Genomic DNA, 57,671 nt, shown 5'->3' with positions numbered 1-57,671 from the left:
TGGGCGAGCACGTGCTGGACCTGTCGATCGCCCTGGGTGACGCAGTGTTCGCCGAGCCGACGCTGAACGCCTTCATGGCGCAGGGTTACGACCGCTGGGTCGAGGTCCGCACGCGTCTGCAGACGCTGGTGACCGGCGAGGTGCCCGCCGAAGCCGTGCACGCGATTGGCGATGTCACCCTGCACCTGCCGATCGACGTCGCCGATTACGTGGACTTCTACGCCTCGGAACACCACGCGTCGAACGTCGGCCGCCTGTTCCGTCCGGACGCGGAACCGTTGCTGCCCAACTGGAAGCACCTCCCGGTCGGCTACCACGGCCGTTCCGGCACGGTCTACGTGTCCGGCACCGACGTGGTCCGCCCGAGCGGCCAGCGCAAGGGCGAGGACGGTCCGGTCTTCGGCCCGAGCACCCGCCTGGACATCGAGGCGGAACTCGGCTTCGTCGTCGGCGCGGGCACTCCCGCCAACACCCCGATCACGCCGGACGACTTCCCCCGGCACGTGTTCGGCGCCGTCCTGCTGAACGACTGGTCGGCCCGCGACATCCAGGCCTGGGAGTACGTCCCGCTGGGCCCGAACCTGGGCAAGAGCTTCGCGACGTCGATCTCGCCGTGGGTGGTCCCGATCCTCGCGCTGGCCGAGGCCCGCGTCCCGCTGCCCGGCCAGACGTCGCCGGAACCCCTGCCCTACCTGCGGGAAACGAGCCCGTGGGGCCTGGACATCAACCTCACGGTGGAGTGGAACGGCCAGGAGGTCGCCCGCCCGCCGTACCGCGAGATGTACTGGTCGCCCGCCCAGATGCTGGCCCACCTGACCGTCAACGGCGCCTCCGCCCGCACCGGCGACCTCTACGGCTCCGGCACCATCTCCGGGTCGGAACCGGCCGAACGCGGCTCGTTCCTGGAACTCTCGTGGGGCGGCCGGGACCCCCTGACCGTCAACGGAGAACAACGCACCTTCCTCCAGGACGGCGACGAGGTCGCCATCACCGGCAGCGCCACCACCAGCACCGGCGCGACACTGGGCTTCGGCGAAGTCCGAGGCCGCATCCTCCCCGCGAAGTAACCAAAGTGCGTGAGGGGAACCCTGAGGGACTCAGAGTCCCTCAGGGTTCCCCTCACGCACTTCTCTGAAGCCGCACCGGTGCACCCAGGGCATCCAGACCCCACCCTGCATCCCGATACGAAGCCGCCCTGCGGAAGGCGGGGGTTTGTCAAGGCATCTTTCCCGCCTTGACAAACCCCCGCCTTCCGTCAGCACAATCGGGCTTCGGGATGCCCGCCACCGAGGCTCTGGAATACCCAACCGCAGCTACTCCGCGATCGGCGCCCCAGTCTTCTCCCGAACCTCCTCAAGAGAAACCCCAGGAGCCAACTCCACCAACTTCAACCCGTCCTCAGTAACATCAAGAACAGCCAAATTGGTGATAATCCGATTCACCACCCCAGCCCCAGTCAAGGGCAGAGTGCACTTCTCGACAATCTTAGGCGTCCCGTCCTTGGCAGTGTGATCAGTAATGATCACCACCCGACGAGCCCCGGCGACGAGATCCATCGCCCCACCCATCCCCTTGACCAAGGCACCGGGCACAGTCCAGTTGGCCAAATCCCCATTAGCCCCCACCTGCAACGCCCCGAGCAACGCCAGATCGATATGCCCGCCGCGAATCATCGAAAACGACTCAGCGGAATCGAACAAACTGGCCCCAGGCTGCAACGTCACAGTCTGCTTCCCGGCATTCACCAGATCCGGGTCTTCCTCGCCCTCCCAAGGAAACGGCCCCAGCCCAAGAATCCCGTTCTCGCTGTGCAACGTAACCTGCACACCGTCCGGAATATGATTCGCCACCTGGGTCGGAATCCCGATCCCCAGATTCACGTAATCGCCGTCGCGAAGCTCACGAGCCCCGATCGTGGCCATGTCGTCCCGGTTCCAGCTCACGCCGACGCCTCCTCACGCACGCGCACGGTCCGCTTCTCGATCTGCTTCTCCCGCGCAGTCGCCTGAATCAGCCGCTGCACGTAAATCCCCGGCGTGGTGATCCGCTCCGGATCCAGGTACTCGTCCGAAACCTGCTCGGCCTCGGCGATCGTCACCTTCCCGCACGTCGCGACGAGCGGGTTGAAGTTGCGCGAGGCGTACCGGTAGATCAGGTTCCCGGCCGGGTCCGCGACGTACGCGTGCACCAGCGAGAGGTCGGCGACGATCCCGCGCTCCTGCACGTAGGTGACCCCGTCGAACTCGGCGTGCGGCTTGCCCTCGGCGATCGGCGTGCCGACCCCGGACTTGGTGTAGAACGCCGGGATCCCCGCGCCGCCGGCCCGCATCCGCTCGGCGAGCGTTCCCTGCGGGGTGAACTCGACCTCGACGGTCCCGTCGAGATACTGCTGCGCGAACAGCTTGTTCTCGCCCACGTACGACGCCACGACCCGGCGCACCTGCCGGTTGTCGAGCAGAATGCCGAGCCCGGCCCCGTCGACTCCCATGTTGTTCGAGACGATCGTCAGATCGCGCACGCCCGAGTCCCGGACCGCCTCGATGAGGTCGTTCGGGTTCCCGGTGAGGCCGAAGCCCCCGACCGCGATCGTCAGCCCGTCCTCGAGCAGCCCGTCGAGGGCCTCCGCGGCGCTGCGGTACTTCGTCGGCACGGCATCCTCTCCACTTCGTTCGGTGAGTGGTCAGTCCCCGCATACAACCCAGCGCAGGCGAAACGGGTCAACCGACACGCCGGGATCCCCGGCAAACCTCTCGCGCACCGAACACCCGCGCCCGATGCGTCCACTGAGCGGACGTACCCTCTTCTCCGTGCCCACCTCGCCTCCTGACCACGTAGTCGGACGGGTGTCCGCGGTCCTGCGCGCATTGTCCACCTATCGCGACGGAGCGTCGACCTCGCAGCTGGCGCGCCAGTGCGGCCTGGCCCGGCCGACGGTGCACCGGCTGCTCGCGTCGCTGGCCGCCGAGGGCTACGTCGACCGGGACCGGCAAAGCGGCCGCTGGTACCTGGGCCCGGAGCTGTACCTGCTGGGCGAGGCCGCCGCCCCGCGCTACGACGTGACGCAGCAGGCGCGCGCGAGCGTCCACCGGCTGGCCGCGGCCACCGGGGAAAGCGCGTTCTTCTCCGCCCGCCGCGGCAACGAGACGGTCTGCCTGCTGCGCGAGGACGGCGACTTCCCGATCCGGTCGTTCGTGCTGTACGAGGGCGCCCGCTTCCCGCTCGGCGTGGTGTCGGCGGGGCTGGTGGTGCTGGCGATGCTGCCGGACCGGGAGGTCGAGGAGTATCTGTCCACTGTGGACCTCACCGGCGAATGGGGTCCGGCGCACCGGGCGGAGGACGTGCGGGCCCGGGTCGCGCGGACGCGGGAGGACGGGTATTCGACCAATCCCGGGCTGGTGGTCGAAGGAAGCTGGGGGATGGCGGCGGCGGTGTTCACGCCGGCCGGGGAACCCGCGTGGGCGTTGACGTTGACCGGGGTGGAGTCGCGGTTCCGGGAGGAGCGGCGGGCGGAGTTGGGGGCGTTGCTGCTCAAGGAGGCACATACGTTGACGAACGCGCTCCGGCAGCCCTGACCCTCTGCGACGGTCGCGGGGCTCAATCCGGGCTTCGCCGGCTCCGGTAGGCCGCGACGCTGGCCCGGTGCGCGCAGTTTCGGGTGCAGTACTGCTTCGAGCCGTTGCGCGACAGGTCAACGAACGTGGCCCGGCAGTTCAGCCCGGCACACACGCCGAGACGGGCCGGACCGAGGGCGGCGACCACGGAGGCCAGTGCGCTGAGCGTGGCCGCGGCCAGGTGCGCCGAGCAGCGATCGGTGTCGGAGGTTACCTCGGTCCACCAGCGGTCGTCCTCGTGACGCAGTGCCGGGGTGGCTCGGCTGCGACGGAGACCGTCGTTGATCAGGGCCGCGGCTTCGACCGGGGCGGTGGCCGCTCGTTCCAGCACGGCACGCACCGTCTCGCGCAACGCGCGGACTTCCGCCAGGTCGTCGCGGGTGAGCCGGCGAGGACCGGCCCCTTGGTTCGCGGCCGTCCTCGGCGGCCCTGCCTCGGGATGGTCGTCGAGGAAGGCCCGCAGCTGCTCCACGGTCTCGAGCGCGTCCTCTCCCTTGATCGGCCTCAAGGTGTTGGCCAGATCGACGGCCGTCTCGACCGCTGCTGGACTGTGATACGCATCCGGCATTTGACGTGTCTCCTCACTGGCCCGTAGCGTTACACGCAAATCCGCTTTCGCATGTCACAACATACCTGGCAGGAACGCTCCCGTGCGGAAGGGGCCTTGACCAGTAAGGAGCCTTGCGATGTCCGCCGAGCCATTCGAGGTCAGCATCACCGAAGCCGAGATCGCGGATCTGCGCGAACGCTTGCGCCGGACCCGGTGGCCCGAGCCCGAGCCGGTGGACGACTGGTCGCAGGGGTTGCCGCTGGCGTACGCACGGGAGCTGTGCCGCAGCTGGGCGGAGGACTACGACTTCGGGTTCGCCGAGCGGCTGAACGCCTTCCCGCAGTACCGCGACACGATCGACGGGCTCGGCATTCACTTCCTGCACGTCCGCTCGCCCGAGCCGGACGCGTTCCCGCTCGTGCTCACGCACGGATGGCCGGGTTCGGTGCTGGAGTTCCTGGAGGTCCTCGGCCCGCTGACCGATCCGCGCGCGCACGGCGGGGATCCGGCGGACGCGTTCCACGTGGTCGCGCCGTCGTTGCCCGGCTACGGCTGGAGCGACAAGCCGTCGACGACCGGGTGGGGCGTCACGCGCATCGCGCGCGCCTGGGACACGTTGATGGTTTCGCTGGGCTACCACCGGTACGGCGCGCAGGGCGGTGACTGGGGTTCGGCGGTCTCGGGCGCGCTGGGCGAGGTGGCGCCCGAGCGGGTCGCCGGTGTCCATCTGAATCTGGGTTCCGTGGCGGCGGGCACGTTCGCCGACCCGACGCCCGCGGAGCTGGCGAACCTCGAGGCCGAGAAGGAAATGCAGCGCACCGGCCGGGGGTACTCGGCGCTCCAGGCGACCCGGCCGCAGACCCTCGGCTACGCCCTCACCGACTCCCCGGCGGGCCAGGCCGCCTGGATCGCCGAGAAGTTCTGGGCTTGGACGGACAACAACGGCCGCCCCGAGGACGCGTTGTCGCGGCAGCAGATCCTCGACGAGATCTCGGTCTATTGGTTCACCGCGTCGGCGACCTCGTCGGCGCGCCTGTACTGGGAGAGCTTCGCCGGCTTCCGGGACAAGGTGACCGCGCCGTCCGGGCTGTCGGTCTACCCGCGCGACATCACCCGCCCGTCGCGGCGGGAGGCCGAACTGCGGTTCACCGACCTGCGCTGGTTCGAGGAACTGCCGCGTGGCGGGCACTTCGCCGCACTGGAGCAGCCGGAGTCGCTGGTCGAGCAGGTGCGCGGGTTCTTCCGTCTTTTCCGGTGAGGATCCGGAAGCGCCCCGCTCAAGAAGCGGTAGCGGCGTTCTCCGCGTCGTAAGCCGCGCGGGCGGCGGTCACCTGGTCCATGTTCCGGCGGGCCCAGCGGTCCAGCAGTTCCAGCGGTTCGGCGAGGTTGCGGCCCAGCTGGGTCAGCTCGTACTCGACCTTCGGCGGGATCACCGGGTACGCCGTGCGGATCAGGATGCCGTCGCGGACCAGGCTGCGCAGGGTCTGCGTCAGGACCTTCTGCGAGATTCCCTCGACGCGCTTGCCGATTTCGGTGAACCGCAGCGGGCCGTCCACCAGGGCGCCGACGATCAGCACCGTCCACTGGTCGCCGATCCGGTCGAGCAGCTGGCGCGTCGGGCAGTCGCGGTCGTACGGATTTCCCAGCACGGCGGCCTCCTCACTCTCCGCAAGAGAGTAACACTCCCCCGGGTCAGCAGGGTTTACCGAACCCGAACATTCGTCCCACACCCCTCGTACACCCGCGCGCGACGGTGGTCACCGGGAACACCGACACGGGAGGACGAGAACGATGCGAGGAACGAGGCGGATGGCACTGGCGGGCTGCGGGATCGCGGCCGGACTGTTCGTGGCCGCGCCGATCGCCAGCGCGGACACGCAGGCTCCGGCTCCGGTCACGCTGAGCCCGCAAGAAGTGCAGCAGATGTGCACGGCCTGGGTGCCGAAACTGCGCAAGCAGGCGCAGAACCTGACCAACCGGATCAACGGCGGACCCGAGGTCTCGGGGTCGGTCGCGAACCTCAAGGCGCGCGCGAACGACGCCCGCACCAAGGGGCACACCGCGCAGGCCGACCGGCTGCAGAAGCGCGCGGACAAGCGGCAGAGCCGGATCGGCGAGCTGACCAACGCGACGAAGCAGCTTGACGCCTTCGCCGCCGCGCATTGCCAGGCGCCCAAGTGAAGCGGCTGATCGCGGTCGCCGCCGCGGCTGTCGTCGTCGGGCTCGGCTGCGCGGCGTGCGACAACGGTTCGCCGCCGTCGCCGGGGGCGGCGCCGAACGGCGACCTGAGCGGCATCCAGTCCACGCTGGACTCGATCCAGTCCGACATGGCGGGCGACGGGTCGCGGTGACGCGCGTACCGTTTCCCCCGACGTAGCCTGCCGGAGAAACGGGAGCCCGCATGGGGTCAGCTGGCCGCGGTCTCGTCCTCGTCGTGGAGGACGAGACCGCGATCGCCGAGCTCGCCGCGCTTTACCTGCGGCGCGACGGGTTCGGGGTGGAGGTCGAGCCGGACGGCGCGAAGGCGCTCGCGGCGATCCGCCGGTTGCGGCCGGTCGCGGTGGTGCTCGACATCGGACTGTCCGGAATGGACGGTATCGAGATCTGCCGGGCTTTGCGCGCGGCGGGCGACTGGACACCGGTGCTGTTCGTGACGGCCCGCGACGACGAGCTGGATCGCTTGCTGGGCCTCGAAATCGGCGCGGACGACTATCTCACCAAACCGTTCAGCCCTCGCGAACTCGCCGCCCGCGTACGGACTGTGCTGCGCCGAGCGTCCGGCAGTCCATCCACGACACTCGCCTGCGGCGGCGTGCGCATTGACGTGCCGGGCCGTCGTGCTTGGGCGGGCGAAGCCGAGATCACGCTCACCTCCACCGAATTCGATCTGCTCGCCTACCTGCTGCGCCATCCCGGCCAAGTCCTGTCGCGCGACCAGCTGCTCAGCGCGGTCTGGGGTTACGCCGCCGCGGCCGGGACCCGCACCGTCGACGTGCATGTCGCGCAGCTGCGGGCGAAACTCGGCGACGACAGTCCAATCCGGACAGTTCGCGGCATCGGGTACGCGGCGGACGCCGGATGAAGACCACGCTCGCGCTCCGGATCACCGTGGTGTGCCTGGCCGTCGCCGGGATCGCGGTGCTGGTGGCCGGGCTCGTCGCGTCCAGATTGGTGCGCAACACCGCGGATTCGGTGCTGCAGCAGTCGTTGCGGGATCAGGCGGACGTCGTCGCCGGGCAGCTCGACGACGCCGGGATCGGCAACCGGCTCGCGATCGGCAAGGCGGCCGCGGTCGTGCGGGGGCAAGGCATCGAGGTCGTCGTGCACCGGGACAACGGCCAGAATTCCGGACAGGCGACCGCGGTGCGCGCGGCGGAACGGGCCGGGCTCACGTCCGGAAAGGACCATTCGGCGCGGGTCGCGATCGGCAATGTCGATTACCTCGTGGAAGTGCGCCCGGTCGGCCCGCAGGCCGCGTTCGCGCTCGTGCAGCCGGTGCGCAGCGCCGAGGCGACCCAGCACGCGTTGCTGCGCAACATCCTTCTGGCCTTGGGCATCGGGCTTGTGGTCGCCGCCGTCGCCGGATACGTCTCCGGACGATTGCTCGGCCGCCCGCTCCGCCGTGCCGCGGCCGCCGCGGGCAGCCTCAGCGCGGGCCGCCGCGACGTCCGGGTGCCGGTCGAAGGGCCCGCCGAAGTCGCGCAAGTCGCGGGCTCGCTGAACGAACTCGCCGACGCGCTGGCCCGCAGCGAAGCCCGCCAACGGGAATTCCTGCTGTCGGTGTCGCACGAACTTCGCACCCCGCTGACCGCCGTGACCGGTTTCGCCGAGGCGATCGCCGACGGAGTCGCCGAGGGCCCGGACGCCCGCCGCGCCGGCGAGACGATTCACCGCGAGGCCCAACGACTGGAGCGCTTGGTGTCCGATCTGCTGGAACTCGCCCGCCTCGGGGCTGACGAATTCAAGCTCGACCTTGATGTTTTCGACTTCGCCGCGCTGGTTCGAGACTGCGCGGAGGTGTGGCAGTTGCGCTGCGCCCGCTCCGACGTCTCGCTGACTGTGCAGTCTCCGCCGGAAGCCGCCATGGTCACCGCCGACGCCCGGCGGCTGCACCAGGTCGTGGACGGTCTGGCGGAGAACGCTTTACGCGTCACGCCCGCAGGCGCGCCGATGGTGTTCGCGCTGACGGTCGCGGACGGCCACGCACACCTGTCGGTCCGAGACGGCGGCCCGGGGCTCGCGCCAGAGGACTACCCGGTGGCTTTTGAACGCGGCGTCCTCAATGCCCGGTACCGCGACAGCCGCCCGGTCGGATCCGGCATTGGCTTGGCGCTGGCGCACGGGCTGGTGACGCGGATGGGCGGGACCCTGACGGCCGGCCCGGCTCCCGAGGGCGGAGCCGCGTTCACGATCGCGCTGCCGCTGGCCTAGTTCACGCATCCGCTGGCGGTCGTCATCTTCGGCTGCGCCGGAGTGCCCGCCGGAGGAGTCGGCGTGGCGGTCTCCGCGATCGGCCGCACCGCGCCGCCGCTCGACGACGGGTGGACCGCGCCCGGATCAGCCGTTCCGCCGGACGCCGAGACGTCCGGCGAGCTGATCTGCGTCTGCACGAATTGCTTCACCTGCGCCGGATCCACCTTCACCGCGTCGCCGTCGGCCGGGGTGGCCAGCGACAGGCTCTGCACCGGGATCGTGCCGAACGCGATCGCGCCCGAGGAGAGGCCGTGCAGTTGCTCGGCGAAGCTCAACAGGTTCCAGCCGTGGTCAAGGGTGACCGAACCTTCCAGAGCGTCCACAAGGGACGAAAGCCGCGAGGGATCGGTAAAGGTGCCGGAGCCGAGGACAGTTTTCGCCATCGCCGACATGAACGCCTGCTGCCGCGCGATCCGGTCCAGGTCGCCGTTCGGGAGGCCGTGCCGCTGCCGCACGAAGGCGAGCGCCTGGGTACCGGAGATCGTCTGCACACCGGCGGGGAAATTCGCTCCGGAGAAGGAATCGTTCACTGGCGCCTTCAGGCATACCTGCACTCCGCCGACCGCCTGGCTCAACGCGGCGAAGCCCGAGAGATTGACCGCGGCGTAGTGATTGATAGTGAGCCCGGTGAGCTGCTGCACGGCGGCGATGGCCGACTTCGCACCGGCGGCGTCGGCGGCCACCTCCAGCTGCGGCCCGCTCATCCCTTGCTGGGCGAGCTTTCCCCGTTGATCGGCGCGGGCCCGGCTGTAGGCCGAATTGATCTTGTGCTTGCCGTAACCCGGAATGTCCACATAGGAATCACGCGGGATCGAAATCGCGGTCGCCGCCGCCCCGCCGACCGGGACGTGCACGACGATCATCGTGTCCGTGGTGTTGCCGCCCTGGTCGCTCCCGCCCGCGTGCAGCGCGTCGAGCACGTTCTGCGGCAGCGGCGTCCCGTCCGGTTTGGTGCGGGAATCGAGACCTACCAACAAAATGTTCTGCGCGACGGTGAGCGGTTCCCCGGCCGGAGTGTCCGGAACCTGCGCCGAAGGCGGGATGACGTCGGCGGTGACGAGGCTGGTGTCGAGCCGGTGCAATTGCGACCACGCGAATCCGGTGGCGCCCAGCACGAGGGTGGACACCACCCCCAGCACCGCACGGCCGCCGATCCGGCGGCCCCGGGACGTGATCAGCACGGCCGGTTCCTCGCTTCCCCGGGGACGGATTTCGACCCCCGCCTTCGAGGATCACCGCGTTAGCTGGGAATAGCCTGAGAAACCTGTCGCGAAGATGTGATGCTGCCCGTTCGGCCGAGTACGCCGCGACAGCCGGTATCCCTTCGGGCACAGGGAGTTCAGCGCGGCATCCGCCGCCACACCGCGCGCGGCACGAACCGCATCGCCGCGAACACCAAGCGCAACATCCCCGGCACCCACACCACTTCACGACGCCGGCGCAAGGCGGAAACTGTCGCGTCGGCAACCTGATCGGCGGTACTGGAGAACGGCGCGGGCGACATTCCTTCGGTCATCCGGCCGATCACGAAGCCCGGCCGCACGAGCAGCAGGTGCACGCCGGTGCCGTGCAGCGCGTCGGACAGTCCCGAAGCGAACCCGTCGAGCCCGGCTTTCGCCGAGCCGTACACGTAATTCGCCCGTCGCACGCGAATCCCGGCGACCGACGAGAAGACGACCAGATTTCCAGAACCTTGAGCGCGCAACAGTTCCGCCGTGTGAGTGAGCACGGACACCTGGGCGACGTAATCGGTGTGCACGATCGCGGTGGCATGCGCCGCGTCGGTCTCCGCGCGGGCTTGGTCGCCGAGGATGCCGAACGCCAGCACGACCGTCTCGAGCGAGCCGTGTTCCTTGATGACCCGATCGAGCAACGGGCGGTGTGCGGAGAGATCGTCGGCGTCGAAGTCCTCAGTCGTGACGGTCTCCGCGCCTGCCTCGTGCAGTTCGGCGGTCTGCGCTGAGAGGTCCGCACCCGGCCTCGCGGCGAGCACGAACCGCTTCGCACCCCCACGCGCCAGCCGGACGGCCACCGCCGTCCCGATTTCGCTGCGTCCGCCTAGCACCAGCACCGTTCCGCTCACGTTCGGTGAGTCTGCCAGCCGTGCCGTCGCTGTCGCGGCCGACCCGGTGCCGCTCGTCACATCATTTCGCTAACTTGGTTAGTTACTTATCTAGTAGTCTTCTTTCCATGACCTCCTCACCCCGCGGCTCGCGGCGAACCGAATCCCCCGGCGTGGGCAACGCGGTGATGGAGCGCCTGCAAGAGGTGGGGACCTTGACGCGGGTGATCGAACAACGCCTGAGCGGAGCCTTGGGGATCAACGCCACGGACCTGGCGGCGCTGGAGCACCTCGCCACCGACGGCCCGCTGACGGCGAAGGACCTCGCGGACCGGCTGCGGGTCTCGACCGCGGCGAGCACGCACATCGTGGACCGGCTCGAGAAGGCCGGGCACGTCGTCCGCCGCCCGCACGCCACCGATCGCCGCAAGGTGCTGGTCGAGCCGGTCGCGGAGTCGACGGAGCGGCTCTTCGGCCACCTGCGCCCGCTGTTGCACGGCGTGGAGGGCCTGGTCGAGGGGCTGAAACCCGGCGACCGGGACGTCGTCAACGCGTTCCTGGCCGGTGTCGTGCGGATCTACACCGACACCGCGGATTCCTTCCCCCAGGGCTGACCGCCGCCTGCCCCCACCGGGCGCATTCGTTCCGCGCGAATGCCCGCCCGGTGTACGAACGCGCCCGGAAAACGAGCGCCAGCACCAGAATTCGGAGAAAACCTTGTCCGTACCCGAGAAGAAGGCCGCGCCGCGAGCGATGGGGTGGCTGCTGGCCGCCGTGCTCGTGGTCGAGCTGATGGACTTGCTCGACTCGACGATCGTCAACGTGGCGGGGCCGTCGCTGGAGCGGTCGCTGGGGACGAGCCCGGTCGGACTGCAGTGGGTCATCGGCGGCTACGCGCTGACGCTCGGCGCGGGCCTCGTGCTGGGCGGACGGCTCGGCGACCGCTACGGACGCCGTCCGGTGTTCCTGGCCGGACTCGCCGCCTTCGCTCTCGCGTCGCTGCTGTGCGCGGCCGCGCCGGACATCGGCCTGCTGATCGCTTTCCGGCTGGTCCAGGGCGTGGCCGGGGCGATGATGCTGCCCCAGGGCCTCGGCATTCTGCGCGATAACCTCGCTCCCCGGCAGCTCACGAAAGCGCTTGCCGTGTTCGGTCCGGTGCTCGGTCTCGGCGGCGTTCTCGGCCCGGTGCTGGGCGGCGCGCTGGTCGACTGGGACCTGTTCGGCCTCGGCTGGCGGCTGGTGTTCCTGGTCAACGTCCCGGTCGGCCTTGCCGCCTGGGCGTTGGCCTGGCGGCTGGTGCCCCGCGGCGAGGGAACCCGGACGGTGCGCGTGGACGTCGTGGGAGCCGTGCTCGTCGCCGCGGCCTCGGCCTTGCTGGTCCTCCCGCTCAACGAAGGGCAGTCCTCGGGGTGGCCGCTGTGGACGTGGCTGTCGCTGTCCGCCGCGGCGCTCGGTTACGCGGGATTCGCGCTGTGGCAACGCCGCACCGTGCGCCGGGGCCGGGCACCATTGGTCACCCCGAGCCTGTTCGGCAAGTCCGCGTTCACCGTCGGGCTGGTCGCGGTCGCGCTGTTCTTCGGCGGGCTGATCGGCACCCAGCTGGTGCTGACGTTCTTCCTGCAGCTCGGCCACGGCTTCACCGCCGGACAGGCCGGGCTGGGCAACCTCCCGGTCGCACTGGGCACCGCCGTCGGCGGCACCATCAGCGGCGGGTTGCTCGCCGCCAGGCTCGGCCGCCGGGTGCTGCAGGCCGGAGCCGTCGTCCAGCTCGCCGGGATCGCCTGGCTGTGGCTGTCCCTCGACGACACCGCCGGTTTCACGATCTGGCAGATCGTGCCGGGCAGCGCCGTCGCCGGCATCGGCGCGGGCATCGTGATCGCCGCGGTGTTCAACACCGTGCTCGGCGCCGTCGACGACGACGAGGTCGGCTCCGCTTCCGGCGTCCTGTCCGCGGTCCAGTCGATCGGCGGATCGGTCGGCGTCGCGGTGTTCAGCACGGTGTTCTTCGCCGGCGCACTGACCGGCCAGGTCACCGAAAGCTTCCGCGACGCCCTCGTGGTCCAGGCGATCGTCATCGCGCTGTTCCTGCTCATCTCCCCGCTGTTCCCCCGTCGCGCCCGCCCCGACGACATCGACGCCACGGCCCCGGAACCGGCCTCCCGCACCGCTTCGTAAAGCGGGCTTCCCCGACGCCACATGGAGCGTGCCCTGGTTCACAAACTGCAACTTTGCAGACTCTGCAAGATCTCGCTACGCTGATCCAGTGCCCCCTCCCGGCCTTCGCGAGCGCAAGAAGCTCGAAACCCACCGCACCATCGCGCTCGCGGCGCTTCGGCTGATCGACGAGCGTGGTCTGGACCAGGTCACTGTCGACGACATCGCCGCGGAGGCGGGCGTCTCCGCGCGCACGTTCTTCAACTACTTCGCGGTCAAAGAAGACGCCGTGCTGCTCGCGTACGCCGACCACGCGGAGCGGGCCGAGCAGACGATCGCCCGGTTCGTCGCGCAGCCGGACGGGATCGACGCCTTTCCGGCGTTCATCGCGACCGTCCGGGAGGACCTCGCCGACATCGAGCGGGACCGTGACGAATGGCTGACCCGGTTGCGCATCATCCACGGCGATCCGTCGCTGCTGATCCGCGCGACCGTGCTCAACTCCGGCTCGCGCGATCCGATGGTCGCCGCCATCGCGCAGCGCAGCGGCACCGACGCGGAGAACGACCTGTTCCCCTCGCTGCTGCTCGCGGTGGCGGGCGGAGTGCTCAACACCTCGCTCAGCCGCTGGGCCGCCCGGAACGGGGCCCAGCCGCTGCTCGAAATCTTCGACGAGGCCGCCGCCGCCGCTGCCGCCGGCCTGCCCGACCCTCGCTGAGCCGTACCACCTAGATCCTCGATCACGGGGCCGCCGCCGTTGCCGGACCCCCGCGCTGCTCGACTCCCCCTCCACCTGAGTCCGGAAAGGACTGTCATGTCCCTGTCCACCGCGGAATCGCCCGCGCCCGCGGCGATGAGCCACCGGCAAGTGCTGCAGGCGATGTCCGGCCTGATGATGGGCATTTTCGTCGCCATCCTCGCGTCCACCGTGGTCGCGAACGCCCTGCCGCGGATCGTGTCCGAACTGGGCGGCAGCCAGTCGTCCTACACCTGGGTCGTCACCACCGAACTGCTCGCGATGACCGCGACCGTCCCGCTCTGGGGCAAGCTTTCCGACCTGTACAACAAGAAACTGCTGATCCAGCTCTCGCTCGGGCTGTTCGTGGTCGGCTCGCTGGTGGCCGGGTTCGCGCAGAACATCGACGTCCTGATCCTCAGCCGGATCGCCCAAGGCATCGGCGGCGGCGGGCTCACCGCGCTCGCCCAGGTGATCATGGCGGCCATCGTTTCGCCGCGCGAGCTGGGCAAGTTCTCCGGCGTCTTCGGCGCGGTCTTCGCCGTCGGCACGGTCGCGGGCCCGCTGATCGGCGGCGTGCTCGTGGACACCTCGTGGCTCGGCTGGCGCTGGTGCTTCTTCCTCGGCGTGCCGTTCGCGCTCGCCGCGATCCTGTTGCTGCAGCGCACTTTGGACCTGCCGACGCTGCGCCGGGAAGTGCACGTCGACTACCTCGGCGCGTTCCTGATCATGCTCGGCGTCTCGACGTTGCTGGTGTGGTCGTCGCTGGCCGGCTCGACTTTCGAGTGGGGTTCCTGGCAGACCGCGGTGCTCGTGCCCGCCGGCGTGCTCGTGCTGGTGCTCGCGGTGTGGGTGGAGTCGAAGGTGCGCGAGCCGGTCGTGCCGCTGAGGCTGTTCCGCAACCGCACGGTCACGCTCGCCACCGTCGCGAGCTTCCTGGTCGGCGTCGCGATGTTCGGCGGCACCGTGTTCCTGTCCCAGTATTTCCAGCTGGCGCTCGGCAAATCGCCGACGGTGGCCGGGCTGATGAGCCTGCCGATGATTTTCGGGCTGCTCGTGTCGTCCACTGTGTCCGGCCAGCTGATCAGCCGCACCGGCAAGTGGAAGCCGTTCCTGCTGCTCGGCGCGGCGCTGATGGCGGCGGGGCTCGGCCTGCTCGGGCTGATCGACGCGCACACGTCGCTGCTGGAGCTGAGCCTGTTCATGCTGGTGCTCGGCGTCGGCGTGGGCATGCTCAACCAGAACCTGGTGCTGGTGACGCAGAACGACGTGCCCGCCGCCGATCTGGGCGCGGCGACCTCGACGCTGTCGTTCTTCCGCAGCCTCGGCGGGTCGATCGGCGTGAGCGCGCTCGGTGCGGTGCTGGCCAGCCGGGTCGGCACGCTCGTCGCCGACGGCCTCGGCCCGGCCGCGTCCGCCGGCGGCGGCGGGAAGGTGCCCGACCTGGCGCAGCTGCCCGCTCCGGTCGTGGCGGTGATCCGGGACGCGTACGGCATCGCGACGAGCGATCTGTTCCTGATCAGCGCGCCGATCGCGCTGCTCGTGGTGGTGGCGGTCGCGTTCCTGAAGCACTTGCCGCTCAAGACGAAGAGCGGCCTGGAACGGCTGGCGGACGAGGCAGCCTCGTGAGTGGCTCTGCCGGTTAGAACCGGTATAGCCACTCACGAGCTACCGTTGCCCGGGTGACCAGCGACGAGGAGTTCGGGGCCCTGCTCGAGCGGCACCGGCGCGAGATCCGCGTGCACTGCTACCGGATGAGCGGTTCGTTCGAGGAGGCCGAGGATCTCACGCAGGAGGCGTTTCTCCGGGCCTGGAAAGGCCGCGGCGGCTTCGCCGGGCGGGCGAGCGTGCGGACGTGGCTGTACCGGATCGCCACGAACGTCTGCCTCGACGCGCTCGCCCGGCGGCCGCGCCGCGCGCTGCCGGACCAGCTCGGTCCGGCGGCCGACCCGGCGGGCGAGATCTCCGCGCTCGACGTGCCGTGGCTCAGCCCGTTTCCCGACCTGCTGCTCGACCCCGCGGCGCCGGACGACACCGGTGCCGCGGTCGTCGAACGGGAAACCATCGAACTGGCGTTCCTCGCCACCATCCAGTTGCTGCCGCCGCGGCAACGCGCCGCGCTGATCCTGCGCGACGTGCTCGATTGGTCCGCAAAGGACACTGCCGAACTGCTGGGCGCCTCGGTGGCCTCGGCGAACAGTGCGCTGCAGCGGGGCAGGGAGACCTTGCGCGCCAAGCTGCCCGCGCGACGCGCCGAATGGTCCGCTCCGGACAGCACGACCGCCGAGGAAACAGCGCTGCTGCGGAAGTTCGTCGCCGCTTACGAATCGGCGGACGTGCAAGCCGTGGCCGCGGTCCTGAGCGAGGACGCGCGTGCGGTGATGCCGCCGTATTCGTTGTGGTTCGACAGTCGCGATCGGATTCTCGGCGCGCTCGGGCCGAGTTTCGATCCTCAGTCGCCGTTCTACCGGGGCAGTTTCCGGATGGTGCCGGTGCGCGCGAACCGGCAGCCCGCCGTCGCCGGATATCTGCGCCGGCCCGGCGAATCCGTTTATCGCGCATTCGGCGTCTGCGTGCTCACCGTGCGAAACGGACTGGTCACGGCGATGGCCGCGTTCGAAACAGCGGCATTGACGCCGTACGGACTCGCCGAAACGTTCGAAAAAACTGTGCCGATGATTGCTGATCCGGCTGCAGCCGCGGCGGAAACCGGTCGGCTCAGGCGGATCGGCGGCTGATCGGTTCGCACCCGCTTCCGGTCGGATCAGCGATAAAAACGCCCGGGCGGTGATCGCTGGTGTGCGATCGCCGCCCGGGCGGTACCACCGAGTTCCGGGCTTCGCGCCGGTCGTGGTGGGGGAAACTGCTAGCGCCCTCGCCGCCGGGAAATGGTCACCGGCTCGCGGTCAGGCGACCCGATGCTGTGCGGCGGCGGAGCCGGTTCGCACCAGCTTCCGGCGCTCCAGCTCGGTGGTTCCCCCGAAGATCCCGTTGCCGAGACCGTTGTCGAGAGCATAGGAAAGGCATTCCGCGCGGACCGGGCATCGCGCGCAGACCGCCTTGGCCTTCGCGACCTGCTGCGCCCCCGGACCCATGTCGGAAATCGGGAAGAACAGTTCCGGGTCCTCGTCCTGGCACGCCGCGCGGGCGAGCCAGCTGGTGGCCGTGAGTTCCATTGTTGCTTTTCACCTCCTGTCCTCATTGTCGAACCGTGGTCAACCGACTTCTCCGCGCGCACGGGCACGCCATGCCTTCGGAGGGTGTTCGGTGGGCTTTTCGGCCGAACCGCCCCGGGCCGCGAAGGACCCGGCGGACGACCGGCTTTCCAAGTTACCACCGATCACCGTCCGCGCGGGAAATTTCGATTCAGCTCACATCGCGGACGCGGTTGCCGCCGGGGCGTGCTACGGACCCCTCGCGCACCGCCCGCGGGTCCCGAAGAGTCCGAGTTTTCCTTTTCCGAGCACCGTTTCCCCCTTCCGCCGCCATCGCGGGCGAACCGCCCGTCCGAGTCAGGTACCCGCCAGTCCCGCCCTTAACCACATTTCCGTGACCGGATCGTTACATCCCACGGGCGCGCCACCGCACCTGTTCGACAGGTCCGGGTTCGGGAGGGGGTGCGCGTGGCGGGGTTCGACGGCTTTTTCCGGGGCGATTTCCCTCGCCTCGTGGCGTTCCTGTGCGCGGGCGGGCTCGGGCCGGGCACCGCGCGCGAGGTGGCGGTGGAGGCGTTCGTCCAGGAAACCGGAACCTGGCCGCCGCCGGGCGACCCGCGCGTGGCGGTGCGGCTGACCGCCGTCCGGCTCGCCGCCGAGCAGACGTGGTTCGACGGCGGAGCCCCGTCCGCGGATCCGCCGGGCGACCGGCTGGCCGCGGTCGTGGAGCGGAACGCGCGGGGCGTCGAACTGCTCTCGACACTGCCGGAAACCCAGCGCACGGTGCTGACCTGGTCGCTCGACGGATTCTCGCCCGCCGCGATCGCCGCGGCGCTCGGCATGGCGGGCACCACAGTCCGCTCGAACCTGCGCCACGCCCGGGAACGGCTGAAGTACCGGCTCGGCCTGGCCGGTCACGAGGAGGCCCTGATGACCGCACTGCGCGAAGCCGACGCCGCGTTGGTCGGCGCGTTGCGCTCGGCGCTCGACGTCGAAGAAGCGTTGACCCGCGTGAAAACCGAGGCGACCGCCTTGGCCGCGCCGCGGGTCCCGGTCGCCCGATTCGGCTTCGACGGCCCGGTGCGCGCCGCGGTCGAGGGCGATCCGGACGCGGCACAGGACCTGCTCGCGGCGGTGCAGCCGCTGATCGTGCGCTACTGCCGGGCCCGGCTGGGCGGAGCCGACGCATATTCCTCGGCGGACGATGTGGCGCAGGAAGTCTGCCTGGCGCTGCTGACCGCGCTGCCTGGCTACCGGCATCAGGGGCGGCCGTTTCTGGCTTTCGTTTACGGGATCGCGCAGCACAAGGTGGCTGACGCGCATCGGGCGCACGCGCGGAACCGGACCGAGCCGATGGCCGAACTGCCGGAGGCGGTCGATCTTGCCGACGGGCCGGAGGAACGGGCGTTGCGGGCCGAGCTGAATCGGCAGCTGGCTCGGCTGCTGCAGTTGCTGCCAGAGCGACAGCGGGAGATTGTGCTGCTGCGGGTTGTCGTCGGGCTGTCGGCGGAGGAGGCGGCCGAAGCGGTCAGCTCCACGCCAGGGGCGGTCCGGGTGGCGCAGCACCGGGCGTTGCTGCGGCTCCGGTCAGCCCTCGAACGACGGCGCCGCTGACCCGATCCGCGCCACCACGAACTCCGCCAGCGCCGCTGCCGGGCCCTCGCTGCCGTCCCTCGACAGCAGGATGAAATCGACGTCGCCCGGGTCCGGAAGGCCGAGCTCGGCAGGCAATTCGATGAGATCGGACGGCACCAGGCTCCGTGCGTGCACGGTGATTCCGAGCCCGGCAGCCGCCGCCGCGCGCAGGCCGGTCAGGCTGGACGTCAGGCAGGCCGCCCGCCATTCCAGGCCCGCGCGTTCCAGCGTTTCCACCGCAAGCTGCCGGGTGACCGACGGCATCGGGTACTGCACCAGCGGCACCGGATGACCCGGCGTGAGGTCCGTCGCCGGCGAGCCGATCCACACCAGCGGTTCGCGGCGCAGCAGCCGCCCGGGGCCGGGCGCGCCCGGGCGGCGTTTGCCGAGCACCAGGTCGAGGCGTCCGTCGGCGATCCGGCGGGCGAGCACGTCGGACAGTTCCACGTGCAGTTCGACGTCCACCAGCGGATGGCTTTCCCGCAGCCGCCGCAGGATTTCCGGCAGCTCGCCGAGCGCGAAGTCCTCGGACACGCCGAACCGGACCCGGCCGCGCACCTGCGCGCCGCGGAAGTGCCGGGCCGCTCGGTCCTCGGTGTCCACAATGGTCTGGGCGAACCCGAGCATCGCCTGCCCGCGCGCGGTCAGGTCGACCGCGTGCGTGTCGCGGGCGAACAGCAATCCGCCTGCCTCGGATTCGAGCCGCCGGATGTGCTGGCTGATTGTGGGCTGCCCCACACCCAATCGCCTCGCCGCCGCGGTGAAGCTGCGAGTTTCCGCCACAGCAAGGAAAGAACGGCACAACCGCGGATCCAGCATGCGTCACATCTTATCGGCTTTCGCAATGGCAGTCAGTACGGTCATCGGGGTTCCGAATGACCGACGGCGACGAGAGAATGGTCGGGAAAGGAGATCCACCGTGCTCGCTTCGTTCGCCCGCCCCGTCTCGGCCTTGCTCGCCAAGCTGCGGATCGACCCCTTCATCGCCCTGATCCTCGTCACCGTAGGCATCGCCTCGCTGCTGCCGGCGTCCGGCGCGGTCGCGACCGGGTTCGGCGTGGCGACCAAGATCGCCGTCGGGATGCTGTTCTTCCTTTACGGCGCAAGGCTTTCCAGCCAGGAAGCGGTCGAGGGGATGCGACACTGGCGGTTGCACGTCACGGTGCTCTGCGCCACTTTCGTGCTTTTCCCGCTGATGGGGCTCGCCACGTCGTTCCTCTCCCCCGGGCTGCTGACGTCGCCGCTCTACACCGGCGTGCTGTTCCTCTGCCTGCTGCCGTCGACCGTCCAGTCGTCGATCGCGTTCACCTCGATCGCGAAGGGCAACGTCGCGGCGGCGATCTGCAGCGCGTCGCTGTCCAACCTGCTCGGCATCGTGCTGACGCCGGTGCTCGTCGCACTGCTGCTGGCCACCGACGGCCCGGGCGTGAGCGGTTCGGCGGTGCTGGACATCGTGCTGCAGCTGCTGGTGCCGTTCGTCGCCGGACAGCTGGCGCGCCGCTGGATCGGCGGCTGGGTGCAGCGGCATTCCGCACCGTTGAAGATCGTCGACCGGGGTTCGATCCTGCTGGTGGTGTACACCGCGTTCAGCGAGGGCATGACCGAAGGCATCTGGCACCAGTTGGACATCGGCCCGCTGCTCGCGCTCGTCGCGGTCTGCTGCGTCCTGCTGGCCGCCGTGCTCGGCGCGACCAGCGGCGGCGCGAGGCTGCTCGGATTCGACCGCGCGGACCGGATCACGATCATGTTCTGCGGTTCGAAGAAGAGCCTCGCGAGCGGCCTGCCGATGGCGACGGTGCTGTTCGGGCACGCCGAGGTCGGGCTGATCGTGCTGCCGCTGATGCTGTTCCACCAGATTCAGCTGATCGTGTGCGCGGCGATGGCGCGCCGCTATGCCCGGCAGGCGGCCGCGGAGGAACCGGAGGAACTCGCCGCGGTCGGGTGACGCGGAACTGCTACTCGCGCATCCCGATCGCGTCCACCGGCCGGGCGCGCAGCGCGAACTTCGCCGGCACCAGCACCGACGCGGCGCCCACCAGCGCGGTCGCGGCGACGATCCCCAGGTACAGCAACGGCGGAATGCTCGGAATCGGCGACCCGGTGAGGCCGAGGCTCACCGTGGCCAGCGGGATCAGCGGGACCGCCGACCCGACCGCCACCGCGATCAGCACCACCGTCAGCGCCTCGATCCGCAGCACCTTCAGCACCTGGTCGCGCGTCATGCCGACCAGCCGCAGCAGCGCGAACTCCCGCGTCCGGGCCAGCGTGGTCATCACCAGGGTGTTCGCCACCGCGAGGGCGATGTACGCGAAGACCAGCACCAGCGGCAACGCGCTGCTCAGCACGGAAGCAGTCGCCGCGTCGCGTTGTTCTTCGGACAGGCCTGCCTTCGCGGACACGGTCAATCCCGGATATTTCTCGGACAGGCCCGTCAGATCTGCCCCTGGGCGGGCCCGGACGAGGATCTGCTGGTCCAGCTGCCGGGTGCTGTGCGCGAACACGTCCTCGTGCGCCAGGGTGACGTCGCCGAATCCCGCGCCTCGCTGGTAGATCGCGACGACGGCCGGGGTCGCCGCGAAGCCGTCTGGAAGGTTCAGCTTGATTTGCTCGCCGACCTTGACGCCGAGGGTGCTCGCCGCGCTGGCGCTCAAGGCGACCCTTCCCGGTGCCAGGTCGGCGAGGTTTCCTGACGAGACACCGAGATCCATCGTCTGGGAAGCGTTGTCGACAGTGATGCCTTGCGCGGGAAAGTCGAAGATCTCCGGCGAATCGAGCACCTTCGTCGAGGCGAACACCTGCACGCGCGTCACCCCGGTCGCGGCCTCCACCCCCGGCAATGCGGCGGCGTCCCGGACGGCGTCGGCAGGCAGGCCGCCCGCCTCGCCGGTGAGCGTGTACTGCGCGGTGATCCCCTCGTCGGCCTGGTCGGCGGCCGCGGCGCCGAGGGTGGCGGGAATGAACAGCTGCACGCAGGCGAACCCGATCGCGAGCACGAGCGGTCCGATCCCGGCGGCCAGCCGGCGCGCGTTCGCTCGCGTGTTGGCGGCGGCGAGGTAACCGTATTCCTTGAACCGCCGGGTGATCGGCTTGGCCAGCAGCCGGGTCGCGAACGCCGCGATCGGGGGTGCCAGCAGCAGGACCGCGACGATCATGATCAACCCGCCGCTGCCCGCGCCCGCCACGGCGAAGACGCCGGAGAAAAACACCGGGAGCAGTGACGCGGCCAGGCCGAGCAGCACCAAGAGCACGCCGAGTGTCCGACGGCCGCCGCTGATTCCTGGCTGCTCGACGGCGGCGTCGCTCAAGGCCTCGACCGGTCGGACTGACGAGGCTTTCCACGCCACCGCGAACGTCGCGATCTGCGCCGTCGCCACCCCGGCCAGCACTGCGACGAGCATCGGGAGAATGCCTACAGAGAAAGAGAAATCGCTCGGTACGACGCCGATCAGGACAAGCGCACCACGCAGCAGTTGCGCCGCGAGGATTCCCGGCAGGCACCCGATCGCGGACGCCACGACCGACAGCACCAGCGCTTCCGCAGCGAGCATCTTCCAGATCTGGCGCGGAGTCGCAGCGATCGCCCGCAGCACCGCCAATTCGCGGCGACGCTGGTGGACGCTCAACGCGAGAGTGCTTGCCACGACCAGAATCGCGATCAGCATCACGGTGCCGCCGAGCGAACCCGCGATCTCCTGCAGAGAGCTGCTTGCCGAGGCGACGTCGGGGTTCTCGATGCGGCTCCGGTCGTCTCCCGCGGTCACCTCCGCAGCGGAGCCCAGCTGTGCGGTCAGCCGGTCGGCCAGCTCGTCGGGATCGACGCCAGGCCGGGGAAACACTCCGACGGCGTCCACCCGGTCGCCGCGTCCGGCCAAGCTTTCCGCTTCCGCGTCGGCGAAAAACACGACGGGAGTGCGGAGTTCTCCGTCCACACCGGACAGTTTCGCCACGCCTACGACGTGGTAATCGGTCGCGGCTTTGGTCGTCTGGATCCGGACCACAGCTCCGGGTTCCTTGGCCAGTCCGGCGTCCAGCACGACCTCGCCCGGCCGTTGCGGTTCGCGGCCGTTGACGAGATCGAACGGACCCAGCCGAGCGCTCGACCACGGATGTCCGGTCGCAGTCGTATCGCCCAGCACCGAGGGAAAGCTCACGTCCGGCACCACCGAGCCGACGCCGTCGGTCCCGGCGATCTTCCGCACGGTCTCGCGCGTCAGCGGGGCCGGTTCCTTGAGCGTCTTGGACTTGGTCTTGCCGTTTTCCCGCACGTCGAACGATTTCGGGCCGCCGACGACCACCGGCACCCCGGCGTACCGCTGCGGCGCCACCCCGCCTTCCGCCCCGGACTGCAGGAGAATGCCGAACGCGGTGACCAGCATGGCCGCGCCGAGAAGAGCGACGAACGCGCCCGCGAAACCGGAAGCACGTCCGCGCAGCGTTTTGACCGCGAGTTCGAGCACAGTTCACCACTCCCCGAGCGTGGTCATCCGCTCCGCCACGCGGTCTGGGGAGGGCTCGGTCATTTCGTCGGCGAGCGCGCCGTCGGCGAGGAAAACCACGCGGTGCGCGTAGGACGCGGCCACCGGATCGTGGGTCACCATGATCACCGTCTGGCCGGTCTCGTCCACGAGCTTCCGCAGCAGTTCGAGCACCTGACGACCGGTCCTGGTGTCGAGCGCGCCGGTCGGCTCGTCGGCGAACACCACCTCGGGCCGCGGCGCGAGCGCGCGGGCGATCGCCACCCGCTGCTGCTGGCCGCCGGACAGCTGGGCCGGACGCCGGTCCAGCCGGTCGGCGAGCCCGACCCACCACACGATTTCCTCCAGCCAGGCCTGATCGGGAACCAGCCCGGCCATCCGCATCGGGAGCGAAATGTTGTCCGCGACGGTCAGCGACGCCAGCAGGTTGTAGGCCTGGAAGACGAACCCGACCCGCTCGCGGCGGAGCACGGTCAGCGCGGTCTCGTCCAGCCCGGCCAGGTCCGTGCCGCCGAGCAGCACCGTTCCGCTGGTCGGCCGGTCGAGTCCGGCCGCGCAGTGCAGGAAGGTGCTCTTGCCCGCGCCGGACGGGCCCATCACCGCGGTGAACGACCCTCGCCCGAACTGGACAGTCAGGTCGCGCAGCGCGGTCACCTCGCCGGCGCCGGAACCGTAGGTCTTGCGCACCGAGCGCAGCGAGACCACCTCGTCCGGCGGGGCTCCGGTTTCGGCCGGTGCCGGGCGTTGCCGTTTCTCGCGTGCCACTTCGTCCTCCGGGTGCGGTGATCTTGCTTGTCCCGGACGCTACGGAGCCGGGAACCCGCCGGACAGCACGTATCCTGCAGATCCCAGGTGCAGAAAACTGCACCTGCGCATCTTCGAGGGGGTCGGATGGAGCCGGCGGACCGCTCCGGCGTCCGGGGCTACCTCGGCGGGTTCGGCGTTTCCTTCCGGTACCTCGCCATCGGCGCCGCCGTCGGTCTCGGCGGCCTCCTGCTCTTCTGGCTGACCGCGGGCAGCCTGCTGCTGAGCCTCGTCGGGATCGGGCTGCCGCTGCTGGTCCTCCTCGTCCCGGTGCTGCGCCGGTTCGCCCGCGCGCAACGGAAACGGGTCGAACGGCTGCTGGGCACGCCGGTCGGCGAAAAGTACGCGGCGGCCACGTCGCCGCTCGGCGTGCTCAAAGACCGTGCGGTCTGGAAGGACCTGGCGTTCCTCGCCGCCAACACCATCGTCGGCACCCCGCTGTGTTTCATCGGGCTGAGCCTGCTGTCCGGCGCACTCTGCTGGGGCACCGCCCCGATCTGGTGGACCTTCCTGCCGCCCGCCGCGCACCTCACGTTCCGACCCGTCACCAGCTGGGCCGAGGCCTTCGGCGCGACCGGCATCGGCCTGGGGTACGCCGCCGGGCTGGTCCTCCTGGCACCGCTGCTGGCCCGTGGGCACGCGATGCTCGCCCGGGCGTTGCTGCGCCCGCCGCGCGGCAGCAGGCAAACCCGCCGGATCGAAGAGCTGACCGTCACCCGAGCCGAAGCCCTCGAAGCGCACGGTGCCGAGCTGCGGCGGATCGAACGGGACCTGCACGACGGCACCCAGGCCGGGCTCGTCGCCATCTCGCTCCGGCTCGGGTTGATCAAACACGCCCTGCAGAACCAGCCCGCCAACGCGCTCAGCCTGGTCGACGACGCGCAGGAGCTGACCGAGCATTCGCTGGCGTCGCTGCGCACGATCGTCCGCGGGATCTATCCGCCGCTGCTGACCGACCGCGGCCTGGTCGGCGCGGTGCAAGCGCTTGCGTCGAGCAGTGCGATCCCCGTCGCGGTCGACGTCTCCGGCACCGGGCAGGCCCCGGCCGCGGTGGAGGCGGCGGCCTACTTCGTGGTCGCCGAAGCGCTGACGAACATCGCCAAGCACAGCGGGGCCGACCGGGCGTGGATTACGCTCGCGCTCGACCGGGAAAGGATCAGGATCACTGTGCGGGACAACGGGAAGGGCGGCGCCGCGGAGAACTTCGGCACCGGGCTGGCTGGGATCCGGCGCCGGGTCGCGGCCTTCGACGGCAGGTTCGAGCTGAGCAGCCCCGAAGGCGGCCCGACGGTGCTGCGGGCGGAGCTGCCGTGCGTGTCGTGATCGCCGACGACAACGCCTTCATCCGGGAAGGCTTGGCGTTGATGCTGTCCACGGTCGGCCACGAGGTCTGCGCCGTGCTGGAGCGCGGGCCGGACGTGCTGCCAGCCCTGCTGGAGCACCGGCCGGACATCGCGGTGCTGGACGTCCGGCTGCCGCCGGGCTTCACCGACGAAGGGCTGCGGGCGGCCGCGGCGGCGCGCGAGCAGATCCCGGGCCTGCCGGTGCTGATGCTGTCGCAGTACGTCGAGCACGCCTACGCGGCCGAACTGCTGGCCGGCGGCGCGTCCGGGGTCGGCTACCTGCTGAAGGACCGGGTCGGGCGGATCGAGGAATTCCGCGACGCCATGGACCGGGTCGCCGCCGGCGGCACGGTGATGGACCCGGAGGTGGTGTCGCAGCTGATGGCGCGCCGGCGCGCGGCGAACGCGCTCGACGTGCTCAGCCCCCGCGAACGCGAGGTGCTCGCGCTGATGGCCGAGGGCCACGGCAACGGCGCGATCGCCGGGAAGCTGTTCATCGCGGAAACGTCGGTGAACAAGCACGTGGGCAACATCTTCGCCCGGCTGGGGCTGTCCGCGGGCACCGGCGATCACCGGCGGGTGCGGGCCGTGCTCGCCTATCTCAACGCCTGACCCGCGGCGCTCAGCCGGAAAAGCTCAGCCGGAAAACCAGTGGAGCCTCGCCGGTGCCCGCGGCTACTGTCGCCCGACCAGTGTCGGCTAGGCGAGGACGTGCCGTTGTACATCGCGTGAGGCATCCCAAGCTCTGATCCCGTCGCGCGCCGCGTTTTTGCGCCGCGCTTCTTCGTGCTGCGGAATTCTCACTGGAATCGGTGTACTCCTGTGCTCTATAACTGGACAGTCCTGCCCACTTGCCTGCCGCTCGTCCGGCGCCGCTGCCACACCTGCGCGTCCGGAAGTTTCCGGGCCGACGGCAAATTCCGGGTCAACGCCAACCACAAACTCATCGACGCCTGGCTCCTCGTGCTCTGCACCGGCTGCGGGGAAACGGCGAAACTCACCGTGTTCGAACGGACGAAGGTGCGCTCGGTCCGCCCGGTTCTGCTGGACCGCTTGCACCACAACGATCCCAGCCTCGCCGCCGAGCTTCTCCAGGATCCGGTCCTGCAACGGCGCAACCGCGTCGCGCTCGACTGGGAAGGCACCTGGCGGCTCGACACCGGTGGTTCGGACCACTTGGGCCAGGACGCGATCGACGTCTCGGTCGGCTTCGCGGCCCGGATCCCGGTCCGGCCGGTGCGGCTGATCGCTGAAGGCTGCGGCCTCGCCCGAGCCGAGGTCGAGCGACTGCTCGCCGAGGGGAAGGTCGTGTCGGGAGTCCGGCTGAGCGGCAAGCTCTCCGGCGACTTCGCCTTCACGCTCAAGTACTGAGCCGAGTCCGTGAGGGGAACCCTGAGGGACTCTGAGTCCCTCAGGGTTCCCCTCACGGACAGCTGTCTGTCCACAACGGACACAGCAGGGTCCACTCTCGACTTCCGCTCGCATGAGCGCGAACCGCGAACCCGGGCAACAGCGCTGCCTGAACGGGCACTCGTGCGTAACCGGATCGCGCGGAAAGCGTTGCCGCAGCTCAGCGCCCCCCAGGTGGAGGAGCCGCTTGCCCCGCCGTCCGCGCACTGGTGTTCAGAAGGGAACAACGCGGCGACAACCCGTAGACCGGCGCTTACCGTAAGTCCGCAGTCTCCCCCGTGCTCTGTCGTATCGGCCGAACGAAGGGCATCCGCGGCGACGTCGGCGGTCTGGCATGCCAGTCCGTCATATCCGGAGAACCCGACCAGAGGAGAAAGCATGGCTTCGCAGGACGGCGCCCGCGTCGACACCAGCGTCATGCGCAAGGGCGCGCAGACGATCAGCGACACCGGGCAGAACATCACCGGGGTGAACCAGAAGGTCGACGGCACCATGCAGACGCTGTTCGGCACCTGGCGCTCGGACTCGGCGAACGTGTTCAACCAGGCCATGGGCCAGTTCGACCAGACGGTCCGCAAGATCGTGCAGAAGCTGGACGAGCTTTCGCAGAACGTGCAGACCTCGGCGAGCGAGTACGACAGCCGGGACTCGGACAACACCTCCACCGCCAACAACGCCGCGACGGTCATCGGCGGCGGCGGCCTGCAGGGCTTCTGATCCCCTTCCTTCCCACGAAAGGACGCTTCCCATGGCTTTGGGCCAGTTCCAGATCAGCTTCGCGACCATGCAGGACACCGTCGGGCAGGCGAAGCAGCAGTCGAACCAGATCACCGAGCTGCTGGACCAGATGAAGGCGGTCATCGAGGGCCAGCGCGAAAACTGGACCGGTGTCGCGGCGGACATGTTCCACGAGACCTACAACTACTGCCACCAGGCGGCGCTCACGCTGCCGCAGGCGCTCGACGCCGCCGCGCAGACCCTCGGCCAGATCAACGAGGGCACCTCGAACACCGAGGGCAACAACGCCAAGCGGTTCGCCTCGAACTGACGCCGCCGCCCGCCGCAACTGATCTGAAAGGAGGGTGACCGGCCATGGTCGCGCCAGGTGACACGAACTACGGGATGAACAACGATTCGTCGAACCATCATCAGAAGACCTCGGACGACGGCAAGTTCCACAGTCCGGGCGACCAGGCTCCGCCGGATGTGAAGAACGAGTGGATCCCGCCGGGCGACGTCGGCAAGCCGCCGCCGGTGCCGGGCGGTTCCGAGCATCCGGGCAAGGGCGTCACCGCGGTCAACACCGAGGCGATGCGCACGTTCGCGAAGAACCTGCAGTCGCTCGCGGACGGGCCGCTGAAGGATTTGCCGGCGAAACTCGACGGCGTCCAGCTCAAGCCCGGTGTGTTCCTGACGGCGCAGAACAAGATCTTCACGCCGATCCAGGGCGCGAACTCGCTGCGGGACACCACCCGCACCGCGATCCACGACCTCTGCAAAGCGCTCGACGAGGTGGCGGACGCGGTGAACAAGGCCTCGAAGGCGTACGACAACGCCGACGAGGTCAACAAGATGTCGGCCGACGACTACAACCAGTACTTCAACACGGTCAGCGGCCACATCACCGGCGCCGGTCAGAAACCCTGACCGGACGGGCGGCGGTCTTTCCCGGTTCTCGCCGGGGTCTCTCAGGTTCGAAGCGATCGAGGGAAGATGGCGGACGACAACAACACCCACGGGTTCACCTCGGACGACAACGGGGTCTGGCCGGACACCACGCAGACCGGCAACCAGAACAGCACTGGTGACCCGTCGAAGGATTTCGACGGCCTGACGTGGAAGCAGATCGAAGCGGCGATCCTCGGCGGCGGTTCGCTGTCGGGCGGCCAGGACAACCGGGACAAGGCCTACGGCAACGTCAACTGGCAGTCGCTTCAGGACGCGGCCGGGGTGTTTCAGGAGACGCAGCAGAACCTCGCGATGGTCGCTCAGTCCATTCAGGACCAGACCGCCGCCCTCGCCGGACCGGACGGTCCGTGGAAGGGCGACGCCGCGACGAAGTTCAAGGACATGATGACCGCGCTGGGCAACAAGTTCTCCGATCTGGCGGACCGGATCGGCGACGGCGGCGGGTCGAACAACGTGCCGAACAACCTCGTCAATTCCGCGGCGTATCTCAAGTGGGCGCAGGACACGATCCGCTACATCGACAGCTATTACGCCAGCCAGGTCCTCGCCCAGGGCAGCAAATACCACCTCAGCGACGGGCGCGCGTACATCTCGCAGTTCCCCGAGGCCGTCGAGATGATGACCAACGACATGCGCAAGGTCGGCGGGCAGCTCGCGCAGAAGTACAACACCGTGCATGTCAACGCGGGCAAGACGACCCCGCCCCCGACGCCCGGCGGAGGTGACGGCAACACGCCCAAGCCGCCACCGCCACCGCCTCCTCCTCCGCCACCGCCCACTCCTCCGCCGCCTCCGCCGCCGGTGACTCCTCCCCCGCCGCCTGCCTCCCCGCCGCCACCGCCGGTGACGCAGCCGCCGCCTGCTCCGAAACCGCCGCCCGTGTCTCCTCCGCCGGGCGGTGGCAACGGTGCTCCTCCGCCGGTGAACAAGGCCGCGATTCCGCCGCCGCCCAACGGGGTCAACGGTCCTAACGGCCCTAACGGTCCGGGCGGGAGCAACGTGCCGCCGCCGTTGAAGAACGCCCTCGTGTCACCGCCGCCGGGCGACCTCAAGGGTCCCGGGGGCAACGGCACACCGCCTCCGATTACCGCGGCTTCCATTCCGCCGCCGCCTGACGGGGTGGGCGGGAACAAGTCGCCGAACCTGCAGAAGCCGCCGGGTTCGCAGGTCAACCCGCCGTCGATTCCGGCGCCGCCGGGCGATTCCGGCAGCGTGAAGCCGCCTAAGGTTTCCCCGCCGCCGGGCGATGTTTCGGGAGGGAACAACCTCAAGTCTCCGTCGATCCCGCCTCCGCCCGGAGCTTCCGGCAACAACCTGTCCGGACACGTCAACCCGCCGTCGGTCCCCGCCCCGCCGGGAAGTTCGGGCGGGTCCGGGCATGTGAACCCCGCGTCGATTCCGCCGCCTCCGGGAGATTCCGGCGGCAATCTCGCGAACAACGCGCTCAACCCGGCGCACCTGCCGCCGGGCCTCAGCAACCCGCCGGGCAACCAGAACCCGGGCGGCAGCGGCATCCCGATGATGCCGCCCGGCGGCATGGGCGGTGGCGGCGGGCTGAACACGCCGTCCGCGGAGCGACCGGATTCGTCCGGGCTGCTCGGCAACATCAAGAAACCGTGGATCAGCCCTCCGCCCGCCGGCATCGGCAACCCGGACGCTCACGGCGACACGCCCCCGCTCACCTCGGCCAAGTGGGCCCCGCCGCCCGGCGCGAACGGCGGAACCGGCGATGGTTTGGGCGGTCCGGGCGCGAGCGGCAACGGCGTCGGCGGTCCGGGCGCGATCAAGGGTCTCGGCGAAAGCGATCTGCCTAAGCTGCCGAATCCGGTCGGGAACCACGAGCAGGTGCCCGGTGGCGGGACTCCGCCGATGGTGCCGCCGGGCGGGATGGGCGGCGGCAGCGGAATGAACACGCCTGCCGCGGAACGTCCGGATTCGTCCGGGCTGCTCGGCAGCATCAAGAAGCCGTGGATCAGCCCTCCGCCGGACGGCGTCGGCAACCCCGACGCTCACGGCGACACGCCACCGCTGCACTCGGCCAAGTGGGCCCCGCCGCCCGGCGCTACCGGTGACGGCTTGGGCGGCCCTGGCGCGAGCGGCAACGGCCTGGGCGGGCCGGGCAGTGAGCCGGGCAGCCTTGGCACGAACGGCGTCGGCGGGCCGGGCAGTGAGCCGGGCGGCCCCGGGGTGAAGGGGCTCGGCGAAAGCGACCTGCCCAAGCTGCCCGACCCCCTCGGCAACCACGAGCAGCAACTCCCGGCTTCGGGAACTCCGCCCATGATCCCGCCCGGCGGCATGGGCGGCGGCAGCGGCCTCAACACGCCTGCCGCCGAACGACCGGACTCCTCCGGGCTGCTCGGCAACGTCCAGGAGCCGTGGGTGGGCGCTCCGCCGGACGGCGTCGGCAACCCCGACTCGCACGGCGAAACGCCCCCGCTCACCTCGGCCAAGTGGGCCCCGCCGCCCGGCGCGAGCGGCGGAACCGGCGACAGTACGGGCAGCGGAACCGGCGACGGCTTAGGCGGCCCCGGCGCGAGCGGCAACGACATGGGCGGGCTGGGCGGCCTCGGCGCAAACGGCAACGGCGTCGGCGGACCGGGCACTGACCCGGGTGTGAAGGGCCTCGGCGAAAGCGACCTGCCCAAGCTGCCCGACCCCGTCAGCAACCACGAACAACAACTCCCAGCCCCGGGAACCCCGCCAATGATCCCGCCCGCAGGCATGGGCGGCGGCAACGGCCTCAACACCCCCGCCGCCGAACGACCCGACTCCTCCGGGCTGCTCGGCAACGTCCAGAAACCGTGGACGGCCGATCTCCCCGGCGGCGTCGGCGACCCGAGCGCGTCCGGGGAGACGCCGCCGAGCGAATCAACCGGCTGGGCTCCTCCGGCGCCGGGCATGCCGGGCAGCACAGCCAACGGGACGCCCGCTGAACGACCCGACTCCGCCGGACTGCTCGGCGATGTCCAGCAACCCTGGGCCGCGAGCACGCCGGCAGGCATCGGAAACCCCGCCCCGCACGGCGAAACCCCGCCAAGCGCCTCGGCGGGCTGGGCGACCGGCGCTGGCATCCCGATCGTTCCCTCAAACAGCAACGGGACGAGCACGCCCGAACGACCGGACTCCGCCGAACTGCTCACCAGTGTCCAGGAACCCCGGGCACCTTCGTCCACTGTGGACGCACCCGCCAACACCGGCTGGGCCACCACCAGCAAAGACAACGACCTCGTCCGCATCGCGGTCGTCCAGCCCCTCGACCACGAGGACACCTCGGCCTGGGACGTGGGCACCGCCGAATTCCTCCCCGCTCTGCTGCCGGTCAGCACAGCGGCAGAGGACCGTCCCGAGGAAATCACCACCGACTTCGTCCAGCGCAGCGACGAGCCGTGGCGGCCGAACCAAGCCGACGAGGAACCCGCGCTCGGCACCTACCAGCGGGTCCGCGGCGGACCGGCCGAGGTCGTCCCCGACGAGTTGCCCACCTGCGGCGACGCGCCGGAACCCCTGGAGCCGGAAGCGGACACGGCGGAAGAAGAGACCGAGGAAGAAGAGGAACGCACCATGGCCGACCTGCTGAGGCAGGACGACGCGGCCTGGGGCAAGCCGGCCCGGCGCAGCTCCCCGGGGGTGCTCGAATGAGCACGGAAACCGTCAAGCGAGGCCCGCGCGCCGCAGGCCCGGAAATGCCCGAGGGCCAAGAAGAACTGCAAGAGCCGCCGGTAATGGCGGAACCGGCGGCGCGCGATTTCAACTCGCTGCTGATGATGCTGCCGATGGCCATCGGGTCGCTGGTGATGGTGCTGGCGTTCTCCGGAGTCGCGGGCAGTTCGCCGTTCACCTACGTCATCGGCGGCGGCATGGGCGTGTCCATGATCGCGATGAGCCTCGGGCAACTGTCCCGCGCCGCCGCCGAGCGCAAGCGCAAGATGCAGGCCGAGCGGCGGGATTACCTGCGCTACATCGGCCAGGTCCGCGAGCGGGCCCGTTCGACCGCCGAGGACCAGCGGCACGCGGTGGCCTGGAACAACCCGTCCCCGGATTCGCTGTGGTCGCTGGCGATGGGCCCGCGGTTATGGGAACGCCGGATCAGCCACGAGGATTTCGCGCGGGTGCGGATCGGGCTGGGCACGCAGCAGTCAGCACTGGAGCTGGTGCCGCCGGTGACCAAGCCGATCGAGGACCTCGAACCGCTGTCGGCCATCTCGCTGCGCCGGTTCACCGAGACCTACCGCACGCTGTCCGGGATCCCGACCGCGGTGGGGCTCCGGAGCTTCACCAGCGTCGAGTTCGACGGCGATCCGGAAGCGGCCGTCGCGCTGGTCCGGGCGATGCTCGCGCAGCTCGTCGCCTTCCATTCGCCGGACGAACTGCGGCTCGCGGTGCTCACCACCGAAGCCGCGCAGGCGCAGTGGGACTGGGTGAAATGGTTGCCGCACAACAACCATCCGACTCTTCGTGACGCCGCCGGCCCGCTCCGGCTGCTCGCCGCCGACCACGACGAGCTGATGGACCTTCTCGGCCCGGACGTCGCCGATCGCGACGACCACGACAAGACCGTCGGACCGACGACGACCGAGCCGTTCGTGGTGGTCGTCGCGCATCTGGCGGCGATCCCGGAGTCGTCGCGGCTGGTCGGCGCGGGCCTGCGCAACGTCGTCCTGCTGGACGTCACCGGCGCGCTCCCCGGCGGACCCAAGGTGCTGCGACTGACCACAAAGGACGGTCTGGTCGAGTTCCCGGCGGGCAGCGGAGTCGGTTCCGCGACCCGCGACGAGCTGTCGGTCACCCAGGCCGAAGGACTCGCCCGGCTGCTCGCGCCCAAGCGGACCAGCGGCACCCTGGAAATCGCCGACCAGCCATTGGAAAGCGACTTCGGGCTGACCGCGCTGCTCGGCATCAAGGACGTGCACACCTTCGACATCCCAGGCCAATGGCGACCGCGCGCGGCACAGCGGGCCCGGATGTCCGTGCCGATCGGCGTGACCGAGGACGGCGAGATCGTCGAGCTGGACCTGAAGGAATCGGCGCAGGGCGGCATGGGCCCGCACGGGATGCTGATCGGCGCGACCGGGTCCGGCAAGTCGGAGCTGCTGCGCACGCTCGTGCTCGGCCTGGCCGCGACGCATTCGTCCGAGATCCTCAACTTCGTGCTCGTCGACTTCAAGGGCGGCGCGACGTTCCTCGGGATGGACCGGCTGCCGCACACCTCGGCGACGATCACCAACCTCGCCGACGAACTGCCGCTGGTCGACCGCATGCAGGACTCGCTCAACGGCGAGATGGTGCGCCGCCAGGAGCAGCTGCGCGCCAGCGGGTACCCGTCGCTGTACGAATACGAAAAGGCCCGCGCGGCCGGCGAACAGCTGGCCCCGATGCCGACGCTGTTCCTGGTGGTGGACGAGTTCTCCGAGCTGCTGAGCGCGAAGCCGGAGTTCATGGAGCTGTTCGTCTCCGTCGGACGCCTCGGCCGCAGCCTCGGCGTGCACCTGCTGCTCGCGTCGCAGCGGCTGGACGAGGGCCGCATCCACCGCGTCGAAGGTCACCTGTCGTACCGGATCGCGCTGCGCACCTTCTCCTCCATGGAGTCCCGCAGCGTGATCGGCGCAGGCAGCGCCTACGAGCTGCCGCCGGAACCGGGCAACGGCTATCTGAAGATCGACACCACGAACCTGGTGCGGTTCAAGGCCGCCTACGTCTCCGGTCCGGTGCCCGCGGGCAACGGCGAGAACTCCGCGGTCGCGGCAGCGCGGGCCAGCCGGGAGGTCGTCCCGTTCCGCACCGAGTCCCATCCGGCCAAGCTGATCATCCGCGACGACGAGCCGGAACCGGCCGAGAAGCAGTCCGATGTGGACGCTCTGGAGGCAGCCGTGCCGGGCGGGCCGACGCTCGCCGACGCGTTCATCGACCGGCTGACCGGCGCGGGCCCGGCGGCCCGCCAGGTGTGGCTGCCGCCGCTGGCCGAATCGCCGAGCCTCGATTCGCTGCTGCCGAGCGTCACGCCGGACCCGGTGCGCGGCATGGCGGTGGCCGACCCGGCGCACTGGGGCAAGCTCCGCGTGCCGATGGGGATGATCGACCGGCCGTTCGAGCAGGTCCGCGAGCTGCTGACGGCGGATCTGTCGTCGGCGGCCGGGCATGTCGCGGTGGTCGGCGGGCCGAAGACCGGCAAGTCGACCCTGCTGCGCACCCTCGTGCTGGCGCTGGCGATGACGCACACGCCGCAGGAGGTCCAGTTCTACGGGCTGGACTTCGGCGGCGGCGGGATCATGTCGCTGTCCGGGCTGCCGCACGTCGGTTCGGTCGCCACCCGGCTCGAACGCGACCGCGTCGTCCGGACCATCGAGGAAATCTCGCAGGTGATGGAAGGCCGCGAAACGCTGTTCTCCGAGCACGGCATCGAATCCATGGACGCTTACCGCGCGTTGCGCCGCAGCGGCCGGATCGAGGACCCCTTCGGCGACGTGTTCCTGGTGGTCGACGGCTGGTACAGCCTCAAGAACGACTACAGCGACCTCGAGCAGAAGATCGGCGAACTGGCCTCGCGCGGGCTGTCGTTCGGGGTGCACGTGGTGATCGGCGCGACCCGCTGGTCGGAGATCCGGCCGTACCTGCGCGACCTGCTGCAGACGCGGTTCGAGCTGCGCCTTGGCGACCCGATGGAGTCGGAAATCGGCTCCCGCAAAGCGAAAACCGTGCCGAACCAGCCGGGCCGCGGCCTGACCCCGGACGGCCTGCACTTCCTCGCCGGGCTGCCGAGGATGGACGGCAGCGGCAACACCGACGACCTCGCCGCCGCGGCCAAGGCGGTCGCCGAAGAGGTCCACCTGTTCTGGCCAGGCGCACCCGCGCCGTCGGTGCGGCTGCTGCCCGCGAAACTGCCGATGGCCCAGCTCCCCGCGCCGGACGGCGACCTGCGGATCGCCCTCGGCCAGGACGAGCAGCGGCTGCTGCCGGTGTGGCACGACTTCGCCGCCACTCCGCACCTGCTTGCCTTCGGCGACAACGAAACCGGCAAGACCAACCTCCTGCGGGTGGTGCTGCGATCGGTGCTGGCGCGGTACTCGTCGAGCGAGGCGAAGATCGTGCTGGCCGACCCGAGCCGCCAACTGGACGTCGAGGTGCCCGAGGAATACCGCGTCGGGTACGCGACCACCACCGAAGCGCTGCAGGAATTGGCGCAGCAGGCCAGCGTTTCGCTCACCCCACGCGTACCGGACCAGACCATCACCGCGGACCGGCTCAAGCGCCGCGACTGGTGGACCGGCCCCCGGCTGTTCTTCGTGGTGGACGACTACCAGCTGCTCACCAGCGGCATGGGTTCGCCGCTGGAACCGCTGTTGTCGTTGCTGTCGCAGGGTTCCTACATCGGATTCCACTTGATCCTCAGCCGCAGCACCTCGGGTGCGATGCGCGCGCTGAGCGATTCGGTGGTCCGCCGGATCTGGGAGCTCGGCAGCCCGGGCGTGGTGTTCTCCTACCCGAAGGAGGAGGGCAAGTTCCTCGGCGAGGCGGCCCCGCGCCAGCTGCCCGCCGGCCGCGCGCAGCTGGTGACCCGCCGCGGCGTGAAGCTCGTGCAGACCGCGATCGCGGAAGAAGACCGGGCCGGCGAGGGCTGGTCCCCGCTCGCGACGACCGAAAGGGGCGTGCGATGACCGCGTCGACCGGCGAACTGTGCCGGATCACCGTGTACGGGCCGCAGGGCCGGGCGGATCTGGCGGTGCCGATGTCCGTCCCGCTGACCAGCCTGCTGCCGGTGCTGCTGGAGCACACCGGCGGTCGCGAGGACCTCGGCGACGCCTGGGTGCTGCAGCGGCTCGGCGAGGAGCCGCTGGACGCCTCGGGCACGCCGGAATCGCTGGGCTGGAAGGAGGGCGAGGAATTCCACCTGCGCCCTCGCGCGGATCCGTTGCCGGAGCTGGATTTCGACGACATCGCGGACGGCATGGCCATCGCGGTGAGCCGGCACCCCGGCCGCTGGCGTCCGGAGTTCAACCGCGGCCTGTTCCTCGGGTTCGCGATCTTCTCCCTCGCGGTGCTCGCCAAAGTGCTGTTCTACCCGGGTTCGGCCGGGCTGACCGCGATCGGCGGCGGCGTGGTGTCGCTCGGGCTGCTCGTCGCGGCCGTGGCGACCGGGGTGCGTTCCGAGGACAAGGCCCTGCTGACGTTGCTCGGGCTCGGCGGCTGCGCGTTCGCGTTCCTCGCCGGCGCGGTCGCGGTGGCCGGGCTCGATCCGGCGTTCGACCTGCAGGGCGCACCGATTCTGACCGGCTGCCTGACGTTCGCGCTGGCCGGCGGTCTCGTGCTCGGCGGGCGGGCGGCGTGGTCGCACGCCATCCCGTTCGTGCCGTTCGGCGCGGTGGTCGCGACGGGGCTCGCCGGCGCGCTTTCGCTGTGGCTGCACCTCGGCGCCGGGTTCACCACCGAGCAGGCGGCCGGGCTGGTGTCGTTCGTGCTGGTCGCGCTGATGGTGTTCGCACCGCGGATCGGCATCCGGTTCGCTCGCATCCGCGGCCCGCAGCTGCCGCGTTCGGCCGGGGAACTGCAGTACGACATCGAGCCGATGCCCGCCGCGCAGATGGTGCACCAGACCGGGTACGCCGACGGTTACCTCACCATCGCCTGCCTTGCCGCCACGGCCGTTTTCGTCGGCTGCTTCCCGTTCCTGGTCGGCAACGGGCTGTTCCCGACCATCCTGGGCGGGCTGGTGTCGGCGGCGGTGCTGATGCGTTCGCGGGCGCTGCTCGGCGTGTGGCAGCGGGTTCCGCTCGCCGTCGCGGGCGCGATCGGCCTGGTGCTGCTCGGGCTGTCGCTGATCCAGCCGTTGCCGACGCCGTGGCGGGGCGCCTGTCTCGCCGGGTTGTGCCTGGTGTTCTTCCTGCTCCTGCTGGCGATGCTGCGCCCGCCGCCGCGGCGGCTGCTGCCGATCTGGGGGCACCTGGCCAACTGGCTGGAAACGCTGAGCGCGGTGGCGATGCTCCCGATCCTGCTGCAGTTGTTCGGCGTCTACGCGTGGGCCGTCGGGCTCACTTCCTAAGCGATGGAGGGGTGACATGGTGCAGACGCAGAAGGACCACGTCGAGGCGTATTCGTTCCTGATCGGGCGGATGACCTCGGCGCTGGTGCTCGGCGACGCGAGCCACCTCGACGTGCCCGCGCGGCGGGCCTGGGTCGGCCTGCTCGTCGGGCTCGTCCTCGGCCTGCTGATCGCGGTCGGGTTCTTCGTGTACGGGCTGATCGCGCACCACACCGGCGCCGCTCCGGCCGTCGGCCGCCGAGTCTGAGAAGGAGGGCAGCCATGGAGCTTTCGCTGATCCGGCGCGACGACGGCGCGTTGGAGAAAAAGACCGTGGGCAACGCGCTGGTCGTGCACCTCGCGGAGGGGATGACCGTGCAGGCGCAGTCGCTCGCGCTCGGCGTCGCGGCCGATCCCGAACACGACCTGGTCGTCGTGGACCTGCCGGTCGATTCGCCGATCGCGATGTGGGAATCGGTGGCCAGGGCGCTCCCCCGGCGGCGTCGCGGCGTCCGGCTGGTGATCGGCGGCCGCTCGCGCGAGACGACCGCGCTGGCCGGGCAGTGGCTGGCCGAGCGGATCAACCGCCCGGTGCTCGCGCCGGACGGTTCGGTGATCCCGAGCGCGGGCGGCGCGCTGTTCGTCCACGCCGGACGCGGCGGCGGCTGGGTGCGCTTCCGGCCGGGCCGTCCGCCTTCCTGGGAGGCGAAGCGGTTCCCGCGCCCCGCGTGGGATTCCGGCATCGCCGCCGAGCTGACGCCGACGAGTTCGCGCGGGGTCGCCGAACCGCTGCCAGGCGGATTGTGGGTCCGTCCGGTCGGTTTCGACGCTCCCCAGCGGCACCACCGCACGGCGCTGATCTCCCGGATGCCCGCGCAGCACGACACCATGACGATCGTGCTGGGCTGCCCCGGCTGCCCGCCGCTGACGTTGGACGACGCGGCCCGGCTGTGGGTGCAGCTGCCGGAGAAGGTGCGGGCCAAGGCGCGGTTCGTGCAGTACGGACCGATGTCGGTGCCCGGCGAGGCCAGCATCGGACAGGCGCTGGCGGATCTGCTCGGGAAACCGGTCGCGTTCTACGCGGGCGTGCCGGTCGGTTCGCCGCAGCTGCCGACCTTGCGGACCGTGATGCACGACGGGCGGTTCGGCTGGCGTCCGTTCACCACCGAGCTCGGGTACGAACCGGGCTCGGCTTCCGTCTTGCCTGAGCTGCTGTCGCACCGTCCGCCGATCCACGGACTCGACCAGGTCTCCCCCGCGGTGTACTGGTACTCGCCGGACGCGGTGGTCGAGGTCGTGCAATCGGGCCTGCTGGTGCGTCCGCCGCAGGACGGCCCGTCATCGGCCGCGGTCCGCGAGATCACTCTCGACGCCGCGGTGCACAATTTGACCTTTGACGCGGCTGACGAGAGCTCGGTGTCGCGGATGCGGTTGCTGGCGGAGGATTTGCTGGCGCGACTGGACGAGGAAACTCGCCGGATGAGCCGGGTACTGCCTGCTGCTGCGTTGCTTGCGGAGCGGGCGCGGCCTCGGGTGGTGACTCGGGCCTTGGAGGCGATCGAGTCTGGGCATCCGGCGCCGGTTGTTGCCGCGGCTCCTCCGGCGGCGTATTTGCCCGTGGCTCCGGCTGCGTTGGGGATTGCCGCGCCTACGGAGGTTCCTGGGGCGATCGCGGCTCCTAGGCCTGCCGTTGTACCTGTTGCTCCGGCTGTTCCTCCGGCTAAGGTCGCCGCCGCTCCTCCCGCGGCGGTGCCGGTCAGTCGCATTGCTCCGGCCGACGTCGCCCCGGCTAAGCCCGTCGAACCGCCGGTCGCCAAGCCCGCGACCTCGGTTGCGGAGAAGGCGCCATCCAGTCCGGAGTCCACTTCGGACAAACCGGAACCCGCTTCGAAACCGGCGCAGCTGCGCTTTCAGGAAACCCCGGGCGCGGAATCGACCGCGCTGCTGCCCAAACGCGGCGCGGACAAGGAACGCCAGTGGCTGCGCAAATCGCTGGGTGCGGAGTACGGCCTGATGTCCAACACCGTCGCGCGGATCCTGTCCGAGCACCCGGGCTTCCAAGGCGTGCTGTCGACGTCGTCGTCGGCCGAGGTGCTGACCGACGCGGTCGCCGTGCAGCTTTACCTGTCTCCCAAGGGATCGACGATCGACGCCGGACTGCGGCGCGGCGCGAACGGCCCGCACGTGCCAGTCGCCCGGTGCGTCGTGGCCGGACTGAGCAGGCTGCCTTCGCACCGCGGTCCGGCCACTTTCGCCACGAAGCTGCCGCCATCCGCGTGGCCGCTGCTGGACGGGCGGAAAGTGCTCACCGAATGGGGTTTCCTGAATGCACTGACGCAACCGTCGTCCACTGTGGATGGCGAGACGGATGTGCTGGTGTGGTCGATTACCGGACGGCGCACCAAATTGCTGGAACCGGGCGAGGGCGGCGTCGAAAACCGGGTGCTGTTCGTGCCGGGGACCAGTTTCAAGGTGCTGGAAACGCGGAAACCAGCCGCGGGCGCGCGGGGCGCGGTGCTGCTGCGGGAGCTGACCGCGAGCGAGATCGACGAGACGGGCCGGGTCGCGAACGACCGGGCGTCGCTGGACGAGCTGGCGATGAACTCGCTCCGGCAGACGCTCGAGACGTGGGCGGAAGCGGGCGAGGACCTGGTCCGGACCGTGATGGACGAGCAGGCGGCGGAGCGGTTCGGGGCGCTCCCGGGCCTGGCGTGAGTGCGGAGAGGCGGAGACGATGAACCGACAGCTGCTCGTGGTCGGCGGCGACCGGCCGGGTGCGTTCGGAACCATCGGCGCGGCGCTGGCGCAGGCGCAGCCGGGGGCGACGATCAGTGTCCACCCGGGACGGTACGAGGAAAACCTCGTGGTGGACCGGATGGTGTCGCTGGTGGCCGAACAGGGGGCGGGCACCGTGGAAATCGTGGCGGGCACCGGAAGCGTGCTCGTCGCGAACGCCGAAGCGGTGCAGTTGAGCGGATTCGTCCTGACCGGCACCGACGACCAACTGGTCACTGTGGACGTTGTCCGCGGCGAGGCGGCACTGGACGGCTGCCGGCTGTCCGGGAATTCGTGGGCGACTTTGCTGGCCCGGCTGGAAGGCTCGCTCGCGCTGCGGGGCTGCACGGTGACCAGCACCGGCGGCGCCGGGGTCGTGATCGCCTCGCCGGCGCAATCGGCCATTGAGGACACCGAGATCGTGGACGCCGCGTCGTCCGGCGTGGTCGTGGCCGAGACCGGTTCGGTGCTGCTGCGCCGATGCGCGGTGCGCGGCGCGGCGGGCAACGGGGTGTGCGTCAACGGCGAAGCGGTCGCGATTGTCGAGCAATGCGAGATCGTCGGGGCGCAGAAACCGGCGATGGTGGTGGAACAGCAGGGGCGCGCGACGATCACCGGGCTGACCGTGCGGGACAGCGCGAACGTCGACCTCTACGTGACGAGCAAGGGCCGGGTTTCCGTTGCGTCGTCGCAATTCCGGTCGGCACCGATGCAGGCCGCGCACATCGCCGCGTCCGCCGAGCCACTGCTGCGCGAGTGCGTGTTCGCCGGGGCTGGCACGAACGCGGTGCAGGCCACCGGAACCGCCGCACCGCAGTTCGTGGACTGTACCTTCGAGGGTTCCCCGGTGACGATCCTGGTCGACGATCAGGCGCGGCCGCGGTTCGAGCGCGCGACCGTTCGGGGGTCGACGCACACCGCGATGTCGGTCAGCGCGGATGCTGCCGTCACCGTCGGCGGGCTGCGGATGACGCCGGACAGCGGGGTCGGGATCGTCCTCTCCGGACAGTCCACCTTGGACCTTGCCGATGCCTCCATCGACACTGGGCGGGAAGCCGGGGTGCAGGTCACCGAGGACGCCCGCCTGACCGCGACCGACATCCGGGTCGATTCGACGGCGGACAAGGCGGTCTCGTTCGCCGGCGGCGCGCCGTCCTCGGCGAAGTCGGTCCAGGTGCGCGGCGGCGGCCTGCATGTTTCCGGCACCGCGGAAATCTCCTTGCAGGACTGCGAGATCATCGACTCCACAGTGGACGGAATCACCGTCGCCGCGGGTTCAACGCTCACCGCTTCCCGCTGCCGGGTACGCAACGCGCGAGGCAACGGCGTGTACGTCGGAGCCCAGGCGTCGTTCACCGAATGCGAAATCCTCAGCGCGGGCGAGGACGGCTTCCACGTGGAAACCGCCGAGCCGGTCAGCATCCGCGATTGCGTGGTCAACGACGTCTCCGGCGAACTCGTGAGCGGCGAGCACGCGGACGTCGACAACCTGCTCACCGATTCCGCCCGGCCGCTCGAAGTGCTCGTTGGCCCGCCCGGTGACGTCGCAGCCGAGCAGACCGTGAGCGAGGCCGCCGGAGAGGTGCTCGAAGGTCCGCTGGGCGATCTGGAGGCGCTGGTCGGGCTGGCCGGGGTGAAGAAGGAGGTCACCGGCCTGATCAACCTGATCAAGATGTCCCAGATGCGCGAGCGGATGGGCCTGCCGATGCCGCCGATGTCGCGGCACCTGGTGTTCGCGGGCCCGCCCGGCACCGGCAAGACGACCGTCGCCCGGCTGTACGGCACGGTGCTCGCCGAACTGGGCATCCTGTCGAAGGGGCACATGATCGAGGTGGCCCGCCAGGACCTGGTCGGCCAGTACATCGGGTCCACCGCGATCAAGACCACCGAGGTCGTGGAGAAGGCCGTCGGCGGGGTGCTGTTCATCGACGAGGCGTACACGCTGAGCGCGCCGACCGGCGGTTCCGGCCCGGATTTCGGGCAGGAAGCCATCGACGCGCTGATGAAGATCATGGAGGACCAGCGCGATTCGCTGGTGGTGATCGTCGCGGGCTATTCCGAGCAGATGGAGCAGTTCCTGCAGTCGAACCCCGGCCTCGCCTCGCGGTTCACCCGCACCATCGAATTCCCGAACTACAGCGTCGACGAACTGGTCACCATCACGACCGGCTTGACCCGCAAGCACTACTACGAAATGACCGACGACGCACTGGCCGCGCTGCGCGAATACTTCGAGCGGGTGCCGAAGAACTCGACGTTCGGCAATGGTCGTGTCGCGCGGAAGCTGTTCGAGGCGATGGTGAACAACCAGGCGTCGCGGCTGGCGTTGTATCCGCCGTCCAAAGACATCGAACTGAACCGCCTCACCGCCGACGACCTCCAGGCCGAGTTGACGCAACTGCCCTCCGCGGCGAAGTCCTCGGTTTCGGTGACCGCCGACCCCGCCGCCGCTGTCAAAACCAGCGCGGGCTGGAAGCGCCTCAGCGGGCTAGTCGGCCAGAAATCGGTACGAGAGAACGCCGAACGGCTTCTGCTCAAACTCGGCCGGCTCACCCACGAACGGCAACCGCTAGGCCATCAAGCAAACCTGGTGATCAGCGGCAAACGCGGCACCGGACGTTCCGAATACGCTCGGTTATACGCACAAATCCTCTCCGAGTTCGGCATGACTCCGACGGGGCAGGTGGTTCACCGCAACCTCGCCGAAGAGCTGTCGCCACAATGGCCGGGCCAAGCCGAGCACCTGGTCCGAGCCGCAGTGGACGACGCTTCCGGCGGCACCCTGGTCGTCGACTTGGACGGCGACTGGGACACCTCGCCGCACACCCCCGGCATCGAAGCCCTGGAAGCACTGTCCGAAATGGTCTCCCGACGCCCCGCCGATCCTGTTGTGGTGTTCACCGGCGAAAGCGACCGCGTCGGCGAACTGCTCGCCCAACTGCCCACCCTGCGCGACGCCTTCCCGTACGGCTGGCAACTCGGCGAGTACACAGTGGACGAACTCGCCGAAATCGCCGTACGCCTCCTGATCCGACGAGGCCACGAGGTCCCCGACGACGTCCGCGACGCACTCGCCCACGAACTCTCCGCCGCGTCCGACCACACCGCGCACGCCGCCCACGAACTGGCCCGCACGCTCTCGGCAGCCGCCGCGTCGCGCACCCTCGCCGCCGCCGACCTGCGCGGCATCCGCCCGCCCGACACCGGCGCCATGGCCCTCGGGCCCGGTCTGGCCTCGGTCGGCTGACCCACCGGGAGGAACCGATGAGTTCGCAACACGAACAGATGCTCGAAGACGCGATGGCCGCCTACCAGCACCAACGCGACCACTTCGACCAAGCCCGCCAGGACGTCGAAACCGCCACCAGCACCGTCACGTCCGCCCGCCGCGAGGTAACCGCGACCGTCGGCCGTACCGGTGAATTGACCGAACTTTCCTTCCCCACCAGCGCCTACAAACGCATGGCCCCTGCGGAGTTGGCTTCGGTGATCGTGCAAACCATCTCCGCCGCGCGGCAAAAGTCCGTCGCCGCGGCCGCGGAATTGATGGCCCCGATGCTGCCGCCGGGTATCTCCGCCCAGGACCTGATGAGCGGAAAAGTGGACGTAAACGCCCTGTTCTCGGCGCGGGTGCCGGGATTCGACGAAGGGAATCTGCCGTGACAGACCAGTTTTTCGTCGACGCCGACGGACTAGACGGCGGCCGCGACGGCTTCGACGGCAAGAGCGCCGAACTGCGCACGCTGGCCCAGCTGGTGCAAAGCCTGGCGAACCCCGGCCGGATCGAGGACGCGGCCGGAAACGACAAGAACGGCAACGAATTCTCGAAGACGCACATCCAGTCGGCGGCCGAGATCTACAACGGAATCAACGCCTGGGCGCTGGCGGTGGAAGCGACCCGCGACGCGATCGGCGACATGGCGACGTCGTTCCGCGAGGCCGACCAGGGCGCGTACGACGGGTCGAATGCCCTGTTCAAGAACTTCACCGACCTGAACCACAAGGTCCGCAAAGCCGACCCCGGCGGCACCGAGGAACCTCCGACCGAGTACCGGCGCGGCGTGCGAATCCAAGGCAAACTGCTCGGCAAGGAAGCTGGCTGGACGCAGGCGAAGAGCGTGCGAGCGCGAATCCCTGACCGGGGCGAGGAACCGCTTCCGTGGAAGCCCGGCGAGGAACCTCAGCAGTTGAGGCGGCTGGCGGTTGAGCGTCCGGTTCAGGACAAGGTGGTGAACCGTCTGCAGCCGACTGTCTTCGTCCGCTCCGAAAAGCCAGTCCACGCGGTCGAGGACAAAATGGAGACGCCCGAAGGCGAGGTCACCACCCCGACGCAACCCTTGGAGCCCGCCGAGGCCTGGCTGCCCGCAGGTCGGGAACCAACGAAGTCGATCCCGACCGAGCCGCCAGTTTCCTGACTCTTTTTCGCCCTGTGTAAGGAGGTGACCCCGCGATGAGCCTCATGGTCGACCCCAGCCTGAACTGGGTGTTCTACATCATCGCGGGCGACGCCTGGCCGCAGGGCGACGAGGACAAAGCACGCGAACTGGCCGCCGAATGGGACCAGGTCGCGCAGCAAATTTCCGCCGCGGGCACCGGTTTCAGCCAACTGGCGGAGCAGGTCGTCTCCAACGTCGGTGGAGACGTAGCGACCAATTTCGCCGACTACGCCAACAAACTCAGCACCATGGGCGCCGGTTTCTCCTACCGAGCCCAGCAACAAGCCGCGGCCCTGCGCGAATACGCGCTGAACGTGGAAAACGCCAAATACGGCATCCTCATTTCGATCGCGGTAACCGCCGCGGACCTGATCTGGGCGATGACGAACCCGTTCACCGCCCCGCTGATCCCGGGAATCTGGGCAGCGGGCCGGACCGCGGTCATGCAGATCGAACGCTCCCTGATGTCGCGGTTGATGAGCCTGCTGTCGAGGGTCGCGCGCGAGGCCGCGCAGGAAGCCGCGGAAGAAGCGGCCGAGGAGATGCTGGCCGAATTCATCCAAATCGCGCAGGGCAATCGGGATGGCTTCGACTGGAAACAAATCGGCCAAAACGCAGCACTGGGCGCCATCGGCGGTGCCTTCGCCGCTGGTGCCCACAGTGGTCTCGGCAAGTGGGGCCACAACGTCTTCGGCGCAGCCGGCGTGGAAGCGGCCACCGAGGTGGTAGTCGGCCTGGCAGGCGCCGGGCTCTTCGGCGGAGACCTGGACAGCCTCGGCTGGGGAGCCCTCAACGGCGGCCTGAGCGGCGCCGCCACCCACGGCGCGCACCACGCCGGACAAAACCTGCACGACAAACTCAACGGCGGCAAGGACGGTGGGGGCCAAGGCAAGGGCCCGAACGACCCCGGCGGGGGCGAGGGGACGGGGAATATCAAGGTAGGGCCAGTGAACGGCCCCACTCCGCCTGGCTCCGACGGCGCCGGCAGCTCCAGGGGTCCTGGGGGTCCGGGCGGCTCCGGTAACTCCAGCGGGCCTGGCAGCTCCGGCGGCCCCGGCGGCTCCGGTAACTCCAGCGGTCCCGGCGGCTCCAGCGGCCCCGGCAGCTCCAGCGGCCCCGGCAGCTCGGGCGACTCCGCTGGCCCCAGCGGCCCCGGCAGCTCCAGCGGCCCCGGCAGCTCGGGCGACTCCGCTGGCCCCAGCGGCCCCGGCAGCTCCAGCGGCCCCGGCAGCTCGGGCGACTCCGCTGGCCCCAGCGGACCTGGCAACTCCGGCGGCGTTGGCCAGAGTGGTTCGAACGGCTCCGGCGGTTCCAGCAACAACGCGCCCCACGGCGAAGGCCAGAACAACGCCCACTCGCCCGACACCAACTCCACCACCGCGACGAATCAACCTCCGGCGAGCAACTCCACCGGCAGCAACCAGGTACCGCCGAACAACTCCACAGGCAGCCACCAGACACCGCAGAGCAGCGCCACCTCAACGGGCAACCCCAACTCGCCCGGCAGCCCGAACTCCACAAACGACGGCGCCTCCAACGGAAGCCCCCGCTCCGCCAGCAACTCCCCTTCAACCAGCGGCCCCAACTCCGCTACCAGCCCGAACTCCGCGAGCGGCCAGAACTCGACCAGTGGCCCCACCCCTTCAGACGCCACCAACTCCGCTAACGGCTCGCACTCGACGAGCGACGGCAGTTCAACCGGCAACCCAAACCCCGCGGGCAGCCCACCTTCGACGAACAACTCAAACTCCCCCAGCGACTCGACCGGCAACGCGAACTCGCCAGTCCCGGGCTCGACCGCCAACTCGACTTCGACGAGCAACCCCAGCTCGGCCAACCACCCGGACTCGGCAACCAGCCCCAACTCCCCGATCAGCTCGCACTCGACCGGCAACGCCACCTCCCCAAGCCCGGGCTCGACCGGCAGCCCAGACCCGGCGAACGGTTCCCACTCCGCGAACACCCCCAGCGGCAACGACTCGACCCACGTCTCCAACCCCGCTGGCAACACCCCCGAAAACGGTTCGGCTAGCAATCCCAACCAGAGCCCCCACGCTCCCGGCAGCAACGCCAACCCCGCTGGCAACACCGATTCGTCCGGAAACTCCAACCACAGCACCGCCGTCACCAGCTCGAACCCGCCCGGAGCCAGCCCCAACACCGAGAACCAGAACGGCACCAGCCCGAGCGGCAACCAAAACTCCAACACCCCAGCCGCCACCCCGAGCCCGAGCAGCAACCAGAGTTCCGGCCCCGGCACGACGACCGGCAATCAGGGCACTAACCCGAACTCGAACCCCAACTCCGGCGCCACCACCCAGCCGGGCGCGAACATCAACCCCGGCCCCAACCCGGCCGCTCCCGTCAACCAGGACGGAAGCGGTACCGAACACCACGCGGCCCCGCCCCCGTCCACATCGGACTCGGTCCGAACCGGCACACCCACTCCGCCACCGGATACCGCCGGTGCCCGAGACGCGACCCCGCAACCGTCAACGCAGGGCTCCATCGAAGCCGGAAACCCCACCGACTCCATCGGCACGACCGGCCACACCCCTTCCCCCGTCGGCCATCACCCCTCCGCTCCACCCACGGCCAACGGCAACCCCGCACCGCAGCACGACCCCGGTCTCCCCGGCTTCGGCGGAAACCGGAGCGCGGACCCCGCCCCGCACTCTGCCGTCGACCCCAGCCAGGCGAACCACTCCTCGAACCCGACGGCTCACCCCGGTCTAGAGACCGCTCCGCCCACCCACGCCAACCCGAACCCGGCGACGAACGTCAACGTCAGTTCGAACCCGTCGTCCGACCCGAAAGTCACCGCCGCTCCTAGCCCGGCCGCCAACCACGCCTCGGGCACAAACTCGTCCCCCGACTCTGTCCGCACCCCGAACCCCACGCCAGGTTCGACCAGCGTCAGGCCCAGCCCGAACCACTCCGCCAACCCCGCTTCCACCGCGGAGCCCAAGCCGGTCTCGCCGCCGACGTCGGCCAGCGTCAAGGGCATCGGCTCGACCCCGAGCCCCGCTCCGAAGGACACCGTCGACGGCCCGAGTCCCACACCGGTCACGAACCCCTCGAACTCACCCGATCCGAGCACCATTCGGATCACCACTGCCAATCCCAGTCAGACGACTGCGAGTCCAAATCAATCCGCCAGCCCGACTCCCGACACTGCTCCGAGCCCGGACCGGTCTGCCAAACCGACTCCCCCGGCCAACCCAAGTCCTGCCCCGTCACCGGCGCCGAACCCCGGTCGAAGCACGGGCCCCTCCGCTGACATCAGCACGAAGCCCGCCCCTGCCGCGGAGCCGACCTCAGACGACACCACTGCCAAACCATCCGGAAACGGGTCAACTCCATCCCCCGCTCCGGCGAAGCCGATCAGCACCAAGCCCACCCCTGTCCCGCACTCCCGCGACACCCCGGTCACCGCGCCCGCAAAGCCGAATCCCTCAGGCCGTAACCTCCACACGCCCGTCGCGGCGGCCAAGAAACCAACCTCCGCGACGAACCCGCCGCACCGCGACCGCCACGCGCCAGTTGCCGCACCCAAAGAACCAACGCCAAACCCCTCAAACCACAACCCCCACACGCCGGCCGCCGCACCCAAAAAACCAACGCCAAACCCCTCAGACCGCAACCCCCACACGTCAGTCGCGGCAACCAAAAACCCAACACCAAGCCCCTCAGACCGCAACCTCCATACCCCAGTCGCCGCACCCAAAAAGCCGACCACCACGCCAAGCTCCGAGCGCCGCAACCTCCACACCCCCGTCGCGGCACCGAAAAAACCGACCCCCGCCACCGGCCCTGGGCCGAACGTCGGCAAGCAGCCCCCGGTCACCGGTGGCAAAGGCGACTTCGCTCAGCACCACAAGAACTTCAAGTTCACCGTCGTGCACGAAACCGGCATCATCGGCGACCTCGGCGCCCGCAACGAGGGCAACCGGAACAGCATCGGCGTCGTGGCCACCGTCGCCGCGACTCCGGACGACAATCTCCATGCCCTCGCGGAGAAGTATTCCACCGGGTTCACCGGAAACTCCGCAGATGGACGTTTCGGCCTCGTCATCGGCATCAACGGAACACCAGGCTCAGAACAAGCCATCAATCACAAGATCCAGCACTTCCAGAATACCTGGGACAACCGCTTTCCGGTAGCGATAATCGGGTTCACCTGGAAACACCCGAGCAACCCGGTCATCGACCAGAAGACCATCCCCTACGGCGGCATCCGCGAAACGATCGCCCGCAACCCGGTCACCGAGAAGCTCGCCGAGCAGATCCGCGAAGCCGGTGGCAACAACGAGGTCTACCTGCACACCGGCGACGCCGACGTCCATTCCCTCAACACTCGCACGGGGCCGCTGTTCGACGCGGTCAACACTGCGGTCCAGCAGAATCCCGAGGGGCCACCGGAGGTGATCAGCGGCGGTTATCACGTCCGGCCCGAGGACGGGGACCTCGCGCAGCGCGCGGCGCAGTTGGATCTTGATGTTCGGCAGGCGCTGGCCGGAGTCGACTCGCGGACGGTCTATTTTCCGGAGCCGAATACCTTCGTGCGAATGCCGGGAAACAAGCTCGAGAACGACGTCACCTTCGGCATCAAGAACCCCAACACCGGCAGCTTCGATTACGGAGCCAAAGAAGGACGAGGTATCGTCGATTCGGTTCTGTCGCAACGCAATCCGGGCTGGCAATACAGCGACCATCCGGCGGCGATCGCGAAATTCTCCTCCGATCTCGCCATTCAGACCGACGGCCAGCGCATCGCGGGCAAGGTCGGCACCGATCCGAACGGGATCACCGCGCTGGCCCAGAGTCATGCCAACGAGACCAGGTGGTCCGACCAGATCGGCCATTATCTCGGCAATCACACGACTCTCGACCCCAATCTGGCCAAGATCGCCGCGAAGGCCGCGTTCCACGGGATCACGCCGAATGGTGCCACGCCCACCAGGCCGGAGGTGTTTTCGGAGGTTGTCGCGAATCTGCCCAAGAACGAGCGCACCTCGCTGGTGAAGGGCATGAAAGAGAACGTCGAGGACGGCAAGAAGCTTGCCGATCTCACGCTTGCGACGCGTCAAGCCCTAGTCGACAATCTCAGCGGAAACCGTTCGGCGAATACGCAGACTCCGGCTGCGGCACCGAAAAACAGCGGGCAGGCAAAGGAAGCGCCGAAGCCGAACCCCAAGACCCTGCCGGGGCCGAAGGACTGGAAAGGGCGGCGCGACACCGCGCCGGTCGCGAGGTTCTCTTCGGAGCGGTTCGATCCGATCAAGAAGATCGCCGAGCAGTTCACCGGAAACCGCGCGGGGCTCCGGGGCGGGCAGCTCGCTGGCGCGATGGCGCACATCCGGTTCGACGTGCGGCGATTCGAGATCGCGCCGGGGCAGTGGGTGCGCGAGCACACCATTCCGATCGACCTGACCTCGCATTCGGGATCAGTGTCGCCTGAGCAGCGAGAACAATTCATTCAGGAACTGCGGGACCACCTCGAAGAATGGGTCAACCAGTCCTCCCGGCTGCCCGGCGGCGACCAGCTGCACGTCCGCCTCGACGTCCGGGTCGCCGACGACCTCCATCCGGACGACACCAGCTGGCAGGCCGACCCCCGCCGCCGGATCCCGGTGAACCTGCACGATTCCACTGTGGACCCGAACACCCCGGAGACGAACCAGCTCAACTGGGACGTGCACGATTCAGCGTTCGGCGTCACGCATGAGCTGATGCATTTCCTCGGCCTCAGCGACGGCTACAAGAACGACGAAATGCTCTTCAACCGCGGCGACCAGCCTGGCGTGATGGGGCCGGACGCATGGCACGATTCACGGCTCAACCAGGGCAATCTCGACCAGCTCGAAGCCGTCTCGAACACCGCGAACATCCGCGACCATCACCTCGGCGACGCCCCCGCGCCGAACCCGCAGCCGCACCCGGAGGACCACCGCGCACAGCCCGAGCCGGACGGCAAGCCGAGCCTTCACACACCGATCAAAGCCCCCAACTCGAGCCAGACAACGCAGCAGGACGACGCCGTGCTGGTCGCGGACGAGCAAACCGAGGAACCACCGGACACTCGTCCCCTCGCGGATCGGTTGCCCGAGTTCGTCCGCGCCGGCAAGGCGCTCGGTTCGGTGGTCCCGGTCGACGTCCGCGGCGCGAAGGACGTCGGCACGAGCATCGAAAATCTGATCCACCGCCTGAACCCGAACCAGCAGAACCCGTCGCGGGCGCACGGAATCGACGCGATCACCGATTCTCTCTCGGGCCCCGAGTTCGAGTCCTTTATGGGCGATGGCCGCAAGTCGATGGTCCGCGTCGGCGAGAAGTGGTACGAGGTGCACGTCACCGCCGAACCAGACTTCAGCGCGGTCGACGCCGACCAGATCACGAAACTGCCGCAGCCGACCATCGGCGACGTCAAGAACGAGGTCAAGACCACCCACGCGAGCCCGAACACCGACACCACCGCGAAAGTTGTCGGCAGCTCGTACTTCGCGATGTTCCCGGCCGGCCCGTACGCGTCCGTCGGCGGTACCGCGCAGCTCGCCAGCCCGTCCGCGGAGCACACCGGCACCACGACCGGCACCGAGCAGCGCGTGATCCGCACCGCGGGCGACATGCAACGCGCCGATGCCCCGGTAACCTACCGGATCACAGTAAGCAACGAAACCGGCGGACTGGTCGGTTCCACTGTGGACGGACACGTTGGACTGGTTCTCTCCACTGATCTGGCCAACCTGAAACAGGAGCCGACTCTCGGGCCGGCGGAGCCGAAACCGGACTGGGCCAAGAAGATCGAATTCCTCTCGCCGGAGGCGGTCGATTTCGACGAGAACGCCCTCTTCGATCAGGTAAGCAAGAACCTGCACCCCTCGGTGACGAAATTCGGTGCCCCGGGCCGCACCTCGCTGCGCGAGTTCCTCAGCCGCGGCGGGGTGCGCAGCATGCTCGGCACCGCGATGCAGGGCAATCCGGTGGTGTCGAACGACCTGCTCAGCCCGCACGGCGCCCACCGCGAAGCCGTGCAGCTGGCGGCGCGGCCCACGAACGTCGAATACCTCGGCACGATTCCCGGCGACAGCGAACTGCGGTTCAACGATTCCTCGGTGAACGGCGGAAGCACGACCGTCTCCTCCAAATACGGCGGAGAGGTCAACGCGATCTTCGGCGGCGGGTCCTATGTGCCCGGTACGGTCGGCGGCGTTGGCGGGGTCAGCGGCAGCTATTCCCGGAAGGTCAACCAACAGTCCACCAGCGGAACCAGTTTCACCAACAAGTCCACAGTGAACGCGAAGGGCGACATCGGCCTGTACAAGGTCACTGTCGACCTCGACGTCACCACCTCGAACGGCGAGAAGACCACCGTACAGGCCACGTCGTACACGCGGATGGGCTTGCCCGAGGCAAAAGCCCAGGGACTACCGGTTCCGAAGAACACCCCGGCGAAATTCAAGGACGTCGGCCCCCGCTACGAACCGCCGTATCTCGCGGCCGCCATGGCGGCCGGCACCGCCCGGCCCGGATCGTTCGAGCCCGCGACCCGCGTCCAGCCGCAGATCGAAAACGCGCTGCGGAATCTGCCCGGCGCGGACAAGTTCCTGCCGCGCTGGGACCAGCTCCAGAGCGACAAACAAGGCTCCAGCCGGGACATCGCCGACCGATTCGCGAACCTCCGCAAGATCACGTCGACGTTCTCGGTCGCCTCCCTCCGGGGCAAAATGGACAGTCTGTTCACGCAAGGCGTTTCAGCGCAACTGAAGCGGCGCGGGCTGTTCACCGACGAGTACATCAACGTCACAGTCAAGGCCAAGCCCGGGCCGGGCCGTCATCTCGGTCAAGCGGACGGCCGTTCGGTCAAGAACAGCAACGAAACGAGCCCGTCGCTGACCAGCGCGACCACCACTGAACGCGGCTGGTCGGTCGGCGTCGAAGGCCGGGTGATCATTCCCGGTGCGACGGCGGGCGCGAACCTCGGCATCAGCCCGACCGTCACTCCGTTGCAATACTCGGACAGCCGGACGTGGAAGAACTCCGGCGGCCCGACGGTGACCACGACGACCGGCAAGGGCGGCAGCCCGAATTCGCAGGTCTTCGAACACGACGTCGAGTTCGAGGTCGAGATCACCAGCTACACCCGCAACCGGCCGTGGGTGCGGCGGCTGACGCCCGGGTCTCCGTTCCGGGTCACGCCCAAGGTGTCCACTGTGGCCAAGACCGGCGATCCGGATCTGCCGCCGATCTCCGGCAAAGTCGATTTGTGGATCAACGACGGCACCGCGCTGACCAAGGATCCGTCCGCGTTCAAGCCGGGCAAACCGGGGGTCGTCTCGATGACCCCGAACGCAACCCCGAGCATCGACGACCTGCTGACCCAGCAACAGAACCAGACGACGCCGAAGTTCCTGCACGTGGAGGCGTTCGCCAACACCGAGGCGCTGCGGGACGAGGCGCTGCGCCAGCTCCAGCGCGCCGCCGGCGGCGACGCGGTGCTCGGTCTGCCCGGCAGCGAAGCACGTGCCCGCGTGGACCGGATGTTCTCGCCGGAGAACTTCCGCGGTCTCACACCGAAACTGCTGAAGCAGGGCGGGACCGCGAACGGATTCCGCTACGAACGCCGCGTAGCCGACCGGGTCGGCGGCCTGGGCATGGGCATCTCGCTGAGCAATCCGAAACTCGTCGCAGTGGCGGAAACCGGCGGCGGCGACCGGACGTACTCCGGCGGATCGAAGGCCAGTTACGAAGGGACACACAAACAATCCGTCGAGGCCAACGTCCAGCTTGGACTGACCGTGCGGCCGACCGGCACCGACACGCACGGCCAAGGGCAGCTCTTCGGTACCGCGAAGTGGAGCCCGTGGCAGCGCAGCTCCGGTTCGTCCCATGAGATCACCGCGAGCATCGACCACACCAACCGATCCTCTTCGGACAGTCGCACAGTGCTCGTCCAGTACGACAGCAAGGTCCGGCTGATCGCGGAAAGCCGCCAGGAAAGCTTGATCAACGGGCCGATTTCGCGAGCGGGCGCGGACGTCCATCTGCCGGGTTCGGTCTTCGTGGCGATGACCGAGGACGAGGCTCGCGCCGAAGGATTGCTGCCGCCGGTCGACCCGCGCACCCCGGCACCGGGCAAGCTCTCGGCTCCGCCGCTGGTCGGCGGCAAATCCAGCTCGCTCGGCTCGGCGGTGCTGGAAGACGCGCCCAACCTGTCGAAGCTGGTGCAGGACGCCCGGCAACAGCTCGGCAAGCTCGGCGACAAGCTGCTGCCGAAATCGGTGCTGGACGATTCGATGAACAACCTCCAGCGGACGCTCGACACCGCGTCTCCGGAAGCCGTAACGTCCCTTGTGGACGGTGCGCTGGACGGCGGCGTGTCCCTAGTGGCGCAAGACCCCGGCGTGCTCTGGACGGACAACTACCAGATGCTGCTCAAAGCGAAGATCCTCGACACGCAATTCCTCGACGTGAAGCACGACGGCAGCGAGGTCGACCACGTCGTCAATTCGACCGTGACGGACAAAGAGAATTCCGGCCACGGTTCGTCCTACGGCGGGCAGATCCGCGGTGCCGGCCGCGGCTTGTTCCAGGACAGCCAGCCCAAGGTCAGCGGCTACGACGGCGCGTACCTGGGAGCTTCCGGGACTCGCGCGAAGAGCGACCAGACCGTCGAGAACAAGGCCACGACCACGGCATTGACCTCGTCCTCGAGCGGACCGTCGGCGCGGTATCAACACCAGTTCCAGTTCGAATTGGTCGTCGCCAGGGACGGGCACACCTACCCGGTCGCTTCGCAAGAGGCGACCGTGACGTCCAGGTCGTCCGCAGACGACCAGAAGATCTCCGGCGACGAGCAGTACCACACCAAGCTGTACGGATCTCGAACTACCGAACTCAACGCCACCGAGTCCACTCCAGACCGTCTCGCAGCATGGCAGCAGGAAGGGTTCGGCCCTCTGCCGAAGTCTTCGACCGTCGAAGGCCTCCGTGGTGCTGCAGATGTCCGCGCTGGTGCCCTCCGCGCTTTGCGACTGGCCGGTGCGGGCAACGGTCTCACCGGACCTGGAACGGGCGCGCACAACACGCTCTCGTCTTCGATCACCAATGAGACGCTGCAAGCGCATCTCCCGAATATGGTCGGCAAGCTGTTCGCGACTCCGGATTTACATTCCTCCGCCGTGACCGGCAGCAGCCACGCCTCAGTGAAGGTGTACACCCGCGTGGCGAAACCGGATCTGGTCGGGCTCAGCGATTCAGTCAAATTGGAGCGTTCGGACCAATCCGGGTCCACGTTCACCGGAGAGGCCAAGGAAACGGTCACCGGCGAACAACAGGGCAATATCGGCACCGGCGGAATCACCGACCCGGGCCGGAACACGCATGCCTGGGGCGGGCTCGACGTCCGAGGTCCGGTCGGCCAGAGCGATCCGACGTCGAGCACCGCTGCCGCGCAGCGATCTGTCGTCGGCAAGGACAAGGGCCGGACCGGCCTGGTCGGACTGGACGTCGAGTACCGGATCGTCGCGACGGTCGACGGCAAGACCGCGGCGGTCGAGGTGCGAGTGCCGCAGTCTTCGCGGACGCGGATGAGCGAAACCGACCTCGAACAGTCACTCGGCCAGCCGTTGCCGGAAACGCTTGCTTCAGCGCAAGACACAGTGAAAAAAGCCGCAGAGGATTGGCGCACCGCGGAAGAGGAACTCGAAAAGGCGCAGCGAGACTTCGATGATGCGTGGCTGTCCGAGAACGACAATGTGCGCGCTACGACCGACGGTGCCCGCGGGCTGAACCTTCCAGCCGACGGCAATCCAGTACAGCAAATGCGGCAAGCGGTGCGGACCGCACAGAACGAGGCCCGTGACGTGGGCCAAGCACTGCGGGCCGGCAATGACGAAATCGCCCGGCTCAATGAACTCGACGAGCAGCTTCTTTCGCTGGCGCTCGGCGAGGAACCAGGTTCTGTCGCGCAAAGCGATCTGGTCGCGCGTGCCTGGGACACGCAGCGGCAGGCCCAGCAGATCCGGAACGAACAGGCCGAGCTGGTCCAGCAGCGGCAGGCGGCCCAGGATCGCGCCGCGGAAATCCTGGCCGTGCTGGACGAGTACCGCAACAATCACACCGACCACACCGCGCAGCAGGACGACGCGAACAACCGGATCCAGCAAGCCCGGGAGAAAGCCGACGAAGCGCTGCGGAAGTGGTGGCAGGCCAAGTCCGAAGTGGACAACCAGATCACCGCGCACGCTTGGCCGCGGCCGCCGGAGAACACCCCGGAACAGCACCGTGCGGGCACTGTCGAGGCGAACGACACAGTGTCCGGCCGGGACGCTGACACCGATCGACCGTACAGCTTCGACCCGGCCGAGATCCAGATCCGGACGATCAGCGACAGCACCGGCCGGGTTCGCGCGGTCTCGTTCCTCCCGGCGGACGAGCACACCGAAAGCGTCGAGCGAGAGTGGGTGGCCAACAACTCCAGGACAGTCAGCACGCTTCCGGAGGGTGCGACGCCGGACAAGTTCGACCCGCTTTTGAAGCAGGCCAACGCCGCCGGGACTACGCCGGACCTGTCCGGACGCCGGTTCGGCGAGTGGGCCGACCACACCGCGGCGCCGTGGGATGACGACTCTCTGTTCGTCTTCGCCCACGGCCGCGAGCAATCGGTCAAGGTGACCTTGCTGGGCGGCCGGACGGTGCGAGTCGACGGCGATACGTTCGCCCGGATCGTGGCGCAAGCCGCTCCGCTGGCCCAATCCCACTCGGTCACGCTCATCGCGTGCAGCACCGGCCAGACCGACGGCCCGGGCGGCCTCGCGCACGATTTCCAGCGCGCGCTCCGCGAACTCGGTGGACCGTCCACAGTGCACGCTCCGACCAAACCCGCGTTGTTCGGCCGGGATTCGGCCACGCTCGGCAAGGCGATCGGTGCGACGCAAGGTTTCACCGCAGTCACCGATGGCGGCCAGTTCCGCACCTTCGGCGATTCTCCGGCACAGTCCACAACAGACTCGGCACCGCGCGCCGAGGAGCACCATTACTCCGCACCTGAAGATCTAGTGACCCACCTGCGTCAGACCGCAGTCGACAACCCGCCGCCAGCGCCGCTGCTGGGACCGGATCTGTTCGGCCTGTACCGCGCCCCCGAACCGCCGGATTTCCTGCGTGGACACGACTTCCGCAATCTCACCGCCGGACAGGGCATCAGCTTCCTGGACCTGCTGGACCTCGCCAAGGGCTACCAGCTGAGCAGCGAGCACCTTGACCCCGCGCACCTGGAAGACAATCGCGAGTGGACCTTGGAGAAGGAACGCCCGGACGACCGGCTGGCCGCGTGGGCACCCGGCGACGTCGCACCTCTCGCCAAGACCACCTCGACCCCGCTGCTGATGCACGCCGTCTGGCTGGGCGGTCCGCTCAAGGACACCGGCACCATGCACACCTTCCGCCGGAATTTCGGCGACGCGGCGGACCGCCTCGGCGACGGAATCGTCCCGATCCTGTGGACGGACGTGCCGCGCTGGCGGACTGAATTAGCGCTGACCACCGTGGCCCCGGAGGAAGGCCCGGATCCGCTGCACGACGTCCGGGATCTGCTGCGCTGGGCTGCGGAACACCGAGTCCAACTGCTCAATGTGGACGAAGTGTTCACCAGCGAACATCCGATGCGGACACAAGAGTTCTACCTGTCCGAACTGGCCAAACAGACCGGCCCGGGGTTCGCGGCCGCGAGCGACATCCTGCGGCTCGAACTGATGCACCGGTTCGGCGGCCTCTACACCGACGGGGACAACGTCGTGCACGCACTGGACGACGTCGTCCGCGCCGCCGAGTCCGACGCCGGCTACGCGGTGCACCGGGTCGGCGGGAACATCGCGAACTCGGCGTTCACCATGTCGAAAGGACATCCGTTCGCCGCGTCCTATTTGGACCAGCTGCGCGAGAACTACGGGAAGACTCAAGCGAATCTGATGCCGCGCGAGGTCGACTCGCTCGGGCAAGGCTTCTTCGCGACGCCGATGGGCCGGGTGCACCGGCAGTCGGTGATGTACCGCTCAGGCCCGGTCGCGATGACCGAAACGGCCCGGCGGATCGGCCTGAACTCCGCGCTCGAACTGCCGGGCATGACGGAGATCCGGATGAACAGCGACCACAGCTGGCTCCTTCCGCCGCAAGGCGATCCGGCTCCGCTGTCGGACCGGCTCGAGACGCTGGAACTCACTCAGCGCGTGATCCAGACCCTGGTGCGCGGCCTGCACAACCGGGACGGCGACCTGCATCTGACCGCGGTCGAACCCGCAGTGCGGCGGCACGCCGATCCGGATCTGGTGTGGCAGGCGGCGTTGTCCT

Annotated in this window: 40 protein-coding genes and 3 pseudogenes (2 of these 43 cut by a window edge); 31 read left to right on the top strand and 12 right to left on the bottom strand. The window is 69.2% G+C overall.

Annotated elements, in window-relative coordinates; genetic code table 11:
* A protein-coding gene (fahA, locus tag ABD156_RS35980; protein ID WP_344284578.1) for a fumarylacetoacetase crosses the window boundary here: on the top strand, positions 1 to 1,067 show its 3' portion. 103 nt of this gene lie to the left of the window's left edge; the window shows 1,067 of its 1,170 coding nt (coding positions 104-1,170); its start codon lies off the left edge, out of view; it ends in the stop codon at positions 1,065 to 1,067.
* Between the two features lie 246 nt (positions 1,068 to 1,313).
* On the opposite strand, the gene ABD156_RS35975 is transcribed toward fahA, so the two are convergent.
* Positions 1,314 to 1,943, bottom strand: a complete 630-nt coding sequence (locus ABD156_RS35975) for a CoA transferase subunit B (protein ID WP_344284575.1) — start codon at positions 1,941 to 1,943, stop codon at positions 1,314 to 1,316.
* Positions 1,940 to 2,650: a CoA transferase subunit A gene (locus tag ABD156_RS35970; protein ID WP_344284572.1), complete on the bottom strand. Its 711-nt coding sequence runs from the start codon at positions 2,648 to 2,650 to the stop codon at positions 1,940 to 1,942. Before ABD156_RS35970 ends, ABD156_RS35975 begins: the two co-directional genes overlap by 4 nt.
* 157 nt (positions 2,651 to 2,807) lie before the next feature.
* Between ABD156_RS35970 and ABD156_RS35965 the strand changes: the two genes are divergently transcribed.
* A complete protein-coding gene (locus tag ABD156_RS35965) occupies positions 2,808 to 3,572 on the top strand; it encodes an IclR family transcriptional regulator (RefSeq protein ID WP_344284569.1) in 765 nt (254 codons plus the stop codon).
* 22 nt (positions 3,573 to 3,594) lie between these two features.
* Here the strand turns inward: ABD156_RS35965 and ABD156_RS35960 are convergent, their stop codons facing one another.
* Positions 3,595 to 4,179, bottom strand: coding sequence for a CGNR zinc finger domain-containing protein (locus tag ABD156_RS35960; protein ID WP_344284566.1), 585 nt, complete (start codon positions 4,177 to 4,179; stop codon positions 3,595 to 3,597).
* A gap of 118 nt (positions 4,180 to 4,297) precedes the next feature.
* Here ABD156_RS35960 and ABD156_RS35955 point away from each other — a divergent pair, with 118 nt between their 5' ends.
* Complete coding sequence (locus ABD156_RS35955; protein WP_344284563.1) at positions 4,298 to 5,419, top strand: epoxide hydrolase family protein; 1,122 nt, start codon at positions 4,298 to 4,300, stop codon at positions 5,417 to 5,419.
* 19 nt (positions 5,420 to 5,438) lie between these two features.
* Here ABD156_RS35955 and ABD156_RS35950 read toward each other — a convergent pair whose 3' ends face one another.
* Positions 5,439 to 5,810 (bottom strand): winged helix-turn-helix transcriptional regulator, encoded by a 372-nt coding sequence (locus tag ABD156_RS35950; RefSeq protein ID WP_344284560.1) that lies wholly within the window; start codon positions 5,808 to 5,810, stop codon positions 5,439 to 5,441.
* 142 nt (positions 5,811 to 5,952) lie between these two features.
* Here ABD156_RS35950 and ABD156_RS35945 point away from each other — a divergent pair, with 142 nt between their 5' ends.
* The 4 genes from ABD156_RS35945 to ABD156_RS35930 are packed head-to-tail and all read left to right on the top strand — an operon-like array spanning position 5,953 to position 8,592.
* Positions 5,953 to 6,342, top strand: a complete 390-nt coding sequence (locus tag ABD156_RS35945) for a hypothetical protein (protein ID WP_344284557.1) — start codon at positions 5,953 to 5,955, stop codon at positions 6,340 to 6,342.
* The gene (locus tag ABD156_RS35940) at positions 6,339 to 6,512 is read left to right on the top strand and encodes a hypothetical protein (RefSeq protein WP_344284554.1); all 174 of its coding nucleotides are present in this window, start codon (positions 6,339 to 6,341) and stop codon (positions 6,510 to 6,512) included. The genes ABD156_RS35945 and ABD156_RS35940 overlap by 4 nt, the downstream gene beginning before the upstream one ends.
* Positions 6,513 to 6,562: 50 nt before the next feature.
* A complete protein-coding gene (locus ABD156_RS35935) occupies positions 6,563 to 7,243 on the top strand; it encodes a winged helix-turn-helix domain-containing protein (RefSeq protein ID WP_344284551.1) in 681 nt (226 codons plus the stop codon).
* Entirely contained in the window at positions 7,240 to 8,592 is a 1,353-nt protein-coding gene (locus tag ABD156_RS35930; protein WP_344284548.1) for a sensor histidine kinase, read from the top strand. The genes ABD156_RS35935 and ABD156_RS35930 overlap by 4 nt, the downstream gene beginning before the upstream one ends.
* On the opposite strand, the gene ABD156_RS35925 is transcribed toward ABD156_RS35930, so the two are convergent.
* The gene (locus ABD156_RS35925) at positions 8,589 to 9,815 is read right to left on the bottom strand and encodes an LCP family protein (RefSeq protein WP_344284545.1); all 1,227 of its coding nucleotides are present in this window, start codon (positions 9,813 to 9,815) and stop codon (positions 8,589 to 8,591) included. The two genes, ABD156_RS35930 and ABD156_RS35925, sit on opposite strands and share 4 nt — an antisense overlap.
* Positions 9,816 to 9,973: 158 nt before the next feature.
* The gene (gene dprE2, locus ABD156_RS35920; RefSeq protein ID WP_344284542.1) at positions 9,974 to 10,717 is read right to left on the bottom strand and encodes a decaprenylphospho-beta-D-erythro-pentofuranosid-2-ulose 2-reductase; all 744 of its coding nucleotides are present in this window, start codon (positions 10,715 to 10,717) and stop codon (positions 9,974 to 9,976) included.
* 107 nt (positions 10,718 to 10,824) lie between these two features.
* On the opposite strand from dprE2, the gene ABD156_RS35915 reads away from it, so the two are divergent.
* The 5 genes and pseudogenes from ABD156_RS35915 to ABD156_RS35895 form a co-directional block, all read left to right on the top strand.
* On the top strand, positions 10,825 to 11,310 hold the full coding sequence (locus ABD156_RS35915; protein WP_344284539.1) for a MarR family winged helix-turn-helix transcriptional regulator: 486 nt from the start codon (positions 10,825 to 10,827) through the stop codon (positions 11,308 to 11,310).
* A gap of 103 nt (positions 11,311 to 11,413) precedes the next feature.
* Positions 11,414 to 12,871, top strand: a complete 1,458-nt coding sequence (locus ABD156_RS35910) for an MFS transporter (protein WP_344284536.1) — start codon at positions 11,414 to 11,416, stop codon at positions 12,869 to 12,871.
* 88 nt (positions 12,872 to 12,959) lie between these two features.
* Positions 12,960 to 13,568 carry a TetR/AcrR family transcriptional regulator gene (locus ABD156_RS35905; RefSeq protein WP_344284532.1) on the top strand — a complete coding sequence of 203 codons (609 nt, stop codon included), beginning with the start codon at positions 12,960 to 12,962 and terminating at the stop codon, positions 13,566 to 13,568.
* 135 nt (positions 13,569 to 13,703) lie between these two features.
* Positions 13,704 to 15,215 carry an MDR family MFS transporter gene (locus ABD156_RS35900; protein ID WP_486303419.1) on the top strand — a complete coding sequence of 504 codons (1,512 nt, stop codon included), beginning with the start codon at positions 13,704 to 13,706 and terminating at the stop codon, positions 15,213 to 15,215.
* Between the two features lie 29 nt (positions 15,216 to 15,244).
* Positions 15,245 to 16,324: pseudogene (locus ABD156_RS35895) on the top strand (RNA polymerase subunit sigma-70); the annotation flags it as partial.
* 168 nt (positions 16,325 to 16,492) lie between these two features.
* On the opposite strand, the gene ABD156_RS35890 reads toward ABD156_RS35895, so the two are convergent.
* Positions 16,493 to 16,762 carry a WhiB family transcriptional regulator gene (locus tag ABD156_RS35890; RefSeq protein ID WP_020660750.1) on the bottom strand — a complete coding sequence of 90 codons (270 nt, stop codon included), beginning with the start codon at positions 16,760 to 16,762 and terminating at the stop codon, positions 16,493 to 16,495.
* 441 nt (positions 16,763 to 17,203) lie between these two features.
* Between ABD156_RS35890 and ABD156_RS35885 the strand changes: the two are divergent.
* Together ABD156_RS35885 and shbA are read left to right on the top strand one after the other, a co-directional pair.
* A pseudogene (locus ABD156_RS35885) lies at positions 17,204 to 17,620 on the top strand (sigma factor-like helix-turn-helix DNA-binding protein); the annotation flags it as partial.
* Between the two features lie 51 nt (positions 17,621 to 17,671).
* Positions 17,672 to 18,355 carry an RNA polymerase sigma factor ShbA gene (gene shbA, locus ABD156_RS35880; RefSeq protein ID WP_344285332.1) on the top strand — a complete coding sequence of 228 codons (684 nt, stop codon included), beginning with the start codon at positions 17,672 to 17,674 and terminating at the stop codon, positions 18,353 to 18,355.
* Here the strand turns inward: shbA and ABD156_RS35875 are convergent.
* Entirely contained in the window at positions 18,329 to 19,195 is an 867-nt protein-coding gene (locus ABD156_RS35875) for a LysR substrate-binding domain-containing protein (RefSeq protein ID WP_344284524.1), read from the bottom strand. The two genes, shbA and ABD156_RS35875, sit on opposite strands and share 27 nt — an antisense overlap.
* Before the next feature lie 100 nt (positions 19,196 to 19,295).
* On the opposite strand from ABD156_RS35875, the gene ABD156_RS35870 reads away from it, so the two are divergent.
* Entirely contained in the window at positions 19,296 to 20,321 is a 1,026-nt protein-coding gene (locus tag ABD156_RS35870) for a bile acid:sodium symporter family protein (protein ID WP_344284521.1), read from the top strand.
* 10 nt (positions 20,322 to 20,331) lie between these two features.
* Here ABD156_RS35870 and ABD156_RS35865 read toward each other — a convergent pair whose 3' ends face one another.
* Together ABD156_RS35865 and ABD156_RS35860 are read right to left on the bottom strand one after the other, a co-directional pair.
* Positions 20,332 to 22,833 (bottom strand): ABC transporter permease, encoded by a 2,502-nt coding sequence (locus ABD156_RS35865; RefSeq protein WP_344284518.1) that lies wholly within the window; start codon positions 22,831 to 22,833, stop codon positions 20,332 to 20,334.
* Positions 22,834 to 22,836: 3 nt separating this feature from the next.
* Entirely contained in the window at positions 22,837 to 23,616 is a 780-nt protein-coding gene (locus ABD156_RS35860; RefSeq protein ID WP_377927089.1) for an ABC transporter ATP-binding protein, read from the bottom strand.
* 126 nt (positions 23,617 to 23,742) lie between these two features.
* Here ABD156_RS35860 and ABD156_RS35855 point away from each other — a divergent pair, with 126 nt between their 5' ends.
* The 15 genes and pseudogenes from ABD156_RS35855 to ABD156_RS47980 form a co-directional block, all read left to right on the top strand.
* Positions 23,743 to 24,978, top strand: coding sequence for a sensor histidine kinase (locus ABD156_RS35855; RefSeq protein ID WP_344284515.1), 1,236 nt, complete (start codon positions 23,743 to 23,745; stop codon positions 24,976 to 24,978).
* A 41-nt stretch (positions 24,979 to 25,019) separates the two neighbouring features.
* Positions 25,020 to 25,610 carry a LuxR C-terminal-related transcriptional regulator gene (locus tag ABD156_RS35850; RefSeq protein WP_377927268.1) on the top strand — a complete coding sequence of 197 codons (591 nt, stop codon included), beginning with the start codon at positions 25,020 to 25,022 and terminating at the stop codon, positions 25,608 to 25,610.
* Positions 25,611 to 25,820: 210 nt separating this feature from the next.
* A complete protein-coding gene (locus ABD156_RS35845) occupies positions 25,821 to 26,369 on the top strand; it encodes a DUF1062 domain-containing protein (protein ID WP_344284509.1) in 549 nt (182 codons plus the stop codon).
* Positions 26,370 to 26,786: 417 nt separating this feature from the next.
* The gene (locus ABD156_RS35840) at positions 26,787 to 27,125 is read left to right on the top strand and encodes a WXG100 family type VII secretion target (protein ID WP_344284506.1); all 339 of its coding nucleotides are present in this window, start codon (positions 26,787 to 26,789) and stop codon (positions 27,123 to 27,125) included.
* Between the two features lie 31 nt (positions 27,126 to 27,156).
* Positions 27,157 to 27,456 (top strand): WXG100 family type VII secretion target, encoded by a 300-nt coding sequence (locus tag ABD156_RS35835; protein ID WP_116206728.1) that lies wholly within the window; start codon positions 27,157 to 27,159, stop codon positions 27,454 to 27,456.
* Between the two features lie 44 nt (positions 27,457 to 27,500).
* Entirely contained in the window at positions 27,501 to 28,055 is a 555-nt protein-coding gene (locus ABD156_RS35830; RefSeq protein WP_344284500.1) for a hypothetical protein, read from the top strand.
* A gap of 66 nt (positions 28,056 to 28,121) precedes the next feature.
* The gene (locus ABD156_RS35825; protein WP_344284497.1) at positions 28,122 to 31,736 is read left to right on the top strand and encodes a hypothetical protein; all 3,615 of its coding nucleotides are present in this window, start codon (positions 28,122 to 28,124) and stop codon (positions 31,734 to 31,736) included.
* The gene (gene eccCa, locus ABD156_RS35820; RefSeq protein WP_344284494.1) at positions 31,733 to 35,749 is read left to right on the top strand and encodes a type VII secretion protein EccCa; all 4,017 of its coding nucleotides are present in this window, start codon (positions 31,733 to 31,735) and stop codon (positions 35,747 to 35,749) included. Before ABD156_RS35825 ends, eccCa begins: the two co-directional genes overlap by 4 nt.
* Positions 35,746 to 37,131 (top strand): type VII secretion integral membrane protein EccD, encoded by a 1,386-nt coding sequence (eccD, locus tag ABD156_RS35815; RefSeq protein WP_344284491.1) that lies wholly within the window; start codon positions 35,746 to 35,748, stop codon positions 37,129 to 37,131. Before eccCa ends, eccD begins: the two co-directional genes overlap by 4 nt.
* A gap of 16 nt (positions 37,132 to 37,147) precedes the next feature.
* Entirely contained in the window at positions 37,148 to 37,378 is a 231-nt protein-coding gene (locus ABD156_RS35810; protein ID WP_063631965.1) for a type VII secretion protein EccB, read from the top strand.
* A gap of 14 nt (positions 37,379 to 37,392) precedes the next feature.
* Complete coding sequence (locus ABD156_RS35805) at positions 37,393 to 39,825, top strand: hypothetical protein (protein WP_344284483.1); 2,433 nt, start codon at positions 37,393 to 37,395, stop codon at positions 39,823 to 39,825.
* Positions 39,826 to 39,844: 19 nt separating this feature from the next.
* A complete protein-coding gene (locus ABD156_RS35800; RefSeq protein ID WP_344284480.1) occupies positions 39,845 to 43,132 on the top strand; it encodes a right-handed parallel beta-helix repeat-containing protein in 3,288 nt (1,095 codons plus the stop codon).
* 17 nt (positions 43,133 to 43,149) lie between these two features.
* Positions 43,150 to 43,548 (top strand): YbaB/EbfC family nucleoid-associated protein, encoded by a 399-nt coding sequence (locus ABD156_RS35795; RefSeq protein WP_344284478.1) that lies wholly within the window; start codon positions 43,150 to 43,152, stop codon positions 43,546 to 43,548.
* Positions 43,545 to 44,300, top strand: coding sequence for a hypothetical protein (locus ABD156_RS35790; protein ID WP_344284476.1), 756 nt, complete (start codon positions 43,545 to 43,547; stop codon positions 44,298 to 44,300). The genes ABD156_RS35795 and ABD156_RS35790 overlap by 4 nt, the downstream gene beginning before the upstream one ends.
* A gap of 35 nt (positions 44,301 to 44,335) precedes the next feature.
* A pseudogene (locus tag ABD156_RS47980) lies at positions 44,336 to 44,710 on the top strand (WXG100-like domain-containing protein); the annotation flags it as partial.
* Positions 44,711 to 45,708: 998 nt separating this feature from the next.
* Here the strand turns inward: ABD156_RS47980 and ABD156_RS35785 are convergent.
* Both ABD156_RS35785 and ABD156_RS35780 read right to left on the bottom strand, forming a co-directional pair.
* Positions 45,709 to 46,560: a hypothetical protein gene (locus ABD156_RS35785; protein WP_344284473.1), complete on the bottom strand. Its 852-nt coding sequence runs from the start codon at positions 46,558 to 46,560 to the stop codon at positions 45,709 to 45,711.
* A gap of 483 nt (positions 46,561 to 47,043) precedes the next feature.
* Positions 47,044 to 47,424 (bottom strand): hypothetical protein, encoded by a 381-nt coding sequence (locus tag ABD156_RS35780; protein WP_344284470.1) that lies wholly within the window; start codon positions 47,422 to 47,424, stop codon positions 47,044 to 47,046.
* 796 nt (positions 47,425 to 48,220) lie between these two features.
* Between ABD156_RS35780 and ABD156_RS35775 the strand changes: the two genes are divergently transcribed.
* Positions 48,221 to 57,671, top strand: the 5' portion of a protein-coding gene (locus ABD156_RS35775; RefSeq protein ID WP_344284467.1) for a TcdA/TcdB catalytic glycosyltransferase domain-containing protein. Its footprint extends 1,484 nt past the window's final position; only the first 9,451 of its 10,935 coding nucleotides appear in the window; it begins with the start codon at positions 48,221 to 48,223; the stop codon falls past the right edge of the window.

Origin of the sequence: Amycolatopsis albidoflavus (genome assembly GCF_039525725.1) — a bacterium.
Classification (GTDB): domain Bacteria; phylum Actinomycetota; class Actinomycetes; order Mycobacteriales; family Pseudonocardiaceae; genus Amycolatopsis; species Amycolatopsis albidoflava.
Note: the sequence above shows the minus strand (reverse complement) of the source record. Positions and strands in the feature narration are given on the sequence as shown.

What these genes read in the sequence shown, in the direction of transcription:
- ABD156_RS35945 (WP_344284557.1), top strand. Translation starts at nt 5,953, where the DNA reads ATGCGAGGAACGAGGCGGATGGCACTGGCGGGCTGCGGGATCGCGGCC.
- ABD156_RS35800 (WP_344284480.1), top strand. Translation starts at nt 39,845, where the DNA reads ATGAACCGACAGCTGCTCGTGGTCGGCGGCGACCGGCCGGGTGCGTTC.
- ABD156_RS35805 (WP_344284483.1), top strand. Translation starts at nt 37,393, where the DNA reads ATGGAGCTTTCGCTGATCCGGCGCGACGACGGCGCGTTGGAGAAAAAG.
- ABD156_RS35890 (WP_020660750.1), bottom strand. Translation starts at nt 16,762, where the DNA reads ATGGAACTCACGGCCACCAGCTGGCTCGCCCGCGCGGCGTGCCAGGAC.
- eccD (WP_344284491.1), top strand. Translation starts at nt 35,746, where the DNA reads ATGACCGCGTCGACCGGCGAACTGTGCCGGATCACCGTGTACGGGCCG.
- ABD156_RS35780 (WP_344284470.1), bottom strand. Translation starts at nt 47,424, where the DNA reads ATGGTGCTCGGATCGGGTGAGTTCGAGGGGTTCGTGACCGGTGTGGGA.
- ABD156_RS35850 (WP_377927268.1), top strand. Translation starts at nt 25,020, where the DNA reads ATGCTGTCCACGGTCGGCCACGAGGTCTGCGCCGTGCTGGAGCGCGGG.
- ABD156_RS35875 (WP_344284524.1), bottom strand. Translation starts at nt 19,195, where the DNA reads ATGCTGGATCCGCGGTTGTGCCGTTCTTTCCTTGCTGTGGCGGAAACT.
- ABD156_RS35840 (WP_344284506.1), top strand. Translation starts at nt 26,787, where the DNA reads ATGGCTTCGCAGGACGGCGCCCGCGTCGACACCAGCGTCATGCGCAAG.
- ABD156_RS35900 (WP_486303419.1), top strand. Translation starts at nt 13,704, where the DNA reads ATGAGCCACCGGCAAGTGCTGCAGGCGATGTCCGGCCTGATGATGGGC.
- ABD156_RS35935 (WP_344284551.1), top strand. Translation starts at nt 6,563, where the DNA reads ATGGGGTCAGCTGGCCGCGGTCTCGTCCTCGTCGTGGAGGACGAGACC.
- ABD156_RS35830 (WP_344284500.1), top strand. Translation starts at nt 27,501, where the DNA reads ATGGTCGCGCCAGGTGACACGAACTACGGGATGAACAACGATTCGTCG.
- ABD156_RS35955 (WP_344284563.1), top strand. Translation starts at nt 4,298, where the DNA reads ATGTCCGCCGAGCCATTCGAGGTCAGCATCACCGAAGCCGAGATCGCG.
- ABD156_RS35810 (WP_063631965.1), top strand. Translation starts at nt 37,148, where the DNA reads ATGGTGCAGACGCAGAAGGACCACGTCGAGGCGTATTCGTTCCTGATC.
- ABD156_RS35915 (WP_344284539.1), top strand. Translation starts at nt 10,825, where the DNA reads ATGACCTCCTCACCCCGCGGCTCGCGGCGAACCGAATCCCCCGGCGTG.
- ABD156_RS35795 (WP_344284478.1), top strand. Translation starts at nt 43,150, where the DNA reads ATGAGTTCGCAACACGAACAGATGCTCGAAGACGCGATGGCCGCCTAC.
- ABD156_RS35855 (WP_344284515.1), top strand. Translation starts at nt 23,743, where the DNA reads ATGGAGCCGGCGGACCGCTCCGGCGTCCGGGGCTACCTCGGCGGGTTC.
- ABD156_RS35825 (WP_344284497.1), top strand. Translation starts at nt 28,122, where the DNA reads ATGGCGGACGACAACAACACCCACGGGTTCACCTCGGACGACAACGGG.
- ABD156_RS35930 (WP_344284548.1), top strand. Translation starts at nt 7,240, where the DNA reads ATGAAGACCACGCTCGCGCTCCGGATCACCGTGGTGTGCCTGGCCGTC.
- eccCa (WP_344284494.1), top strand. Translation starts at nt 31,733, where the DNA reads ATGAGCACGGAAACCGTCAAGCGAGGCCCGCGCGCCGCAGGCCCGGAA.
- ABD156_RS35960 (WP_344284566.1), bottom strand. Translation starts at nt 4,179, where the DNA reads ATGCCGGATGCGTATCACAGTCCAGCAGCGGTCGAGACGGCCGTCGAT.
- ABD156_RS35835 (WP_116206728.1), top strand. Translation starts at nt 27,157, where the DNA reads ATGGCTTTGGGCCAGTTCCAGATCAGCTTCGCGACCATGCAGGACACC.
- shbA (WP_344285332.1), top strand. Translation starts at nt 17,672, where the DNA reads ATGACCGCACTGCGCGAAGCCGACGCCGCGTTGGTCGGCGCGTTGCGC.